33 protein-coding genes and 1 riboswitch are annotated in these 41242 nt (G+C 71.0%); of the genes, 19 read left to right on the plus strand and 14 right to left on the minus strand.

Going from position 1 to position 41242, the window contains the following annotated elements; all coding sequences use genetic code 11:
* From D452_RS0120405 to D452_RS0120415, 3 genes are all read right to left on the minus strand, one after another.
* Positions 1-1373 (minus strand): maltokinase N-terminal cap-like domain-containing protein (locus D452_RS0120405; protein WP_017546000.1); only part of this gene is annotated, 1373 nt, incomplete at its 3' end.
* Position 1374: 1 nt separating this feature from the next.
* A complete protein-coding gene (treS, locus tag D452_RS0120410) occupies positions 1375-3288 on the minus strand; it encodes a maltose alpha-D-glucosyltransferase (RefSeq protein WP_017546001.1) in 1914 nt (637 codons plus the stop codon).
* 104 nt (positions 3289-3392) lie between these two features.
* Positions 3393-5360 (minus strand): alpha-1,4-glucan--maltose-1-phosphate maltosyltransferase, encoded by a 1968-nt coding sequence (locus D452_RS0120415; protein ID WP_017546002.1) that lies wholly within the window; start codon positions 5358-5360, stop codon positions 3393-3395.
* A 743-nt stretch (positions 5361-6103) separates the two neighbouring features.
* Here D452_RS0120415 and D452_RS0120420 point away from each other — a divergent pair.
* From D452_RS0120420 to D452_RS29830, 11 genes are all read left to right on the plus strand, one after another.
* Complete coding sequence (locus tag D452_RS0120420; protein ID WP_017546003.1) at positions 6104-8284, plus strand: transglycosylase domain-containing protein; 2181 nt, start codon at positions 6104-6106, stop codon at positions 8282-8284.
* Between the two features lie 214 nt (positions 8285-8498).
* Positions 8499-9386 carry a glycoside hydrolase family 19 protein gene (locus tag D452_RS0120425; RefSeq protein WP_017546004.1) on the plus strand — a complete coding sequence of 296 codons (888 nt, stop codon included), beginning with the start codon at positions 8499-8501 and terminating at the stop codon, positions 9384-9386.
* Positions 9387-9568: 182 nt separating this feature from the next.
* Positions 9569-9676: riboswitch (TPP riboswitch) on the plus strand.
* Positions 9677-9759: 83 nt separating this feature from the next.
* A complete protein-coding gene (locus D452_RS0120430) occupies positions 9760-10401 on the plus strand; it encodes an ECF transporter S component (RefSeq protein ID WP_017546005.1) in 642 nt (213 codons plus the stop codon).
* Positions 10402-10404: 3 nt separating this feature from the next.
* On the plus strand, positions 10405-11949 hold the full coding sequence (locus D452_RS0120435) for an ABC transporter ATP-binding protein (protein WP_017546006.1): 1545 nt from the start codon (positions 10405-10407) through the stop codon (positions 11947-11949).
* Positions 11950-11972: 23 nt separating this feature from the next.
* Complete coding sequence (locus D452_RS0120440) at positions 11973-12737, plus strand: energy-coupling factor transporter transmembrane component T family protein (protein ID WP_051061335.1); 765 nt, start codon at positions 11973-11975, stop codon at positions 12735-12737.
* A gap of 47 nt (positions 12738-12784) precedes the next feature.
* The gene (locus D452_RS0120445) at positions 12785-13585 is read left to right on the plus strand and encodes an enoyl-CoA hydratase/isomerase family protein (protein ID WP_017546008.1); all 801 of its coding nucleotides are present in this window, start codon (positions 12785-12787) and stop codon (positions 13583-13585) included.
* A gap of 441 nt (positions 13586-14026) precedes the next feature.
* Positions 14027-16444 carry a protein kinase domain-containing protein gene (locus D452_RS28695; protein ID WP_239646427.1) on the plus strand — a complete coding sequence of 806 codons (2418 nt, stop codon included), beginning with the start codon at positions 14027-14029 and terminating at the stop codon, positions 16442-16444.
* Between the two features lie 407 nt (positions 16445-16851).
* Positions 16852-17631, plus strand: coding sequence for an electron transfer flavoprotein subunit beta/FixA family protein (locus D452_RS0120455; protein ID WP_193374258.1), 780 nt, complete (start codon positions 16852-16854; stop codon positions 17629-17631).
* Between the two features lie 33 nt (positions 17632-17664).
* On the plus strand, positions 17665-18609 hold the full coding sequence (locus D452_RS0120460) for an electron transfer flavoprotein subunit alpha/FixB family protein (RefSeq protein WP_017546010.1): 945 nt from the start codon (positions 17665-17667) through the stop codon (positions 18607-18609).
* 383 nt (positions 18610-18992) lie between these two features.
* Positions 18993-19913, plus strand: a complete 921-nt coding sequence (gene ligD / locus D452_RS0120465) for a non-homologous end-joining DNA ligase (RefSeq protein ID WP_017546011.1) — start codon at positions 18993-18995, stop codon at positions 19911-19913.
* Between the two features lie 221 nt (positions 19914-20134).
* Positions 20135-20362, plus strand: a complete 228-nt coding sequence (locus D452_RS29830) for a DUF397 domain-containing protein (protein ID WP_083927578.1) — start codon at positions 20135-20137, stop codon at positions 20360-20362.
* Here D452_RS29830 and D452_RS0120470 read toward each other — a convergent pair.
* Positions 20325-21059: a class I SAM-dependent methyltransferase gene (locus tag D452_RS0120470; protein WP_017546012.1), complete on the minus strand. Its 735-nt coding sequence runs from the start codon at positions 21057-21059 to the stop codon at positions 20325-20327. The genes D452_RS29830 and D452_RS0120470 overlap by 38 nt on opposite strands.
* Positions 21056-21811, minus strand: a complete 756-nt coding sequence (locus D452_RS0120475) for a methyltransferase domain-containing protein (RefSeq protein ID WP_017546013.1) — start codon at positions 21809-21811, stop codon at positions 21056-21058. The genes D452_RS0120470 and D452_RS0120475 overlap by 4 nt, the downstream gene beginning before the upstream one ends.
* Before the next feature lie 137 nt (positions 21812-21948).
* On the opposite strand from D452_RS0120475, the gene D452_RS0120480 reads away from it, so the two are divergent.
* Positions 21949-23961: a glycosyltransferase family protein gene (locus D452_RS0120480; protein ID WP_017546014.1), complete on the plus strand. Its 2013-nt coding sequence runs from the start codon at positions 21949-21951 to the stop codon at positions 23959-23961.
* 5 nt (positions 23962-23966) lie between these two features.
* On the opposite strand, the gene D452_RS0120485 is transcribed toward D452_RS0120480, so the two are convergent.
* The gene (locus D452_RS0120485) at positions 23967-25274 is read right to left on the minus strand and encodes an acyltransferase family protein (RefSeq protein WP_017546015.1); all 1308 of its coding nucleotides are present in this window, start codon (positions 25272-25274) and stop codon (positions 23967-23969) included.
* Positions 25275-25431: 157 nt separating this feature from the next.
* Between D452_RS0120485 and D452_RS0120490 the strand changes: the two genes are divergently transcribed.
* From D452_RS0120490 to D452_RS0120505, 4 genes are all read left to right on the plus strand, one after another.
* On the plus strand, positions 25432-26352 hold the full coding sequence (locus D452_RS0120490) for a DUF3068 domain-containing protein (RefSeq protein ID WP_017546016.1): 921 nt from the start codon (positions 25432-25434) through the stop codon (positions 26350-26352).
* Positions 26353-26534: 182 nt separating this feature from the next.
* Entirely contained in the window at positions 26535-27449 is a 915-nt protein-coding gene (locus D452_RS0120495; protein ID WP_017546017.1) for a decaprenyl-phosphate phosphoribosyltransferase, read from the plus strand.
* Positions 27446-28804 (plus strand): FAD-binding oxidoreductase, encoded by a 1359-nt coding sequence (locus D452_RS0120500; RefSeq protein WP_017546018.1) that lies wholly within the window; start codon positions 27446-27448, stop codon positions 28802-28804. The genes D452_RS0120495 and D452_RS0120500 overlap by 4 nt, the downstream gene beginning before the upstream one ends.
* A 43-nt stretch (positions 28805-28847) precedes the next feature.
* Positions 28848-29600, plus strand: a complete 753-nt coding sequence (locus D452_RS0120505) for an SDR family NAD(P)-dependent oxidoreductase (protein ID WP_017546019.1) — start codon at positions 28848-28850, stop codon at positions 29598-29600.
* A gap of 28 nt (positions 29601-29628) precedes the next feature.
* Here the strand turns inward: D452_RS0120505 and D452_RS28700 are convergent, their stop codons facing one another.
* Positions 29629-30231 carry a TetR/AcrR family transcriptional regulator gene (locus D452_RS28700; protein ID WP_017546020.1) on the minus strand — a complete coding sequence of 201 codons (603 nt, stop codon included), beginning with the start codon at positions 30229-30231 and terminating at the stop codon, positions 29629-29631.
* A gap of 98 nt (positions 30232-30329) precedes the next feature.
* On the opposite strand from D452_RS28700, the gene D452_RS28705 reads away from it, so the two are divergent.
* Entirely contained in the window at positions 30330-31517 is a 1188-nt protein-coding gene (locus D452_RS28705; protein ID WP_204366624.1) for a DUF418 domain-containing protein, read from the plus strand.
* On the opposite strand, the gene D452_RS0120520 is transcribed toward D452_RS28705, so the two are convergent.
* On the minus strand, positions 31490-32986 hold the full coding sequence (locus tag D452_RS0120520) for a DHA2 family efflux MFS transporter permease subunit (protein WP_110049164.1): 1497 nt from the start codon (positions 32984-32986) through the stop codon (positions 31490-31492). The two genes, D452_RS28705 and D452_RS0120520, sit on opposite strands and share 28 nt — an antisense overlap.
* A gap of 80 nt (positions 32987-33066) precedes the next feature.
* Between D452_RS0120520 and D452_RS0120525 the strand changes: the two genes are divergently transcribed.
* On the plus strand, positions 33067-33723 hold the full coding sequence (locus D452_RS0120525; RefSeq protein ID WP_017546023.1) for a TetR/AcrR family transcriptional regulator: 657 nt from the start codon (positions 33067-33069) through the stop codon (positions 33721-33723).
* Between the two features lie 43 nt (positions 33724-33766).
* Here the strand turns inward: D452_RS0120525 and D452_RS0120530 are convergent, their stop codons facing one another.
* From D452_RS0120530 to D452_RS0120550, 5 genes are all read right to left on the minus strand, one after another.
* The gene (locus D452_RS0120530) at positions 33767-34819 is read right to left on the minus strand and encodes an oxygenase MpaB family protein (RefSeq protein WP_017546024.1); all 1053 of its coding nucleotides are present in this window, start codon (positions 34817-34819) and stop codon (positions 33767-33769) included.
* A 238-nt stretch (positions 34820-35057) separates the two neighbouring features.
* Positions 35058-35642 (minus strand): GTP-binding protein, encoded by a 585-nt coding sequence (locus tag D452_RS0120535; protein ID WP_017546025.1) that lies wholly within the window; start codon positions 35640-35642, stop codon positions 35058-35060.
* A complete protein-coding gene (locus D452_RS0120540) occupies positions 35623-36066 on the minus strand; it encodes a DUF742 domain-containing protein (RefSeq protein WP_017546026.1) in 444 nt (147 codons plus the stop codon). Before D452_RS0120540 ends, D452_RS0120535 begins: the two co-directional genes overlap by 20 nt.
* 8 nt (positions 36067-36074) lie before the next feature.
* Positions 36075-36536, minus strand: coding sequence for a roadblock/LC7 domain-containing protein (locus D452_RS0120545; RefSeq protein ID WP_017546027.1), 462 nt, complete (start codon positions 36534-36536; stop codon positions 36075-36077).
* Between the two features lie 2 nt (positions 36537-36538).
* On the minus strand, positions 36539-39151 hold the full coding sequence (locus D452_RS0120550; RefSeq protein ID WP_026129504.1) for a sensor histidine kinase: 2613 nt from the start codon (positions 39149-39151) through the stop codon (positions 36539-36541).
* A gap of 464 nt (positions 39152-39615) precedes the next feature.
* On the opposite strand from D452_RS0120550, the gene D452_RS0120555 reads away from it, so the two are divergent.
* The gene (locus tag D452_RS0120555; protein WP_017546029.1) at positions 39616-40695 is read left to right on the plus strand and encodes an RDD family protein; all 1080 of its coding nucleotides are present in this window, start codon (positions 39616-39618) and stop codon (positions 40693-40695) included.
* Positions 40696-40699: 4 nt separating this feature from the next.
* Here the strand turns inward: D452_RS0120555 and D452_RS0120560 are convergent, their stop codons facing one another.
* On the minus strand, positions 40700-41101 hold the full coding sequence (locus D452_RS0120560) for a DUF3592 domain-containing protein (RefSeq protein ID WP_017546030.1): 402 nt from the start codon (positions 41099-41101) through the stop codon (positions 40700-40702).
* Between the last annotated feature and the right edge of the window lie 141 nt (positions 41102-41242).

Below are 41242 nucleotides of genomic sequence, written 5' to 3' on the forward strand. Positions count from 1 at the left end.
GGTACGCGTGGCGCCCCGGCGGCGGTGGCGATGGACTCCAGTGGGACCCGGAGCCAGTTGGGCCGGTTGCGGGCCTCGTACAACACCTCGTAGACGGCCTTGTCGAACTCGAAGGCCCGCAGCACGGTGAGGTGCTTGTCCGGATCGGCACCGCCCCCGTCGGCGTAGCCCCGGCAGAAGGCCTCCCGGTTGCGCCGAGCCCACTCACGCGCGGCCCACGCCAGATCGGGGTCGTCGTCCTGTTCGACCAGCAGGAACCCGGCCGCGTAGTCGAAGGAGCGCAGCATCCCGGCCACGTCCCGCAACGGACTGGACAACCGTTGGCGTTCGCGCACCGGCACGGTCGGCTCGCCCTCGAAGTCCAGCAGCACCCACCCGGACTCGGGTCGGATGACCTGCCCCAGGTGGTAGTCGCCGTGGACGCGCTGGATCGGCAGCGGCTGGTCCAACCGTGCGAGGTCGGCGTAGGCCTCCATCACCCGGGGCGCGTGCTCGGCCAGTTCGGGGACCTCCGCGCTGGCCATGGCCAGGCGTTCCACCATGGCGTCGGCGAGCTCGCTCGCCGCGCTCGGCGACAGCACGTCGGTGGGCAGCGCCGTGGCCAGGGAACTGTGCACCTCGGCGGTGGTGCGCCCCAGTCGTGCGGACTCCTCACTGAAGTCGGCGTCCGCACCGTCGAGCAGCGTGCGGACGTTCGCCGTGGCCATCACCCATCCGTCCTGGGCGTCCGGGACGAAGGTCTGGAGCAGCGCGAGCGTGGTCGGTGACGAGTGGCCGGACAGGTCCGCCTCGATCCACCCGCACGGGCGCGCCACATACGGCGAGCCCGACAACGCCACGTTCAGCTCCAGATCCGGGTTACGTCCCGGCCAGAGTCTCCGGAAGGTCTTGAGGACGTAGTCCCGCCCGTACACCAGCGAGGTGTTGGACTGCTCGCCGGTGAGCAGACGCCCCGGACCGCGGGCCTCCACGGTGGTTCCAGGCAGGGTACGGAAGCGCACCCGGCCGCGCCGGTCCCTGTCGCCGCCGCCGGTGAACCGTTCCAGCAGCAGCGAGGTGAGCTGCGGGTCGTGCGCGGCGTCGTACACCACGCGGGGGCGGCTGCCCGAGACCTGGCACACGCCGATGGCCGCGCGGGCCAGGTCTGGAGGCAGGGACCGGGGCGGTCGGGAGCCGAGCAGCACCTGGTAGCGGGAGCTGAGGCCGCGCTGCCCCGCCTGCACGACGAGGACGTTCAGATCAGGTCCGCCGGGACCGGCCGAGACCAGGGTGTACCTGCTCTCGATCCGGACCCTCTGGATCGGTATCCCCTTGCCGGAGAACCATCGTTGCCGGGGAAGCCAGACCGCCAGGAGTTCTTCTAGCTGCGACATCTCAGTAAGGACCGTGTCCCTTCCCGCCACCGTCCCCGGGCCGGGAGCCGGACACTGTGGTGGACGTGCGGTGGCTGGTGTCGAAGGCGTCCCGGGCGCTGACCCCGGCCGAGGGCAGGCCGTAGGTGGCGGCGCCCTCGCGGGTCTCGGAACCCGGCTCGGCGGTGCGCTCGGCCGGGAGCTGGAACCAGTAGAAGCCGTGGCCGGGGAGGGTGAGCAGGTACGGAAGCTCACCGATCTCGGGGAAGCTCACCCCGCCCACGCACTCGACGGGCCGGACCCCCGCGTAGCGGGACAGGTCCAGCTCCACGGGCTGCGGGTGCCGGGACAGGTTGTTCACGCACAGCATGCGGTCGTCGCCGTGCTCCCGGATGAACGCCAGCACGCCGGGGTTGGTGGCGTTCAGCTCGGTGAACTCCCCGGTGCCGAACACGGGGTGGCGCTTGCGGATCTGGATCATCCGGCGCGTCCAGTTCAGCAGCGATCCCGGGTTCTCGCGCTGGGACTCCACGTTGATCGCCTGGTAGCCGTAGACCGGGTCCATGATCAGCGGGAGGTACAGGCGGGCGGGGTCGCCCCGGGAGAACCCGGCGTTGCGATCGGAGTTCCACTGCATGGGCGTGCGGACGGCGTCGCGGTCGCCCAACCAGATGTTGTCGCCCATGCCGATCTCGTCGCCGTAGTACAGGACCGGGGATCCGGGCAGGGACAGCAGCAGCGCGGTGAACAGCTCGATCTGGTTGCGGTCGTTGTCCAGGAGGGGCGCGAGCCGCCGACGGATCCCCACGTTCGCGCGCATGCGGGGTTCCTTGGCGTACTCGGAGTACATGTAGTCGCGCTCCTCGTCGGTGACCATCTCCAGGGTCAGCTCGTCGTGGTTGCGCAGGAAGATCGCCCACTGGCAGTTGCGGGGGATCTCGGGGGTCTGGGCGAGGATCTCCGAGATCGGGAACCGCTGCTCCTGCCGCACCGCCATGAACATGCGCGGCATCAGCGGGAAGTGGAAGTTCATGTGGCACTCGTCGCCGCCGGACTCGAAGTCACCGAAGTAGTCGACGACCTCCGACGGCCACTGGTTGGCCTCGCTCAGCAGCACCCGGTCCGGGTACAGGCGGTCCACCTCGGCGCGCACCCGCTTGAGGAACTCGTGGGTCTCCTTGAGGTTCTCGCAGTTGGTGCCCTCGCGCTCGTACAGGTACGGCACGGCGTCCAGGCGGAACCCGTCGATGCCCAGGTCCAGCCAGTAGCGCAGGACCTCCAGGATCGCCTCCTGCACCGCCGGGTTCTCGAAGTTGAGGTCCGGCTGGTGGGAGAAGAAGCGGTGCCAGTAGTACTGGCCGCGCACCTCGTCGTAGGTCCAGTTGGAGGTCTCGGTGTCGACGAAGATGATCCGCGCCTCGTCGTAGAGGTCGTCGGTGTCCGACCACACGTAGAAGTCGCCGTAGGGGCCGTCGGGGTCCTCCCGCGAGGCCCTGAACCACGGGTGCTGGTCGCTCGTGTGGTTCATGACCAGGTCGGTGATGACCCGGATGCCGCGGCGGTGCGCCTCGTCCAGGAGCTCCACGAAGTCGGCGGTGTTGCCGAACTCGGGGAGGATCTTGAAGTAGTCCGAGATGTCGTACCCGCCGTCACGCAGCGGAGACTCGTACATCGGCAGCAGCCAGACGCAGTCGATGCCCAGCCACTGGAGGTAGTCCAGCTTCCGCACGAGCCCGGTGAGGTCACCGGTGCCGTCGCCGTTGGAGTCGAAGAACCCGCGAGCGAGTACCTCGTAGAAGACGGCGTGCTTGAACCAGTGGGGATCACTGGTGCCGCCGGTGGACATGAGCGGGCCGGTGGCGGCCCCGGTGGCCGGGGCGAGCGGACCGTGTTCGGCGTGCTCGTGGGCGACGGGTCCGGGCTCGTCGTTGCTCATCTACTGCTCCCCACCAAGAATGTTCGACGTCGGATCAACAGGCTTTTCGCATGATGGAGGGGACGGCACCCGGTCCGGGTGGCCGCCCGCCTCGCCAGGGCCCGTCATCTGCCGTGGACGGTGAACACGTGCGCGGGTCCGGTCGCGGGGTCGAGGCGGACGTAGTTGTTCGCCCGCCAGGTGTAGGCGCGTCCGGTCAGCTCGTCGGTCACCCTGAGGTCCTCCTCCCACGTGCGGCCGATCGACGGCAGGTCCAGGTGCACCGTGGCCTCGCGGGCGTGGTGCGGGTCGAGGTTGACGACGGCGATCACGACGTCGTCGGGCTCACCGGGGGCGCCGGGGCGGTGCTTGGAGAAACACACCAGTTCGGGCCGGTCCACGTGGTGGAAGCGCAGGTTCCGCAGCTCGCGCAGGGCGGGGTGGGTCCGGCGCAGCACGTTCAGCCGGGTGATCAGCGGGGCGATGGTGTCCCCGGAGGCGTCGGCGGCGGCCCAGTCGCGGGGCCGGTACTGGAACTTCTCCGAGTCCAGGTACTCCTCGCTGCCCGGGGCGGCGGGGGTGTTCTCGCACAGCTCGAAGCCCGAGTAGACACCCCAGGTGGGGGAGAGCAGCGCGGCGAGGACCGCGCGGACCTCGAAGGCGGGGCGCCCGCCCTCCTGGAGGTAGGCGTTGAGGATGTCCGGGGTGTTGGTGAACAGGTTCGGGCGCAGGTAGTGCGCGGTCTCCCGGCTGAGCTCGGTGAGGTAGTCGGTGAGCTCGTCCTTGCCGTTGCGCCAGGTGAAGTAGGTGTACGACTGGTGGAAACCCACCTTGGCCAGGGTGCGCATCATGGCGGGGCGGGTGAAGGCCTCGGCGAGGAAGAGCACGTCCGGGTCGCGCCTGGCGACGTCGGCGAGCAGCCGCTCCCAGAAGGCGACGGGTTTGGTGTGCGGGTTGTCGACGCGGAAGATCCGCACGCCGTGGTCGATCCAGTGCCGGACCACGCGCAGGCACTCCTTGTAGAGGCCCTCGAAGTCGTGGTCGAAGCAGAGCGGATAGATGTCCTGGTACTTCTTCGGCGGGTTCTCGGCGTAGGCGATGGAACCGTCCGCGCGTGTGCTGAACCACTCGGGGTGCTCGGCCACCCAGGGGTGGTCGGGGGAGCACTGGAGGGCCAGGTCGAGGGCGATCTCCAGGTCGTGCTCGCGGGCCTCTGCCACGAAGGCGTCGAAGTCGGCGAGGGTGCCGAGGTCGGGGTGGACGGCGTCGTGGCCGCCGTCGGCGGAACCGATCGCCCACACCGATCCGGGGTCGCCCGGTCCGGGCCGGAGGGTGTTGTTGCGGCCCTTGCGGTGGGCCTCGCCGACGGGGTGGATCGGCGGCAGGTAGACGACGTCGAAGCCCATGTCGGCGATGGCGGGCAGGCGCTTGGCGGCGGTGGCGAAGGTGCCGGAGACCTCCCTGCCGGGCCCGGCGTCGACCTGCGCGCCCTCCGAACGGGGGAAGAACTCGTACCAGGAGCCGAAGAGGGCGCGTTCGCGGTGGACGGTCACCTTGGTGCGCTTGGAACGGCTGACGAGTTCGCGCAGGGGCGCGCGCTCCATCGTCGCGAGGACCTCGCCGGTGACGGCGGCCCCGAAGCGCTCCATGGGGGAGCGGGAGGTGTCGCGCAGTACTTTGGCGGCGGCGGTCAGGGCGGGTGTGCGGGGGGTGCGCCGGCCGGCGCGTGCCAGGAGGCGCGCGCCCTCCTCCAGGACCAGGTCGGTGTCGGTACCCAGGGGGAGCTTCACCCGCGCCACGTGGAGCCAGGTGGTGAACGGGTCGGTCCACGACTCGACCGAGAACGACCAGTTCCCCTCGCTGGGCAGGCTGATCTCGGCCTCGTACCGGTCCGTTCCGCGGTCCCGCTCGCGCATGGGGACCAGCGCCTCCCGGCGGCCCTTGGGGGAGTGGAGGACCACGCCCGCGGCGAGGGAGTCGTGGCCCTCACGGATGACGGTGGCGGACACGGTGAAACGCTCACCGGGAACGGCTTTCACGGGGCCGAGCTCGTTGTCTGGAGAGATGTCGAGGATGGGCAGTCGTCCGATCACTGGCTACACCGTAATTGTCGTGGTTCGGGCGTTATGGGATGGCACGGACAAGTGTCCGTGCGTAAATAACCGGGAGTTCATCCAGGGAAATACGGAGTTAACGAAAGCCCGGATCGGGAACTGTCCGGATTGCGGCTTCGGTGCCCTCCGCTGTCTATCGTCGGCCCTCTAGTGGGGTTTGGCAGAGTGGCGAGGCCGCAGAATTAATGTGATCCTCGTCACTCTAGGCGAGGGCGCCAAGGCCTGGTATTTGCCGCGTTTCACCTTGGCGAACCTCGCAATGCGGGCATAGGTCACCAAGCGATTCAGGCGTCTCTGTGGTTGTTTTCGTATTCCGCTTCATGAAAATTCGGAAAAATCAGGTCGCATGTTGGCGAAGAGGCTGGGATGGGTAGGGCTGTTCAAATACGCCGATGGGCGGGAGGGCTGGATTCCGGGCATCTTCGCGAGTCCGATCAGTCCCCCGGGAAACGTTCGCCCCATATTCGGGTGCCCTGTCACTCGCCGATCCTGTATCGGCAGTCGATCCGTCCTGGCGTCAGGGAAAGGTTCGATGGTTTACAGACGATCCATCCGGACTCGCGAAGCATGCACGATCTGCACGGCTTTGCCGTGGATTGAGGAAGGTTTTCGCTAACACGCCTGATTTGACGGACTTCCCTTTGCATGCCGGCTGCGAGTGTGGGCGTCGCAGTGTCCGTGTCGCGTGGCGCGCGGACAGCACACGGCCGTAGGGGGGCGACGTGACGGAGTCGAACCGGGGTGGTGCGTTCCTGGATCCGTTCCTGGAGGCGTTCCGGGGGTTCCTGAAGCACGACCAGCCGCAGGACCGGCGTGAGGCGCTGCTCAGGCTGTCCGGGCTCGGGGTCGTCGCCGGGCTGTTGTCCGCGGCCCTGGTCATGCCCTGGGTGGGCGGTGTCGGACTGGTCGCCCGTGACGCGGCGGCCGGGTTCATGTCCCTGCCCGCTGACCTGGACGTACCCAGCCTGTCCTCCCGCGTCCTGCTCACCGCCGACGACGGAACCCCCTTCGCCGAGGTCTCCGAACGCGAACGCCGCGTGGTGGGCCTCGACGACATCAGCCCGTGGGTGGGCACGGCCCTCATGGCCATCGAGGACGACCGTTTCTACGAACACAAGGGCCTGGACCTGCGCGGCGTGATCCGCGCCGCCGCGCGCACCGCCCAGGGCGACACGCAGGGCGGTTCGACCATCACCCAGCAGTACGTGAAGAACCTCCTCATCGAGACCGCGGACACGGAGGAGGACGTCGAGGGCGCCAGCGCGCAGAACCTGGGCCGCAAGCTCACCGAACTGCGCTACGCGATCGACGTCGAGGAACGCCTCACCAAGGACGAGATCCTGGAGGGGTACCTGAACCTGTCCTACTTCGGTGGAGGCGCGCACGGAGTCGAGATCGCCGCGCAGCGCTACTTCTCGATCCCCGCCGCGGACCTCGACCCCGGGCAGGCGGCCATGCTGGCCGGTCTGGTGCGCGCTCCCTCGTTCTACGACCCGCTGAACAACCCCGAGGGCGCGCTCGAACGCCGCAACGTCGTGCTGGACCGCATGGTGGCCACCGACGTGCTCGACGCCAAGGAGGCCGAGGCCCACAAGGAGCGGGGGCTGGGCATCGACTCCACGCCGCGCGGAGGCAGTTGCGCGGAGAGCGACTACCCGTTCTTCTGCGACTACACCATGCGCTGGCTGCGGAACTCGGACCTGATCGGCGGCACCGCCGAGGAGCGCGAACAGCGCATCGTCCAGGGCGGGCTGACCGTGCGGACGACACTCGACGCGGCCGCGCAGGACGCCGCGGAGAAGGCCATCGAAAAGCGCGTCCCGCACAAGGACTCCACCAAGTTCGCGGCACAGGCGATGATCGAACCCGGCTCCGGCCGGGTGCGCGCCCTGGCCCAGAACCTGAAGTACGGGTTCGACGACGAGGCGGTGGGCACGACCTCCCTCAACCTCGCCGTGGACCAGGCCGACGGCGGCTCCTCCGGTTACCAGGCCGGGTCCACCTTCAAGACGTACACGCTGGCTGCGGCGCTGGAGAAGGGCCTGGGCTACGGGACCAGCTTCTCCTCGCCCAAGAGCATGTCCGTCAGCGGGATGTCCGGCTGTGACGGCACCAGGATGTCCGCGTGGAACGTGCGCAACGCCGGTGAGAGCGACGACGGCAGCCACAACATGATCAGCGCGACCAAGGGGTCGGTGAACACCTACTTCGCCCAGCTCCAGAAGCGCGTGGGCCTGTGCGAGACCTCGGAGATGGCGGAGAAGGCCGGAGTGCACCGCGCGGACGGCGGAGACCTCGGGGTGTGGAGCTCGTTCACCCTGGGCGACCAGGAGGTGTCCCCGCTGAATGTGGCCGCCTCCTACGCGACCTTCGCCGCACGCGGTGAGTACTGCGAGCCCCGCCCGGTGCGCTCGGTGACCGAGGAGGGCACCGGCGAGCAGCTCAAGACCACCTCCGAGTGCGAGCGGACGGTCAAGCAGGACGCCGCCGACGGAGTGAACCACCTGCTCCAGCAGACCTTCGACGGGGGCACCGCCAAGGGACTGGACATCGGCCGGCCGGCCGCGGGCAAGACCGGCACCACGGACGGGGCCGCCTACGCCTGGTTCGCCGGGTACACCCCGAACCTCGCCTCCGCCGTGGTTGTGGGCGACGTGCGCGGCGGCGAGCAGAACCCGCTCCAGAGCGTGACGATCGGCGGCCGCTACTACGGGATCGTCTACGGCGGTACCCTGCCCGGTCCGATCTGGCAGGAGAGCATGCGCGGCGCCACCGATCACCTGCCCTCCGACAGTTTCGCGGGCTCGCCCGGCAGCTTCGGGGACCCGAAGACGGAACCGGCGGAGCAGAGGGGCGACGACGGAGGCGACGACGACGGCGAAGACGGCGACGAGGAGGCCTGAGGGCGTCCGGGGGTCCGCGCCCCGGTCCGGTGGTCGTGCGGGAACGGCGATCACGCGACCGGGGCGCGGACCCGTGTGGCGGGCCCCGCCGTCATCGTGTTCTCACAATCCGTGGTTGGGGATCTTGACAGGTCTAGACCACCCTTGCTTAGGTGACGTCACCCCCCTGCGGCGCGCGGTCGGACGCAGCGCCGCACCCTAGGAGTGTGATCACGTGATCCGACGTCTCCTGAGTCAGCTCGCCGCGCTGGGCGCGATCGCGGCTGTGCTCGTTACCCTCCCCGCGACGGTCGCGCAGGCCGCCACCTGCGCGACCGCCTGGAGCTCCTCCGCCGTCTACACCGGCGGCGGCCAGGTCTCCTTCGAAGGCCGCAACTACACCGCCCAGTGGTGGACGCAGAACGAACGTCCCGGCGCCTCGGACGTCTGGTCCGACCAGGGTCCCTGCGGCACCGACGGAGGCGGGGAGCAGCCCGGCCCCAGTGACTTCGTGGTCAGCGAGGCCCAGTTCAACCAGATGTTCCCGAACCGGAACCCCTTCTACACCTACGCCGGCCTCACCGCCGCCCTGAGCTCGTACCCGGGCTTCACCAACACGGGAAGCGTCGAGGTGCAGCGGCGGGAGGCGGCCGCGTTCCTCGCCAACGTCAGCCACGAGACCGGTGGACTGGTGTACATCAAGGAGACCAACGAGGCCAACTACCCGCACTACTGCGACTGGAGCCAGCCCTTCGGCTGCCCGGCCGGACAGTCCGCCTACTACGGCAAGGGCCCGATCCAGCTGAGCTGGAACTACAACTACAAGGCCGCCGGTGACGCCCTCGGCATCGACCTGCTGAACAACCCCTACCTGGTCGAGCAGGACGCCGCGATCGCCTGGCGGACCGGCCTCTGGTTCTGGAACACCCAGCCCGGCGCCGGAACGATGTCGGGGCACACCGCCATCGTCGACGGTCACGGCTTCGGCGAGTCGATCCGCTCCATCAACGGCTCGATCGAGTGCAACGGCGGCAACCCGGGACAGGTGCAGAGCCGTATCAACACGTTCACGCACTTCACCCAGATCCTCGGCACCACCACGGGGTCGAACCTGAGCTGCTGATTCCCGGGTGCGTCCAGGCACCCGTGACGGCATCCCGAGCGGGGGTGCGACCGGCGACCACCGTCGGGCGCGCCCCCGCTCCGGCGTTCCCGGGACCCTCCGCGGCCCGTCCGGCGCCGGTGCGTTCGCGTCCCACAGGAGGGAAGGTCTTCACCACTCGTCACGTTTGCCCCATAATGGAGGCAATCCGACAGGGGAGCGCGTGAGCGCTGAGAGTGCGGCACCCGGCCGCAGACCCTTACACACCTGATCTGGGTCATGCCAGCGAAGGAAGTCATAGGAAACCGCCACCGAGGCGTGCGCGTGCGCGCGCCCGGCTGGCGCTCTTGGCCACATGGGCCCTCGTCACCCCGACGAAGGGACATCAACCACCATGAGTACCGAAAGCGGCCGTGAGACCGGCCCCGGAACCGCCGCCCGGCCCACGGGCACCGTCCAGGAGGTCCTGGCGAAGTTCCGGAGCTGGCGCACCGTCGACATCGTCGTGGCCGCAGTGATCGGCGTCGCGGTCGGCGTCGTCTTCTGGCTGTGGAACATCGTCTGGTCGGTCACCACACCGCTGTTCGTCGCCTTCCCGCCCGGGCAGGCCGTCGTCTACGGCATGTGGCTGATCTCCGGCGTGCTCGGCGGCCTCATCATCCGCAAGCCCGGCGCGGCCCTGCTCACCTCGATCGCGGCCGCCTCCGTCTCGGCCGTGCTGGGCACCCAGTGGGGGATCATGGTCGTCCTCGACGGCGCCCTCCAGGGGCTGCTGCCCGAGCTGGTCTTCCTCGCCTTCGCCTACCGGCGCTGGAACATGGGCGTGGCCGTGCTCGCCGCCGCCGTCGCCGGGCTCTCCCCGGCCATCCGGGACAACATCGCCTACAACGTCACCTGGCCGATCGAGTACCAGCTCACCTACGGGGTGATCGTGGTCCTCAGTGCGGCTGCCATCGCGGGCGTGGGCGCCCGGCTGCTCACCACCGCGCTGGCCCGGGCCGGTGCGCTGGCCCCCTTCCCCTCGGCCAGGGGCTGACCCGTGACCCGACCCGACACAGGCGGTGCTCGCGTCGAACTCTCCGGCTGGGGATGGCGGCACTCGGGCCGCGACGACCACGCCCTGCGCGGGGTGGACCTGACCGTCGAACCGGGGGAGAGGGTCCTGCTGCTCGGCGCCTCGGGTGCGGGCAAGTCGACCCTGCTGCACTCCCTGGCCGGGCTCACCGGTGAGGACGGCGCCATCAGCGGTGAGCAGGAGGGATCGCTGCTCGTGGACGGCGCGCCCGCCGACCGCGGCCGGGGCGGCGTCGGGCTGGTGAGCCAGGACCCCGAGACTCAGCTCGTGATGGCCCGCGCCGGGGACGACGTCGCGTTCGGACTGGAGAACCTGGGGGTGGACCCCGGACTCATCTGGCCGCGGGTCGAGCGCTCCCTGGCGGAGGTCGGCTTCCCCTACGGACTCCGGCACTCCACGGGCGCGCTCTCCGGCGGCGAGAAGCAGCGCCTGGTGATCGCCGGTGCGCTGGCCATGCGGCCGCGCCTGCTGCTCCTGGACGAACCCACAGCCAACCTCGACCCGGCCGGTGCCGTGCTCGTGCGCGACCTGCTCTCCCGCCTGCTCGGCGAGACCCGGGCCACCCTCGTGCTGGTCGAACACCGGGTGGCGGACGTCGTGGACCTGGTGGACCGGGTGATGGTGGTCGAACCCGGCGGGGGAGTGATCGCGGACGGAACCCCGGCACGGGTGTTCGCCGAACACGGTCGCTCCCTGGCCGAACAGGGCGTGTGGATCCCCGGCAACGAGCCCGCCCCCGGACTCGCGCCCGGCCCCGGCGGCGGACCGCTGGTGGAGACCGTGGACGTCACCGCACGCACCCCCTTCCAGGTGGGTGTGCGCGCCGCGCCCCGGCGCGCGGTGCTCGACGACGTGAACCTCACCCTGCGCGCGGGGACCGCGACCGCTCTGACCGGACCCAACGGGGCTGGCAAGTCCACACTCCTGACCATGCTGGCCGGGCTGTCCCGCCCGCACCGGGGGCAGGTGCTGCCGCGCGGTCCGCTGGCCGAGACGGACCGGCGTCCTCTGGTGCGCTGGCCGGCACGCCGTCTGGCCCGCCACGTGGGCACGGTGTTCCAGCACGCCGAGGACCAGTTCGTCACCGCCACGGTCCGCGACGAGCTCCGATTCGCGCCGCTGCGGTCCGGGATGGGCGAGGCCGAGACCGACGCCTGGGTGGGCGAGCTGATGGAACGGCTGCGGCTGACCCGGTTGGCTGAGGTGCACCCCTACACGCTCTCCGGAGGCGAGAAGCGGCGCCTCTCGGTGGCGACCGCGCTCAGCTCCGGCCCCTCACACGCCCCGGACCTGCTGGTGCTGGACGAACCCACCTTCGGCCAGGACACCCGCACCTGGACGGAGCTGGTGGAGCTGCTCGGCGTCCTGCGCGCCGAGGGGCGGGCCGTGGTCATGGCCACCCACGACGAACTCCTCCTGCGCCGTCTGACGGACGTGGAGGTGCGGGTGGCCGACGGGCGCGCGGCACCCCTGGAGACGGCCGCCGCGGCGGGAGAGGGGGACGTGTGAGTTCCCAGCACACGCACCGGTCCATGGGAGGGGACACCCTCACCCTGGACGTGCCCGAGGGCGGCGGGGCCCGCTACTGGCTCACCGGCCTGAACCCGGCCGCCAAGCTCCTGGCGGCGCTGGCGATCGGGATCGGACTGATCCCGGCGGTGGACGCCGTCACCGGAGGAGTCGTGCTGCTCGCGGTGCTGCTCACGGTGCCGTTCAGCGGGGTGGACCGGCGCACACTGCTGATCCTGGGCGGACCGTTCCTGCTCATGGGTCTCAGCAGCGGTGCGGTCAACTACCTGTACGGCGAGCACGGCTTGGAGGGCGCCGTGGGCGCTGCGGTGCGCCTGCTGGCCATCGCCCTGCCCGGGCTGCTCGCCGCGATCAGCAGCGATCCCACGGAGATGTCCGACGGCCTCGTGCAGCGCCTGCGGGTGCCCGAACGGCCCGCGATGGGCGTGCTCGCCGCGCTGCGGCTCATTCCCCTGCTCGCCGACCAGTGGCGGACCATCACCCTGGCCCGTCGGGCACGGGGTCTGGAGGCCGGGCGCAACCCGCTGCGGATCGTCTCGCTGTTCTTCGGGCGGCTCTTCGCGCTGCTCGTGCGCTCCATCCGGACCGGGACGCTGCTGGCCACCGCGATGGACGCGCGGGCCTTCGGCACCGGAACGCGCACGCACGCGCGGTACAGCCACTGGCGGGGGGGCGGGCNCCTCCTCCTGGTGGGCACCGCCGTGCTGCTGGTCGCCGCCTACACCCTGTCGGCCCGCCTGGGGACCCTGGTGCTGCTCTTCCGCTGACACGGGTGGTTAGGTAAGCAGCGGACACTGACGTCGAAGCGAAGCAGGTGGAGAACGTGAGCGAGTTCGTGCGCGTCGAGGCCGACCCGGAGAACCCCGGTGTGGCCGTCATCCGGATCGATCGTCCCAAGGCGCTGAACGCGCTGAACGGCACGGTCACCCGGGAGATCGCGGAGGCGGCCGCCGCCGTGTCCGCGGACCCCTCCGTGCGCGCGGTGGTGCTCTACGGCGGTGAGCGGGCGTTCGTGGCCGGGGCCGACATCAAGGAGATGGCCGACCTCACCCACGCCCGCATGTTGGAGTACTCGCGGTCACTCCAGAACGCCCTGACCGCGGTGGCCCGCATCCCCAAGCCCGTGGTCGCGGCGATCAGCGGCTACGCGCTGGGCGGCGGCTGCGAGCTGGCGCTGTGCGCCGACTTCCGGGTGGCGGGAACCAAGGCCAGGCTCGGCCAGCCCGAGATCCAGCTGGGCGTCATCCCGGGCGCGGGCGGGACCCAGCGGCTGCCGCGCCTGATCGGCCCGTCCCGGGCGAAGGACCTGGTGTTCAGCGGCCGCCACGTGCGGGCCGAGGAGGCCGGGGAGATCGGTCTCGTGGACGCGGTCGTCCCCGACGAGGAGGTCTACTCGGCCGCCGTGGCCCTGGTCGCCAAGTACGTGGACGGTCCCGCCGTGGCTCTGGCCGCCGCGAAGGAGTCGATCGACCGGGGGCTGGAGACCGATCTGGACACCGGTCTGGAGATCGAGCGCCTGCACTTCTCCGGCCTGTTCTCCACGGAGGACCAGAAAGCCGGGATGAAGAGCTTCGTCGAGCAGGGGCCGGGCAAGGCCACCTTCGTCGGCCGCTGAATCCCCCGGTCGTGACCGGGCCCCGGGCCCCCGTGACGGCCGATGGGGCGTTCGCGCAGTTCGGGGCGGGTAGTGTCGGGGCGTCCACCTCGGTGTCCCGCCTCGGACCTGTGCGAGGTCCGGTGGAACTCCGCCGCCGCTCCGATTCATTGTCGTGTCGCCTGGCGACACGGGACCCAGGGAAGACGTCCGGAACCGGCCAGCCGGGACGGGGGACGGGGAACCGCCCGCGTGGTTTTTCCGTCATACTCGTCAATGGTCGTCCGAGAACGGACGGTTCGCTCGGAGTCCCCGGTGGCGCGTGTGGCGCCCACACCCTCCGGCGGAACCGAACAGACCGCAGGGCCCCTCGGAGGGGCCACACAAGCCAATGTTGACCCATCCCCCCGGCCGATAAGCTGGACGTGGTGGTATGTGGTCTTTTGAGGGGATGAGTTCTCGATGGCAATGTCGGCAGGTTTCCCCACGGGTGAAGAGCTGCCGGAGCGCATCGGCCACTACGTCATCCGCCGCCGCATCGGCGCCGGCGGGATGGGTGTGGTGTACCAGGCCGAGGATCCCCGGACCGACCAGTTCGTCGCGGTGAAGGTCCTCAAGCCCGAGGTCGCCGGTGACCACATCGCACGCGCCCGGCTCGCCCGCGAGGTCGAGACGATGCGCCGCGTGCAGAGCCCCAACGTGGCCGAGGTCATCGACGCGGACACTCAGGCCGAGCTGCCCTGGGTGGTCACCGAGTACATCCCCGGGCCCACCCTGGACGCCACCGTCACCGACCACGGCCCCCTGCGCGGCCGCGCTCTGACCCGATTCGTCACCGGCATGGCCCGGGCGATCAAGGACATCCACGCGGTGGACGTGATCCACCGCGACCTCAAGCCCGGCAACGTGATCATCTCCAACGGCGAGCCGATCGTCATCGACTTCGGCATCGCGCACGCCGTGGACGGCGCCAAACTGACCCAGACCGGCACGTTCGTCGGTACGCCCAGCTACCTGTCACCCGAGGTCATCGAGGGTACGGACCTGGGGCCCGCCACCGACGTGCACGCCTGGGGCGGCACCGTCGCCTTCGCCTCGACCGGCCGCCCGCCCTACGGAGCCGGTTCGTTCGAGGTCATCTTCTTCCGCATCCTCAACGGCGAGATCGACATGGACGGGATGCACGAGGCGCTGCGCCCGCTCGTCAACCGCGCGGTCTCACGCGACATGTCGGCCCGACCCACCGCCGCCGAGCTGATGGTCGAGACGGGCCGCCTCAACCTCGACCTGCCCTGGACCGAACCGGCTGGCGGCATGCCTCCCACCGGGCAGACCGGCAGCCACACCATGCACGCCCCCACCCCGACGCAGAACCCGGCCGCCTCGGGCGGCCACGGAGGCGGTTCGGGCTTCGGCGGAGCGGCCGCGGCCGGTGCCGCGGGGGCGGCGCTCGGCGGTGCCGCCGGATACCTCGCGGGCCGGGCCACCGACGGCTGGGGCCCCGCGCACACCCGGGGCGGCAACCCCACCAACACCGCGAGCGCGTGGGCCAGCCCCTCCGCACCGCAGACCAGCCACGCGCGGTCCGGCGGCTGGAACGACGACGCCACGGACGACCTCAGCGGTGGACGGCCCGCCAACACGGCTTCGGGCTGGAACTCCGACGACGAGGCCACCAACGACCTCAACGCGGCGCGTTCCACGGGCTGGGGCACGGACGCGGAGGCCACGGACGACCTCGGCGGCGGGCGCGCGGCCGCCACGGGGTGGGGTGAGCCGGACGAGGCCACCGACGACCTGTCCCACCTGCCCGGCACCGAGCGGATCACCCCGTGGTCGTCCCACGACCTCGACGATCCGCAGGGCACCGAGCGCATCCAGCCCGGTCAGGGCGACGCGCACGGCACCCAGCGCTTCGAGCCGGGTGAGCTGGCGCGCAGGGACGACGCGCACGGCACCCAGCGCTTCGAGCCGGGAGAGGTGGCGCGCAGGGACGACCCCGCCGGGACCATGATGATGGGCCAGGCGGAGATCGCCCGTCAGCAGGCTCAGCCGGACGCGGCTCCCCAGACCCAGTTCTTCAACTCCCCGCTGGACCCCAACGCCTTCCAGGACATCCTGACGCCGGTCGGCCAGCAGGGCCGGGCCAACAGCACGCAGGAGTTCGGCGAGGAGGAGTTCGAGGAGCGCGGCGGCCTGCTCGGACGGTTCCGGCGCGGGCGCGGTGACAAGTTCGGCGACTACTTCCGGGGCGACGGCCACGGGGACGAGTACGACGAGCACGAGGACGACGAGTACTACGACGAGTACTGGCGGATGCACCCGCTGGTGCTCGTCCCGATCATGGTCTCGCTGGCGGGTGTGGCCCTGTGGTTCCCGTGGATCGGCATCATCCTGGGCATCGTGGTGATCGCCGGTCTGGGCGCGCTGGACGTGGTCAAGTCCGAGCACGCGCGGCGGCTCCAGACGCGCGGGCCGCGCAACTCCGACAGCATGGTCGTGGCGCTCAGCTTCCCGTGGGCGTTCGGCCGCATGGCGCTGCGCACGGTCGGGTTCGGCCTGATCTACCTGCTGGGCGGCATCCTGGTCGGGATGGTCTACGCGAGGATCATGGACGCACCGGGGGAGGGCGCCAACTACACCGGGGCCTTCGCGGTGTTCGTGATGATCCTGCTGAGCTACCTCATGCCCAGTGGGCGTGAGGCTCGTCACCAGGCGGTCTGGCTGGTGGAGCGGGCGAGGTTCAGCAACCTCTACGTGTACGTGGGAGTGGTGGTCGCCATCCTGCTGTTCACCATGCTGATCCTCTCCATCGGGCTGACCTCGGCGCCGATCTGGACCACGGGCCCGCTCAGCGGCCCCTCCGACTGGTTCGGCTAGACGAAGAGCCACCGAGGACGCTCCTTCTCCCGCCGGGAGGGGGAGCGTCCGTCGTTCGGCGGCGGTGTGCCCGCCAACGGCGTGGAACCGGTCACTAAGGTGGGTGTGGGGACTCCGCGTCCCGACCGGCCGGCACTGGTGAACGCCGTCCAGTGGGCCCGGCGACGGTTGCCGGACGGGTTCTGGTTAGGGTTTCCTAAGTCGAACGTGGGGCGCGGGTTGGCCTTCAAGCTACTAGCGAGTAACATCACTGGTATGAGCACACGGGCGGGTCGGATGTAGACGTGTACACCGGACCCGCCGTCGGATGACCGAACGGCATTCGGCATTGTTGGCAGTAACGGGGCGCGCCAGCGCCCACCCGCCTGACGGCGGATATGGGAGTGCAGGGAGGTCGGCCACCGGCCATGAATATTGTCGTTTTGGTCAAGCAGGTCCCGGACACGGCGACCGAACGGAAGCTCAACGCCGATGACAGGACGCTGGACCGCGCAGCGTCCGACGGTGTCATCAACGAGCTCGACGAGTACGCCATCGAAGAGGCGCTCCTCCTCAAGGAGAAGCACGGTGGCGAGGTCACCATCCTGACGATGGGTCCAGACCAGGCCACGGACTCGATCCGCAAGGCCCTGTCCATGGGCGCCGACAAGGCCGTCTTCGTCAACGACGAGGCGCTGCACGGCTCCGACTCGATCCAGACCGCCTACGCGCTCGCGCAGGCCCTGGGCACCCTTGAGTTCGACCTGGTCGTCCTCGGCTCGGAGTCCACCGACGCCCGCACCGGTGTCGTCGGTGCCGCGCTCGCCGAGTACCTCGGCCTGCCCCAGCTCACGCTGGCCGGCAAGGTCGACGTCGACGGCGGCGCCATCAAGATCCAGCGTCAGACCGACTACGGCTACGACGTCGTCGAGGCTCAGCTCCCGGCGGTCGTCTCCGTCGTGGAGAAGATCAACGAGCCGCGCTACCCGTCCTTCAAGCTGATCATGCAGGCGAAGAAGAAGCCGGTCGACAAGAAGTCCGCGGCCGACGCGGGCATCGACACCGGCAAGGTCGGTCTGGCCAACGCCACCACCGAGACCGTCGACTTCGCCGCCGCGCCGCCGCGCGCCGCGGGCACGATCGTCAAGGACGAGGGCGACGGCGGCACCAAGGCCGCCGACTTCCTCGCCGAGAAGAAGTTCGTGTAGGTCAGGCGAGAGACTCAGGAAGGTTCAAGGATTATGGCTGAGGTCCTCGTCCTCGTCGACCACGTCGACGGACAGGTCAAGAAGGTCACCACCGAGCTGCTGACCGCTGCGCGCCGCATCGGCGAGCCCGCCGCGGTGTGGGTCGGCGAAGGTGCGGAGTCGGGCCGGGCCGCGCTGGCCGAGTTCGGCGCCGAGAAGGTCTACGTGGCTCCGGCCGAGGTGAACGACTACGTCGTCGCGCCCAAGGCCGAGCTGCTCGCCAAGCTCGCGCAGGAGAAGGGCGCCGCCGCCATCCTCGTCTCGGCCACCGCCGAGAACAAGGAGATCGCCGGTCGTACCGCCGTGAAGCTGGGCTCCGGTGTGCTCACCGACGTCGTCGACGTCACCGCCGAGGTCGTCACCGAGCACAGCGTCTTCGGTGGCGCCACCGTCACCCACGCCCGCGTCACCACCGGTGTCCCGGTCGTCGCGGTCCGCCCGAACTCCGTCGTGCCGGAGGCCGCCGCTGGCGCCGCCGCCGAGGAGGCCGTGACGGTCGAGATCTCCGACGCCGCGAAGACCGCCAAGGTCGTCGAGCGCGTCGTCCAGGAGAAGGGTGCGCGCCCCGAGCTCGCCGAGGCCGCCATCGTGGTCTCCGGTGGTCGCGGTGTGGGTTCGGACGACTTCAGCGTCGTCGAGAGCCTGGCCGACTCCCTCGGTGCCGCCGTCGGTGCCTCGCGCGCCGTCGTCGACTCCGGCTGGTACCCGAACCAGTTCCAGGTCGGCCAGACCGGTAAGACGGTCAGCCCGAACCTGTACGTCGCCCTGGGCATCTCCGGCGCGATCCAGCACCGGGCGGGTATGCAGACCTCGAAGAACATCGTCGCGGTCAACAAGGACCCCGAGGCGCCGATCTTCGAGCTCGCCGACTTCGGCGTCGTGGGTGACCTGCACAAGGTCGCCCCGCAGCTGACCGAGGAGATCAACAAGCGCAAGTAGAACGAGCGCTTCGCTGATTCGAGCCGACGCCCGGCCGGAGGAGACTCCGGCCGGGCGTCGGCTTTCGTTGTGTGAGTTCTTCGGCCTCGTCGCGGGTGATGCTCGTGCTGGGCGCGCAACCGGCGGCGATCACGGCCAGGGCGGCGGCGAGCGCCACCCGCCACGGTCCTTCGATGGATGTGCGCATGAGGGTCCCTGGTTCGTGCTCGGGAGAGGTGTCCCTGTAGATGCCGACGGGGGCGGGATCGTTCGCTGAGGGGTCGTGTGTCCGGCCCGGAATACGGGAACGCGCAGGTGGTTTGCGTTATATGAAAGGTTTGGTGTGGTTTTCGGAGGAAGTGTCCGGGTAGGTCCCGCGCACGACGACCTGAGGAGGCTCGCTCATGCGGACGACGGTGCGGGCGGGACGGCGCAAGGTGGAGGTCCGCCACTCCGACAAGTCGCTCTTCGGGCCCGACGGGGCGACCAAGGCCGACCTGGCCGACTACTACGCGCGGATCGCGCCGCTGATGCTGCCGCTCATCAAGGGGCGCCCCGTGGCGCTGGAGCGGTACGTCGACGGGATCGAGTCGCCGGGCTTCCTCGTGCAGCACCCGGCCCACCCCAAGTGGGTCCGCACGCTCTGGACCGCCACCGGGCGGATGATGGAGTGCCACGAGGCGGCCACCCTCGTCTGGTGCGCGGACCAGGACGCCATCACCCTCCACTCGTGGTCCTCACGCACGCCCCGGCTGGGGGTGCCCGACCGGATGGTGATCGACCTCGACCCCGTGGAGGACGGGGAGGAGGCCTTCGACTCCTGCCGTGACGCCGCGTGGAACGTACGCGAGGTGCTGTCCGAACTCGGCCTGGCCTCCTACGTGATGACCACCGGTTCCCGGGGGCTGCACGTCCACTCGCCGCTGCGGCCCGAGGTGGAGGACATGGAGGTGCGCAGACTCGCCAAGGCGGTCGCCGACCGGGTGGCGGCGCGGGCGCCCGACGAGTGGACCACCCGGGTGCGCAAGGCGGCCCGGCACGGCCGGATGTTCGTGGACTACCTGCGCAACGGGACCGGGCAGCTCGCGGTGGCGCCCTACTCGGTCCGCCCCCGCCCGGGAGCTCCGGTGGCCACCCCGGTGACCTGGGAGGAGCTGGACCAGCTCAGCACGTCGAGGGACTTCACGATCGAGATGGAACGCGAGGAGTGCCCGTTCTCCGGGATGCGCAGGCACGCGAGGTCTCCGCTCCGGGCGCTGGCCCAGCTGGACCGGGACGAGGGGCGCGCGGTGCCCAGCCCCCGCACCGGCCAGAGCGAGGGATAGGGCGGGTCCCGGCCGGGATCGGACCGTGAATCGTCACTCTCGGTGAAGGTCGTTGAGGGCTGGTTTCTGGTGGATTTATGGGGTCTGAACTGCGATAGGGCTTCTGTGGTGTGATGGGTTGAGCCGGTCAGGCATTCAGGACGTTCGCCTCTGATTTCGGAGCGTGATCACGGGCAGGAGTGTGGGTGAGTCCTGCCCAATCCCCCGCGAAAGGCCCTGACATGCTCCGCGCTGTTGACGAGCCCACCTTCCGCAAGTCCTCGTACAGCACCACCGCGAAGGAGTGCGTGGAGGTCGCCGACGTGCGTGCCCGTGCCGTCGTCCGTGACACGCGGAACCCGGGCCTCGGGATCCTGGCCTTCCCCCACACGGAGTGGGCGGCCCTGCTCGGAGCGCTGGGCAGACCCGGGCTCAGCGTTTGCGCAGGACGATCAGGAGGTTCCACGTGACGACCTCCCGCAGCAGCGGCACGTGGACGATCGGCTTGATCCACGTGGGCAGGTAGCGCGGCCGCAGGTCCACGACGTCCACGTCGGTGCGGTCCCGCACCCAGCGGATCATCTCCTTGGCGTGCGCCGCGTACATGGTGCGCCCGAAGTCGTTCTTGGGCCGTCGCCCGTTCCGGCGCGTGAACCTCTCGGCCGCGTACGAACCGCCCAGGTAGTGCCAGGGCGAGGTCTCGTGCCCGCCCCAGGGCGACAGCCAGAGTGTGTACGAGAGGTACACCAGCCCGCCGGGCCGGGTCACGCGCACCATCTCGTCGGCCATCCGCGTTCGGTCGGGCACGTGCTCCAGCACGTTGGAGGAGAAGCACACGTCCACCGTGTCGGTGCGCAGGGGCAGGTCGAGCGCGCTGCCCTGCACGGCGTTGGCGTCGGCCTCGCGTCCGTGCAGGGTCATCTCGTGCGCGTCCGAGTCCACGCAGAGGCAGCGGGCGCCCTCGGCGCGCAGCGCGTCGGCGAAGTAGCCCGGTCCGCCGCCCACGTCGAGGACGAGCCTGTCGTCCAGGAGCGTGTAGGAGCGGAGTTGATCGACGGTGTCGCGAGCGAGCATCCCGTAGAAGAACGCCGGGTCGCTCTGCTCCTTGCGGAAGGCGGAGAACAGGCGGACGGAGCGGGCCAGGGTGGCGCGGAACGGGGGGGTCATGCCCCGACCTCGACGTAGTGGCGCAGGTGGCGCCAGTGGTCCCCGCCCCAGTACTCGTCGGAGGCGGCGATCCGGTGGGGCAGGAGTTCGCGGATCCGCTCGGTGCTCAGGGTGTGCATCCTCATGGGCGCCGGGTAGCGCAGCACCACCCGCTGGGCCAGGGCCACGAGTGGCCAGGGCGCGTACCGGAAGACCAGGCCCTTGAAGGTGCGCCGCTCGGACTCGGGCACGCCGACGACCAGGGCCCCGCCGGGCCGGACCACGCGGGCGAACTCCCGGAGGTAGCCCTCGGCCAGGTCCGTGGGCAGGTGCTGGAGGACGAGGTCGGTGTAGACGAGGTCGAAGGAGTCGTCCTCGAACAGGGAGAGGTCGGGCCGCTCGTTCAGGACGAACTCGATCCGTCCCCCGGAGCGGTCCAGGCGGCGTGCCTCGTCGAGCATGGGCGCGGAGATGTCCACGCCGACGACCTGCCGGAAGTGTGCCGCCAGGGCGTTGGAGAGCCGCCCGGCACCGCAGCCGAAGTCGAGGACGCGACCGCGTTCGGGCGCCAGCCCCAGTTCCTCGAGGCGGCTGACCGCCGGGTCGATCTCGGCGCGGCCGGAGGCGAGGAACTCGTCGTCGTCCCACCCGCCGCCGCGCTTGTCGGGATCGACGCAGACCGCCCACAGCGGCTCGGTGGAACCCAGCCGGGTCCAGTCTCGGCGGACCTGTTCGAGCCCCACCGGCATCACCTCCACGGCACTGGTGACCACCCAGGAACTGGAGCTTGTTCCTGTTCTGGGTTCGCAGTCCATCGGGACCTGCGACAACGGTCAGGGAAGAAAGTGGAACGTGTTGTATTCTGGCACCCATTTTCCGGGTTGGCCAACCTACGGCGGGGAGAGTACCCATGGCGCCTGATTCCCCCACGGAGCGCGGCGGGGCGGCCCCCAGCGTACGCAGGGCGGCGGAGCAGCATGAGGAGGACCCCGCCTACGGCGACGTGCTGAGCGAGAGCCTGGCGGGGTTGCGGCGCCTCCGGAGTGACCGGATCCTCCAGGTCGGACTGCTGATCGTGCTGGCGGCGCTGGCCCTGAAGGTGTACGTCCTCAGTGAGTCGTACTTCGTGGAGGACGACTTCCTGTTCTTCGCCGCCGCGCACGCCCAGGACCTGTCGCCCGAGTACCTGCTGGAGCTGCACAAGGGCCACTTCATGCCGGGGGCCCTGTTCCTGGTGTACGTGCAGACCGCCTTCGGGCCGTTCCACTGGGCGTCGGCGGCGGGCACCATGCTGGTCGTGCAGGCGGTGGCGGTCCTGGCCTTCCTCCGCCTGCTGTGGGAGCTCTTCGGCCGCAGGTGGGCGCTGCTCGTCCCGCTGACGGTGTACGCGCTGGCGCCGTTGACGGTCCCGGTACTGGGCTGGTGGTCGGCGGCGCTCAACGCGGTGCCCTTCCAGCTGGCGATCGTGCTGGCCCTGCTGTGGACGGTGCGCTACCTGCGCACCGGCAACGTCCTGTTCTCCTGGTGGGCCGTGGGCGCCGTGGCGTTCGGGATGCTGTTCTCGGTCAAGGCGCTCTTCCTGCCTTCACTCGTGTTCGTGGTGGCGGTGGCCTTCCTGTACCCCGGCCACCTGGTGGAGGCCGTGCGCCAGGCCTTCCGGCGCCACCGCGGGCACTGGCTGGCGATGGCGGGGATCAGCGTCGGCTACCTCGTCCTGTACCTGGCCCGGCAGCGGGCCTCGACCAGTGGCGAGGGCGCGTCGGTGCCCGAGTCCGAGGTGGTGGCGCAGCTGGTGCGGCGGATGCTGGGGGAGGTGTTCCCGACCGGCGCCCTGGGCGGGCCCTTCGAGTGGGGGCCGGTCACCCCGGCGGGCGGGCTGGTGGATCCGCTCGGCCCGGTGCTGGTCGGCGCGTGGGCCGTCCTCGTGGTGATCGTGCTGGTGAGCCTGTGGGTGCGGCGCACCTCCTGGCGGGCCTGGGCGATCCTGGCGGGGTACCTGGTGTTCGTGGACGCCGTGCCCACGGCCGTCGCCCGGGGCGGTGCCTACGGGGAGGTGGGTTCCGATCCCCGCTACGTCGCGGACGCGGCACTGGTGTTCGCCCTGGTGCTGGCCCTGGCCTTCCTCGCCACCAAGGAGGAGCGCGCCCGCGAGGGGGCGGAGCGCGGGCGGCGCCCGATCCAGCTGCTGCGGCCCTCGCGGAGCGTGTGGGCGGCGGCCGTCGCGGTCACGCTGGTCTACGCGGGTTCGGCCTCGTACTCCACGTACACCTACGCAGGGACGCTGAGCGGGGACCGCCAGCGCGAGTACCTGGCCAACGTGCGGGCCTCCCTGGAGGACGTGCCCAGGGGAGCGGGCCTGTACAGCCGGGCCGTTCCCGACGACATCGTCCTGGAGTGGAACGGACCGCGCAGGCTCAGCTCCTACGTGCTGTCCCCGCTGGCGGACCGCGAGGTGGCCGCGCGGATGTACGCGCCGGAGGAGTCCGACAGCGCCCACGTCTTCGACGACGAGGGACACCTGGTGGAGGCCGCGCCGACCGCGCGGGCCAACGCGTTCCGCCCCTCGGAGGACGAGGAGTGCATGGCGAGCTGGGACGGACTGATGTCCTGGAGCGTGTGGGAGGTCGGCGGTATCGAGCAGGTGGCGACCATCGGCTACACGTCGGAGGAGGACGCCGATCTGCTGGTGGTCGTGGGTGAGGAGGAGGTGGAGACCGAGCTTCCCGCCGCCCCTGACGGCGGGTTCTGGTACGTGCCGGTGAGCGAGCGGGACACCACGTTCACGCTGTTCACCGACGCCGGGAGGACCTGCGTCACCTGGGCCTCGCTCGGCCAGCTGTTCCCGGCCAGCCAGGTCGCGGAGGAGGACGCGGAGGCCGAGGAGGGCGCCGAGGCGGTCGAGACCGAGGACGACCGGGGCTGAGCGGCTCAGCGCCTCCCGGTGAGGAACCGCCGCGACCAGCGTCGGCTGGGTTCCTCCACCAGGTGGTAGGTGAGCTTGCCCAACAGCACGCTGCCGATGAGCACCGGGATGATGTCCAGCCAGAAGGACCCGGTGAAGATCTCCTGCCCCGTGAAGTCGCGCCACAGGTACAGCACGACGAACTGCCACAGGAAGACCCCGTAACTGATCGGCGCGAAGAACACCATGACGGGGTGGCGCATCAGTCCGTCGAGCCAGGCCCCCTCGCTCCAGGTGGAGAGCGAGCGCAGGCGGCGGCGCGGCCCCTCGGGGGCGGGCGGGGCCAGGGCGACCGGGGCGACGACGAAGAAGGCGAAGCCGATGCTGGTGGTCGACTCGATCACGGACACCCACAGGTTGCCGGGCTCGAAGAACCGCCCTCCGGCAGCGGGCGTGGACTCCAGCACGTAGAACGCGGCGGCGACCGCCCAGCACAGTCCCGGCGACGTGCCCACGGTCCGGCAGAACCGGCGCACCGGGCCGTCGGGGCCGCCCTCCCGCCAGGCCCACTCCGAGAGGGTGGCCAGCGCCATCCCGACCGCGAACATCCCCATGCAGCGCGGCAGCCAGGAGTGCATCAGCTCGCGCGGCTCCGGGAAGTACTGCGGGACCAGGGCCAGGTACGACAGCAGCGTGACGACCACCAGACCGCCGATGAGCCTGCGGCCGCGCGCGTCCACGGTCGTGCCGCCCCTGGCCCACAGGCCGAGGAAGACCGCGAGGAGCGGGAGCGTCAGGTAGAACGCCACCTCGACCGACAGGCTCCACATCTGGCCGAGCCCCTCGGGCCCCGGCCCGGCCCAGTGGGGGCTGGTGTTGAAGGGGAAGGTCAGCGTGAGCACCTCGACCCAGTGCCGGACCGATCCCAGGTGCTCTCCCGCGTACAGGGCGAGGGCCACCGCGGCCACCACCCAGTAGGCGGGGAAGACGCGCATGACGCGTCGCCACAGGTAGGCGCGGGTGTTCGGCCCCCGCGTACCGTCCAGCGCGGCCCGGGCCCAGGGGCGGTAGAGGAGTACCCCGGACAGGGCGAAGAACAGCGGCACCGCCAGGGCCGAGGCGCTGAGGAGCGCCCCCACCGGCCCGGGGGCCAGGGCGTCCCCGGTCTCCGTGGACACGTGGACCACCAGGACCATGAGGCAGGCCAGCCCGCGAACCCCGTCGAGTGCGTGGTGCCGACCGCTCACCTGCGGCAGCAGGAGCGCGGGGTCCGCGGTGGTGGTTCGGGCGTTGCCGGAGGTGGGGTCCTCGGGCGCGGAGGAAGTGGGCGCCATGGGGCCTTCCAGAACGGGAGGGAGCCGAAACGCGTTCTACTAGAACGTGTTATAAAAATTCAGACACGCCCAGGTGACGTCGTTCACTACTGGGCAGTACTCTACCCGGAACTGAACCTAGTTCCAGATCTGGACTCTCATCCGCCCAGGAGGGCACATGCGCCGTACCGTTGCGGTTGTTCTCATCGCGCTGGGGGTCTTCTGTCTCGCCCTGGCACCCATGATGCGCACGTGGATGTCCAGCTCCCTGATGAAGACTCCGCTGGACTACTACAACCCCACCGTCAACGTCGGAGAGGTCACCTACTTCAACATCGAGGACGTCGAGCTCGTCGAGGACGCCGACGTGGAGGCGCACTCGACCATCCGTGCCGACGTGGCCTCCAGCACTGACGACGTGGTGGTGTGGGACCAGTTCACGTGGATCAAGGACGCCGACACCGACTTCGGTATCAGCTCCACGAACCGCCGCGCCGGGCACGACCGCGTCACCGGTGAACTCGTCGACTGCTGCGACGCCATGATCAACGATTCCTCCGTCAAGCAGACCGGGCAGGGGTGGAAGCTCCCCTTCCTCACCGAACAGCGTGACTACGACTTCTTCGAGACCACCGTCCAAGAGGTCGTCCCCATGGAGTTCGAGGGCGTCGAGGAGGTCGACGGCGTCGAGGCCTACAAGTTCGTCCAGACCGTCGAGCCCACCGTCATCGACGAACGCGAGATCCCGCGCTCGGTCGCCGGGCTGGAGGGCGACGGCGACGTGGTCGGCGACGAGACCTTCTCCATCGTCCGGACCTACTGGATCGAGCCGGTCAGCGGTTCCCCCATCGACATGAGCGAGGAGCACCACCGCGTCGTCGTCGTCGACGGCGAGGAGGTCCTCACCCTGCTCAGCGGCGAGCTCCGGTTCGACGACGCCACCCGCGCCGCCGCGATCGACAACACCACGCAGGCCCGCACCGTCCTGCCGTTGCTGCACACCACGCTGCCCATCGGCGCGCTGGTGCTCGGCGCCGGGTTCGTCGGCATCGCGGTCGTCCTGCTGGTCACCGGCCGACGCACCGAGAACCACGGCTGACACCCCCGCGCACCAAGAGAGACGTCGCCCCCACCCCGCAGACGCCCCCACGCCGCAGACGGCCCCACGCCGCCGACGGCCGCGTCCGCGGCCGCACCGCTGGCACCCACGGCCGGACCGCCCCGCCCCCCTCGCGGGCGGTCCGGCCGCCACACTCATCGCGATCACCAGGAGGGGCGCGCATGCACCGGACCGGCGCCCTCGTCCGGGCGTGCCGCCCGCGTCAGTGGCTGAAGAACCTGCTGGTGTTCGCCGCACCGGCCACCGCCGGAACGCTCGGCGACCCCCGCACCCTGCTGCTGTGCGCGGCCGCCTTCGGACTCTTCTGCCTGGCGGCCAGCGGCACCTACCTGCTCAACGACGTCCGCGACGCGGAGCGCGACCGCGCACACCCGCGCAAACGGAGCCGACCGGTCGCCTCGGGCGACCTCCCCGTCCCGCTCGCCCTGTCCGTCGGAGCGGTGTTCGTGACCGCCGCCCCGCTGGCCTCCCTGGCCCTGGGCAGCGCACCGTTCACCCTCGTGCTGGTCGGATACGTGCTGCTCACCCTGGCCTACACGCTCAGGCTCAAGGAGGTCGTCGTCTGCGACCTCGTGGCGGTCGCCTCCTGCCACATGCTGCGCGCCATGGCGGGCGGCTTCGTGGTCGGGGTGCCGCTGACCTCGTGGTTCGTCATCGTGGTCGCGCTTGCCGCGCTGCTCGTGGTGGTCGGCAAACGCGAGGCGGAACTGCGCGTCACCGCCCCGGTCCTGCCGGCCGGGGGACCGAACACCCACGCGGGGGAGGAGACCACGGCGCACCCCACCCGCACGGCGCTGCTGGGCTACACCCCCGGCTACCTGTCCCAGATGCGCATCATGGCCTCCGGCGCCATGATCGTCACCTACTGCCTCTGGGCGCTGGAGCAGGGCGGCGGACCGCAGTCCGTCTTCCACGCGGTCAGTATCGTTCCGTTCATCATGTTCGTGCTCCGCTACAACCTTCTCGTGGACCGGGGTGCGGGCGAGGAGCCCGAGGAGTTCGCGCTGCGGGACCGCCCGCTCCAGCTCGTCCTCGCCTCGCTCGCCCTCCTGGTCGGACTGGGGATCCACCTGTGAGCCGCCCGACGCTCCTCACCGGCTGGGGCCGCACCGCACCCACCGCCGCCCACGTGGTGCGCCCGCGCACCGCCGAACAGGCCGCCCGTATGCTCGCCGAGGCGGGCCCGCGCGGCGTCCTGGCCCGGGGGCTGGGCCGCTCCTACGGGGATGCCGCCCAGGTCGCGGGCGGGACCGTTCTGGACTGCACCGAACTCACCGGGCCGCCGCGCCTGGACCCCGTGCGAGAGGAGCTCACCGCGCCCGCCGGGACCAGCCTGGGGCGGATCGTCGAGCACCTGCTGCGCCACGGATACTTCCTGCCCGTCACCCCCGGGACCAGGCACGTCACGCTCGGAGGGGCGATCGCCGCCGACGTGCACGGCAAGAACCACCACGTGGACTCGTCGCTGGGCGCGCACCTGCGCTCCCTGACCCTGCTCACGCCCACGGGCGGGGTGCTCCGGCTCGGCCCCGAAGGGCCGGACCCCGACCTGTTCTGGGCCACCGTCGGCGGAATGGGCCTGACCGGGGTGATCACCGAGGCCACCCTCGGAGTGCTCCCGGTGGAGACCGCCTACGCCCGTGTGGACACCGACCGCACTCCGGACCTCGACTCCACCCTGGATCTCATGGCCCGTGCGGACCCCACCCACCGGTACGCGGTGTGCTGGGTCGACCTCCTGGCCCGGGGCGCCTCCCTCGGACGCGGCGTTCTGACCCGCGCCGACCACGCCCTCCGCGCCGACCTGCCCGCACCCCAGCGCCGCGACCCCCTGCGGCACCGGACCGGGCCCACGCTGGCCGCGCCGCCCTGGGCCCCGCCCGGGCTGCTCAACCGGTGGACGGTGGGCGCCTTCAACAGCGCCCACCACGGCGCCGCGCCCCTGCGGGAGCGGGGCCGGGCCCAGTCCCTCGCCGGGTTCTTCCACCCGCTGGACGCCGTGTCGGGATGGAACCGGATGTACGGTCCGAGCGGGCTCGTCCAGTACCAGTTCGTCGTCCCCTTCGGCGAGGAGGGCACCCTGCGTGCCGTGGCCGAAGGGCTGTCCCGGGCGGGGGCGCCGTCGTTCCTGGCTGTCCTCAAGAGGATGGGCGCACCCACCCCCGGGCCGCTGTCCTTCCCGCGCCCCGGTTGGTCCCTGGCCGTGGACCTGCCCGCCGGTCTCCCCGGGCTGGCGCGTCTGCTGGACGGGTTCGACCAGCGCGTCCTGGCGGCGGGCGGGCGCGTGTACCTGGCCAAGGACAGCAGGGCCGGACCGGAGACCGTGCACGCCATGTACCCGGCCATCCCCGGTTGGCGGGCCACGCGTGCCCGCGTGGACCCGGACGGCGTACTCGTCTCGGACCTCGCCCGGCGCCTGCGCCTCGTCTGAACACGCCCACACGAACCACGAACCGTCCCGGAAGGACCCGACCATGCGTGACTCGCTGGGAAGCGTGCGTACCGTCCTGTTGCTCGGAGGACGCAGCGAGATCGGCCTGGCCGTCGTCGAACGGCTGGTCCGCGAGGGCGCCCGCGAGGTGGTGCTCGCCGCCCGGGGCGGGGTCGCCGAACCGCCGGGTGTGTTCGGTGCCCTGGACGCCACCACGCACTCACTGGAGTTCGACGCCGAGGCCTCCGGCACCCACGCCGCGACCGTGGCCGCCGCAGTGGAGCTGGTGGGCGACCTGGACGTGGTGGTGGACGCCTTCGGCGTGCTGGGCGACCAGGCCGCCTACGAGGCCGACCCGCTCTCCGCCGCCCGCGCCGCCGCCGTGAACTACACCGGCCACGTGTCCGTGGGCCTGTCCGTCGCCGCCCGACTGCGCGAACAGGGCCACGGAGCCCTCGTGGTGCTGTCGTCCGTGGCCGGGGTCCGGGTGCGCCGGGCCAACTTCGTGTACGGGTCCGCCAAGGCCGGGCTCGACGGGTTCGCCCAGGGGCTGGCCGACTCCCTGCACGGTTCGGGCGCCCGGGTCCTGGTGGTCCGGCCGGGGTACGTGGCCACCCGGATGTCGCGGCACGTGGACCCGGCGCCGTTCCCCGCCACCCCGGCCCAGGTGGCCGAGGCGGTGTCCCGGGGGCTGCGCGGCAACGCCACCACGGTGTGGGCTCCGCGCGTGCTCCGGCCGCTGTTCACCGGCATGCGGCTGGTGCCGCGCCCCCTGTGGCGCCGCCTCGGGCGCTAGGAGTCGCCGGAAGGGCGGGCCGCGGCGGTCAGGCGGTCCCGGTGCGGCGGCCCAGGTAGGCCGCGATGATCCGGCGCAGTTCCGCACCGTCCTCGGCGGGGTCGAACTCCTCGTTGTCGCTGATCAGATACCCGGCGTCGGTGAGCGCCACGATCCAGCGCGCCGCGCGGTGGGGGTCCACGGCCGCCTCGAAGACCCCGGAGCCCCGACCGGCCCCGATGATTCCGGCGAGAGTGGCCCGGGTGCCCTCGTCCTTGGCCACGACCGTGGCGCCGAACTCCGGATCACGCTGGGCCAGTTGGATCATGGCGGCGGCCAGGCCGGGGGCGATGGGGTCGCCCAGGTCCGCCGTGAGGAGGTCGAGGACCTCGTCCAGCGCCCGGGCGGGGTCGGTGCGGTCGATTCGCTCCAGGCGGGTGGTGACCGCGGCGAGGTCGTCGGTGACGATCGCCAGGAACACGGTGCGCTTGTCCGGGAAGTAGTGGAACAGGGTGCCCGAGCCCACGCCCGCCCGCTTGCAGATCGCCGCCGTGGTGGCGCCGTCGTAGCCGCGTTCGGCGAACACCTCGGCCGCGGCACCGAGGATCGAGGCCCGGCGTGCCGCGTGCTTCTCGGGGTTGACCGTCCGCATGTGCGGCGTCTCCGTTCGTTCGGGGGTGTTGTGTCCTGGGCACAGTCAATCGCCTCATTGTTGTAGTGCATACTCTACTAATGACGTACGCTGACCGCGTGAACAGTCCACGAGGGCCGGTGGCGGCCGGGCGGCGAGCACTGGGCCCCGACCTGGCCCGGGGCGTGATGCTGCTGTGCATCGCCCTGGCCAACTCCCACTACTTCGTGCGCGGCGACGCCCACCTCGCGGGATTCCCGCTCGACGGCGGCTCCGTGGACCGGGCGGTCGCCTGGGCGATCGCCACCTTCGTGGACGGCCGCGCCTTCCCCATGTTCGGCCTGCTCTTCGGCTACGGCGTCGCCCTCCTGGTCGGCCGCAACACCGACGCGGGCCGCCCCGCCACCCGCGGGCTGCTGTGGCGGCGCGCGGCCGTGCTGGTCGTGGTCGGCGTGGTGGACGGGTTCCTGTTCTACGCCGGGGACATCCTCGCCATGTACGGCGTCCTGCTCCTGCTCGGATCCTTGGCCGTCTTCTGGCGCGACCGCTGGCTCTTGGCCGTGGCCGCCTTGTTCTTCCTGGTCACGTCCCTGCCGGACGCGGGTGTCTACGGTACGGAGGGGCCGGACCCCGTGCTCCTGCCCCCGGACCCGGTCACGATGCTCACCGATCGCGCGGCTGCGGTGGCGCTGGTGTCGCTGGTCGGCCCGATCGGTTTCGCGGCCCCCTTCCTGGTCGGCCTCTGGGCCGGGCGCCGCAGGATGCTGGAGCGCGGGGGACGGCACCGGTGGCTCCTGGTCACCACGGCGGTGGTGGGGCCGGTGGTCGCCGTGCTGGGCGCGCAGCCGCTGGCCCTGGCGGTCGCGGGCGCGATCCCGGTGCCACCGGCGCAGGACCAGGCGGTCCTGGGCGCCCTGCACGGCGCGAGCGGGGTCGCGGGCGGGTTCGGCTACGCGGCGCTCATCGCGCTCGTGGCCCTACGGATCGAGCGCCGCCCGGCCCCCGGTCCGGTGGTGACCGCCCTGGCCTCGGCCGGGCAGCGCTCCATGACCGGCTACCTCGCGCAGTCGCCGGTGTGGGCGGTGGTGTTCACGCCGTTCCTCCTCGACCTGTCCGGCACCCTCAGCGTGACGTCGACCGCCCTGCTGTCCACCGGGGTGTGGCTGGCCACCGTCGTCCTGGCCGACTCGATGCGTCGGGCAGGACGGCGGGGTCCCTTCGAGACCCTGGTGCGGAGGGTGACCTACGGCCAGGAGCCGCGGGCCGAGCCGAAGGCCGGTCAGGGGGCGGAGCTCGGAGGCGTCTGACCGTCCGGGCCGGTCCGCCCCGGTGTGAGGTCGGGCCGGGTGCTGGGCAGGAACATCGCGGGCACCATCGCGGCGGCGGTCAGGCCGGTCATCCACGCGAAGGTGGCCTGGAAGGCGGTCTCGGGGCGCGCGGTGTCGGCGAGCAGCGACGCCAGCAGCAGGGCCAGCACTGCGGTGCCGATGGCCGCGCCCAGCCGTTGGGTGACGTTCAGGGCGCTGCTGGCCCTGGGCACCCGGTCCGAGGGCAGACCCCGGTAGGCGGTGGCCAGCATCGGCACCATCGCCGCGCCCAGCCCCAGCCCCCGCACGAACATCGCGGCGGCCAGCAGGGCCGGGGAGGTGTCCGGCCCCGCGAGGACGAAGGGGGCGGTGGCGGCCGCGCCCACGAAGAGGCCGCCCACCACCAGGTAGCGCGGACCGACGTTGTCCGTCACCGACCCCATGAACAGGTTCACCAGGGCCACCCCGGCGGCCATCGGCGCCATGAGCAGACCCGCGGTCATCGCGGAGGTGCCCTGGACCTGCTGGAAGAAGAGCGGGAGCAGGAACATGCCCGCCCACACGCAGATCCCGAACACGAACATGAGCAGGGCCCCCAACCGGAACAGCAGGTTCCGGAACAAGCGGAGGTCGATCACCGGCGGCGGCCCGCCCGGCCGCTCGCGCAGCGCGTGCACGACGAAGCCGACGATCAGCAGCAGGCCGACGCCGGCGAACAGCGGGGCCGGACGGGAGCTTCCCAGCACTGACAGTCCGTAGAGCAGGGTCGCGATACCGGGGGAGAGCAGGAGCAGGCCGACCACGTCGAGCCGTTCGGTGGCGCGGGGGGTACCCCTGGGCACCCCGCGCACGGCCAGGGCGATCGCGAGCAGGATGAACGGCACGGAGATCACGAAGATCCACCGCCACCCCAGTGTGTCCAGGACGATCCCGCCCAGCACCGGGCCGAGCGCGGGCGCCAGCTGGATGGGCACGCTGATCAGGCCGATGGCCCGGCCGAGCCGCTGCGGACCGGCCGCCTGCACGAGGATCGTCATGACGAGAGGCAGGACCATGCCGCTGCCCAGCCCGGTGAACACACGGAAGACGATCAGACTCTCGATGGACCACGCGGCGGAGCACAGCAGCGACCCCACCCCGAAGAGCACGAGGGCGGTGATCCACGTGGCCCGCTGGCCGTAGCGGTCGATCGCCCAGCCGGTCACCGGGATCACGGCGGCGGTGGAGAACAGGTAGGCGCTGGCCACCCACTGCGCCGTGGACACGGGGGCGTCCAGCTCGCGGGAGAGGTGGTCCACGGCGACGTTGACGATCGTGGTGTCGAGAAGGGCGGCCATCGAGCCGACCAGCAGGACGGCGGCCAGCTTGATGAGCGGTCGATCGAGCCGGTGGGGCGCGGAGGGGCCCGGGCCGGGCGGCTTCGGGGGGTCGGCGGACACAGCTGAGGAGTGGGGGTCGTGCTTCGCCATACCAGGTAAACTACACGGTGCAGTTTCGCCGGGACCTGGGTGCCTCCCGGTCGACGAGGGACGAGCACGGAGGACGAGGGATGACCGACACGTGCGGAGACGGGCGGGATCGCCGGTCGGCGGTCAAACGCGAGGCCATTACGGAGGCCGCGCTGCGCGTGTTCCTCAGGGAGGGCTACGCGCGGGCCAGCGTCGACGCCATCGCCGCGGACGCCGGGGTCTCCAAGCGCACCATCTACAACCACTTCGAGGACAAGCAGCGGCTGTTCCTCACGATCGTCACCCAGAGCAGCGCCGTCCTGGCGGCCGACCACGCCGAGGCCACCGCCCGCCATCTGGGGCGGGCCGGTGACGCCAGGACCGCGCTCGTCGGGTTCGAGGACGAGTGGCTGTCCCCGCAGGGCCGCCGGGCCGACCACACGGCCCTGGTCCGGCTGCTGATCGGTGAGGCCACCCACTTCCCCGAGGCGGCGCGCGCCTGGTCCGACAGCGGTTCGGAACTGGTGGTGCGGGCCCTGGCCGCGCACCTGCGCGCCCTGGCCGACCGCGGGCTGCTGGAGATCGCCCCGAAGGGGGAGGAGGCCGCGGCCGGGCACTACCTGGCCCTGGTGCGCGGCCCCGCCAACAGCAGGTCGTTCTTCGGCGCGCTCCCGCTGCCGGAGGAGGAGCGGATCGCCATGGTCCGCTCCGGAGTGGACGCCTTCCTACGCATCCACGGCCCGGCCCCGGGCCGGTAGGGGTGGAGGGCGCGGGCCGCCCCCACCGGCCCGGCGGCGGCGATCAGCGCTCGGTCGGCTCGGGGGCGGTGCTCGCGGCCTCGGGGGCGGCGTTCGCGGTCTCGGGGGCGGCGTTCGCGGTCTCGGGTGCGGCGTTCGCGGTCTCGGGGGCGCGGGGCACCGGGGCCACCGCCTGCCCGGGCGCGGGGACCTTGGCTCCGGTCGCCCCCACGTCACGCGTCAGCATGTCGTGCGGGACCGGGCAGCCCTTGGGGAACGTGCCGATGCGGTCCGGCTCGTAGCCTTCGGGGTAGCTGCGGATGTTGGGGCTCATCCGGGCCCAGCGCTGCTCCTTGCGGGGCCTCATCCGCCGCACGATCCTCGCACGCAGCCGCAGGGCGAGGTCCCCGCCCTTGCGCCAGAACGCCGAGGGCTCCGGGTAGTCGAAGGCCTTGATCAGCGGCGGGTCCAGGAGGCCCCGGGTGAAGGGGCGCACCAGCGGGCGCTGCCAGGCAGGGTAGAAGTCGACCATCAGGTCGAGGGTGGCGTCCGAGACCGCGCGCCCGCCCTTGGTGAAGGCGAAGTGCTCCGCCTCGTAGGAGTCCATCAGCTCGCGGAACTCGGCGTAGGTCTCGGGGATGTCCTTGATCCCCATGTGCCGACCGAGCTTGCGGTAGTAGTTCGTGCTGGCCGCGATCTCGTGGTCGCTCAGGCGGCGCCACCCGTAGCCGTAGTCGTTCAGCCAGCGCACCGGCATGACGACGAAGGTGCTCAGCACGTACCGGTAGTCGTCGTTGCTGATGTCGTACGAGCGGTGCATCTGGTTCATCCGGCGCAGCGCGTCGCGGCCCCGGCCCGGGCCGAACCCGTGCTCCATGATGTCGTTCAGGATGAGCGCGGTGTCGTCGTAGCGGTGCTGGGTGCGCTCGGTGAACTCGTGGGTGTCCCCGAGCAGCTGGCCGATGGACGGGACCGCGTAGGTGCGGTACAGGGCCAGGCCCAGTGCCTGCTCCAGGTCCCAGGGGAACTCCAACGTGCCCAGGATCCGCACGATCCGCTCACAGTCGGCCTCCGCGTCCAGGCCGCGGATCTCGTCGCGCCAATGGAAACGCTGCATGGAACTCCACCTTCGTCCTGGACCGCCCGGGGTGTGCCCCGGTTTCCTCCGAACGCCGCCGCCAAGGGCGTGGCGCGCGCCCCGCACTTTACCTGGAACCTACAGGTGTACAAGGGAAGGGGCGACCCTTACACCTCCGACACCCCGCGCGGCGCGACCGGCCGCATCAAGGAGGGGCGGGTGGAGCGGAGTCCCCCGATCCCCGCTCCACCCGCCCNTACCGCGCGACCGGCCACGGTCACGCCGCGACCTGCTCCGACACCCGGTTCATCAGGGTCAGCAGCACCTGCTTGGCGGACTCGCGCACACGGGCGTCGCACAACGTCACCGGGATGTCCGGGTTCAGGCTCAGCGCCTCACGGACCTCGTCCGGCTCGTACTGGTGGGCTCCGTCGAAACAGTTCACCGCGACCACGAACGGCACCCCGCGCCGCTCGAAGAAGTCGACCGCCGCGAAACAGGTCTCCAGACGGCGGGTGTCGGCGATGACGACGGCGCCCAGCGCACCCTCGGACAGCTCCTCCCACATGAACCAGAAGCGCTCCTGGCCCGGTGTGCCGAACAGGTACAGCACCAGGGACGGGCTGATGGTGATGCGGCCGAAGTCCAGCGCCACCGTGGTGGTGGTCTTGGACTCCACACCGGAGAGGTCGTCGATGCCGTAACTGGCCTCGGTCATCATCTCTTCGGTGCGGAGCGGAGCGATCTCGCTGACCGCGCCGACCAGGGTGGTCTTCCCGGCGCCGAAACCGCCGGCGACCAGGATCTTGAGTGCGGAGGGGACGGGGGCCTCGGGGCCCGGGTCAGAGTCTCTGGATGCCATCGAGAACCGCCTGGAGTACGTCCCGGCTCACCGGGCTCTTAGCTGTGTAGGGGGCGCGGGCCAGAGCCAGCCCGCGGTTGAGCAGGTCACTGAGCAGGACCTTGACGACGGCCACCGGAATGTCCAGGTGGGCGGACACCTCGGCCACCGACAGGGGACGACGGCACAGCTCCAGGATGCGGAGCTGCTCCGGTTCGAGCGCCATCTCGTCGACCTCGGCCCTCTTGGCCGCGATCACCACGCTGATCATGTCCAGCTGGACGGCGTCGGCGTGGTCACGGCCCTGCGCGATCACGTACGGCCGGACCAGCGGCCCGGCCTCCTCGCTGTCGGGCGCCGCTTCCTCGCCGAAGCCCCCGACGGCGTCGCGGTGCGGCAGACCGTGCTGGGTGTCACCAGGATCGAACTCGTCGTGCGCTTGCATACGGACCCCTATCGCGTGGCTTCCCCGGACGCCTCGTCGGCATCCCCGTGGCGGGGAGCGGTCTCGAGGTAACGGCCCACCTGGTCGACCAGGACGTTCATCTCGTAGGCGATGAGACCGACGTCGGCGCTCTCCTCGGCCAGGACGGCCAGACAGGCGCCGCGACCCGCGCCCGTGACGAAGAGGTAGGCGCTCTCCATTTCGACGACGGTCTGGAGGACCTCGCCGCCGCCGAAGTGACGGCCGGTGCCCCGGGCCAGGCTCTGGAACGCGGAGGCGACCGCGGACAGGTGCTCGGCGTCCTCCCTGACCAGTTCCTTGGAGCGGCCGATCAGCAGGCCGTCAGCGGAGAGGACGATCGCGTGGCGCGAACCCACGGCGCGGTCGAGCAACTCGTCCAGGAGCCAGTCGATGTCCTTCTTGCCCGCGGCGCTTCCGCTGCCGCGCTCAGCGCTTTCGGTACTCGTCACGGTTACGCGTCCTTGTCGGTGTCGTTGGTGTTCTGCTTGCTCTCGCGCCGTCCACGGTCCGTTCCCTGCTGGAACGCGGACATGTTCCGGCGCAGGCGCGCCAGCCGTTCGGTGCCCTCCAGGTTGGACTCGGCGGAGGCGCCACCGGAGTTGGGTCCGAAGGTCCCCGACTCGGTGGGTTCGGTCGCCAGCTGCGGCGCCAGGTTCTCCTGCGGCCGACGCTTGGGCAGCGCGGGCCGGTCTCCGCCCGCCTCGACGGTCTCGGGCTCCTCAGAGTTCTCAGGTGCCTCGGCGGGGGGTGCGGCCGTCTCGGACGGCGCGCTCGCCTCGGGTGAGGAGGTTTCCCCGGCCGGGGCCTCCTGGGGGGCGTCCGGCACCGCGCTGATACGGGGGTTGCGGGTGGGCAGGACGGGGCGGGACTCGTCCTGCCTGACGGGGGCACTGAGCAGGTCGCTCTCCGCCGACTCCGGGGCGGTGGAGCCGGACGGACCCTCCGGCTCCTCCACGCTCGGGGAGGTGGAGACCGAGGTCAGTACGGGCTTGCCGGGCCGGGCGGACCGGCCCGCCTCCAGAGCGACCTCGGGGGTGCGGTCGACGATCTCGCGCACCTCCCAGATGTCGCCGGGCTCCTCCGAGGAGGGCAGCGGCGTGCGGTCGCCCGAGATGAGCTCCTGCGGCAGCAGCACGATCGCCTGGACACCGCCGTACGGCGACGGGCGCAGGTGCACCCTGATCCCGTGGCGGTGCGCCAGGTGCGAGACCACGAACAGGCCGAGGCGCATCTTCTCGTTGAGACGCATGACGTCGAACTCGGGCGGGTCCGCCAGCAGGGCGTTGGTCGAGGTGAACTCGGCCTCGGTCATGCCCAGACCGCGGTCCTCGATCTCGATCGTCACACCGTTGGGCACGTCGTCGCTGCTCAGGCGCACCTGGGTGTGCGGAGGCGAGAACATGGCGGCGTTGTCGACCAGCTCGGCGACCAGGTGGATGACGTCCGCGACCGCAGGACCGTTGAGGTTCACGCGGGCGATGCGCTCACGCTTGACCCGCGTGTAGTCGCCGGACTCCGAGATCGCGCCGCGCAGGACGTCGATCAGCGGCATCGGGCGGTGCCAGGTACGGCCAGGCGCCTCGCCACCGAGGATCAGCAGGTTCTCGGCGTTTCGGCGGGAGCGGGTGGCCAGGTGGTCCAGCTTGAACAGCTGGGCGAGCTGATCCGGGTCCTCCTGCTCGCGCTCCATCTTGTCCAGGAGCCGGAGCTGGCGGTGCACCAGCGTCTGGCTGCGGTGGGCGATGTTGAGGAAGACGCGGTTGACACCGTGGCGCAGTTCGGTCTGCTGGACGGCCTCCTCGACGGCGGCGCGCTGGGCGGTGTTGAACGACTTGGCGACGTCACCGATCTCGTCGTCCTCCGTGCGCAGTTCGGGCAGGGAGGAGACGATGTCCACGCGCTCGCCCCGGTGCAGGCGGCCCATGATCTCGGGCAGCTTGTTCTCGGCCAGGTCCTGGGACTCCTCGCGCAGGGTGAGCAGCCGCGAGGTGAGGTTCCGGGAGGAGCGTCGGGCGAGGGTGAACGCGACCAGGATGACGGCGGCGACACCGAGGCTGCCGCCGACCGCGAGCATCACCGCGCTGTTGGCGTCGTCGCGGGTCACCTCGGCGGCGTACAGCGACTCCTCCGCGCCCAGCTCGGTGAGCTCGGTGATCACGTGCAGGTACGCGGCGTCCCACTCGGACTCGGAGACCGGCATGGAGAGGTCGTCGACCGTCTCCGGGACGAGGGTGACGGGGTCGGTGACCGTGGTGGTCTCGACCTGGCGGTCGGTGATCCGCTCCGAGAGCCGGTTGAGGGTGGCGTACTCGGGGCTCTCCCGAACGGCCTCGTACCGCTCCAGCAGACCGTCGCCCGCCAGGTAGGGGGCGTTGGCGTCCAGGAGGGCCTCGAAGGCGCCCATCATCCTGGTGAACTCTCGCTGGTCCTCGACGGTGAGTTCGCCGGTGGCGAAGGCGCGGGCGATCTGGGCGTCGGCCTGCGCGGCCACGTCCACGGTGCGGAAGAGGTAGATGGCGGTGAAGCCGGGGCTGACCGCGTCCCCCTCGTTGCCCTCGCGGCCCTGGCTGTCGAAGCTGTCGGCGCCGTGCAGGACGAGTTCGTTGTAGTAGTCCAGGACGTCGGCGCGGGAGGCGTCACCGTCGTCGACGCTCGTACGGACGTCGCCGATCTCCTGGTACATGTCGTACAGCATCTCGATGTGCATGCCGCCCTCGCCGGGAGCGAGGTCGGCGAAGCCCATCAGGTCGTCCAGTACGGCACCGAGCGAATCGTCGGTGGCCTGGCGGCTCTGCTCCAGCCGCTGCGCCAGTTCGGCGTCGTCGGGGTCCTCGATGTAGGTGATCGTGGCCGAGCGCTCGGACATCGCGGAGACGAGGCCGACGGCGGCGGGGGTGACGAGGTCGTCGGTGGCCTTGGAGCGGATCAGCTGGTAGACAGCGTCGCCGCCGAGGACGATGGTGAGGATCAACCACAGTGCGAACAGCGCGGTGGTGGGGATCATGACCATGGCGCGAATACGGGCGGCGATGGTCCGCCCACGTTTCTTCGGTACTGCCTGCACGGTTCTCCTGTCGATCCGCGTCAAAGTCTTCTCAGGCACTGTCGGAGCCGGGCGGTCGCCTGGCCGCGTCCTGCGGGCCGGCGTGCGCGGACCTCCCGTCGTGTGGTCCGCGCTCGTCCCTCCAGGGGGTGGGCTCGCCGGAGAGTAACCACATGCGGGGGTTTTCGGCGTTGGGGATCGTATCTCGCCCGAGAAACGGCGGATTATCCGGGTGGTGCAGGCAGTCTGCCATGAAGTAGTGAATTGTTCACACAAGGCCTCGTATGACGCCCGCGAACCACCAGATGGGTGATCAAGGCGCTCACCCTGGGACGAACGTCACATGGGGCTCCGGGGTGTGGAGCGGGGGAGCGCGTTCGGGTCCGAGGGGGCACTCGCAGAGTGATATCACGGTTCCCTCCCCACACGGGCGCGGCCCGTACTAGCCTGGCGCCCCGGGAACGAGCAAGGGGAACGCACACGCCATGGGGCAACCGTTCGGCGGAGGTCAGGCCGCCATCGAGGTGGCGGTCGCCGCCATTCCGCTGTTGATGGTCACCGCATCCGCCCTCTACCTGCGCGGACAGCACCGGAGGTACGGGCGCCTGGTGGGCTGGCCCGGACAGCTCACCCTCGCGGCACTGCTCACCGGGCTCGGTCTGGCCGTCTACGCCGTCTGGCCGCTGCCCGCCTCCGCGGACGGGCTGTGCGCCGTCGAACCCGCCACCGCGCCGCCCCTGACCGTGCGCGACGCGGCGCTGGCCCTGGCGGTCTTCCTGCCGGTCGGCCTGCTGGCCCGCGCCCGGTTCCGCCGGGGCCCGCTCACCACACTCGCCCTCGGTGCCGCCCTGGCCCTCGCGGTGATCCTGGTCCGCGCCACCGGGGTCCTCGGCCTGTATCCGTGCGCCTACGACACCGTCGCGTTCGAGACGGCCGGGATCGGCGTCGCCGCGACCCTGCTGGGCTGGCTGTCGGCCCGGTGGGTGCCGGTGGTGTGGCCCTATGGTCCGCACCGGTCCTGGCCCGCCGCCGTTCCGGACCGGGTCGCCCCCGACCTCGGCCGAAGGATGCTCGGCACCCTGCTGGACCTGGGTCTGTGGTGGTTCGGCGCGGCCACGTTCGTCGCCCTGGTCGGCGCCAGCGGCGGGGTTCGCCCCGGCGCACGGGACGAGGTCCTCACCGGCGCCCTCCTGGCCCTGGCCGTGGTCTTCGCGCTGGTCATGCCGCTGCTGCGCCGCGACCGGAGCACCCCGGGGGCGGCGGCGGTCCGTCTGGCCCTCACCGAGTGGCAACGGCCCCGACCGGCCCCCCGGCTGCGCGTCCTGGCGCGCACGGCGCTGCTGCACGCACCGGTCGTCGCGCTGATCGCCCTCGGCCTGCCGTGGTTCTCCCTCGCAGTCGTCGCGCTGCACGCGAGTACCGCGGTGGTCCGCCCGGACGGCGCGGGCCTGGCCGACCTCGTCTGCCGCGTGCGGGTCCGCACCCGGTCCAGTCTCAACGGCGAACTGCCCGGACGCCTGGTCCGCTACGCCCCTCCCCGGGAGGAGACTCCCGCCCCGGTGTGAGCGCCTAGTTCTCCCCCCAGTGGAGATAGCCCAGGAACAGGCCGATGAGCACCAGCACCAGCCCGAGCCCCCCGAACATGCCGCGGACCCAGTGGCTCAGCCAGGGCGCGGAGACGATCCGGGCTCGCTCGGGGGACTCCGGGTCGTAGGAGACGGTGACGATCTCCCCGGCACGGGAGGCCATCCACCCGGTGTTCTCGTGCTCCGCGTGGACCTCCCTGCCGTCCTCGGTCTGGAACTGCACGATCATCCGGGAGGCCACCGACGTCTCGTGGTAGCCGATCACCCTCCCCTTGGCGCGCACGCCGTTGCGGACCAGGAGCAGTTCGGTGCGGGTGTCCCTGGTGACCATCCACAACAGGACGGCACCGACGATCACGGGCAGCAGAGGGTACAGGTCGACCATGGCGGGGGATCCTCTCCGGGGTTCTTCTTCAGGATGTCAGCGCGGGGAGGCGGGGGAGCCGATGAGTCCGTCGGCCATGTGCGCCAGGGTGGTGTGGATCTCCTCGACGGGACGTTCTGGCTGGAGGGGACGCCAGGCGAG

Origin of the sequence: Nocardiopsis prasina DSM 43845 (assembly GCF_000341265.1) — a bacterium.
GTDB lineage: Bacteria > Actinomycetota > Actinomycetes > Streptosporangiales > Streptosporangiaceae > Nocardiopsis > Nocardiopsis prasina.

Excerpts from the sequence above, each read along its gene's own strand:
- D452_RS0120530 (WP_017546024.1), bottom strand. The coding sequence starts at position 34,819 with ATGCAGCGTTTCCATTGGCGCGACGAGATCCGCGGCCTGGACGCGGAG.
- D452_RS28695 (WP_239646427.1), top strand. The coding sequence starts at position 14,027 with ATGGCAATGTCGGCAGGTTTCCCCACGGGTGAAGAGCTGCCGGAGCGC.
- D452_RS0120485 (WP_017546015.1), bottom strand. The coding sequence starts at position 25,274 with ATGGCGCCCACTTCCTCCGCGCCCGAGGACCCCACCTCCGGCAACGCC.
- ligD (WP_017546011.1), top strand. The coding sequence starts at position 18,993 with ATGCGGACGACGGTGCGGGCGGGACGGCGCAAGGTGGAGGTCCGCCAC.
- D452_RS0120480 (WP_017546014.1), top strand. The coding sequence starts at position 21,949 with ATGGCGCCTGATTCCCCCACGGAGCGCGGCGGGGCGGCCCCCAGCGTA.
- D452_RS0120470 (WP_017546012.1), bottom strand. The coding sequence starts at position 21,059 with ATGACCCCCCCGTTCCGCGCCACCCTGGCCCGCTCCGTCCGCCTGTTC.
- D452_RS0120555 (WP_017546029.1), top strand. The coding sequence starts at position 39,616 with ATGGGGCAACCGTTCGGCGGAGGTCAGGCCGCCATCGAGGTGGCGGTC.
- D452_RS0120525 (WP_017546023.1), top strand. The coding sequence starts at position 33,067 with ATGACCGACACGTGCGGAGACGGGCGGGATCGCCGGTCGGCGGTCAAA.
- D452_RS0120540 (WP_017546026.1), bottom strand. The coding sequence starts at position 36,066 with ATGCAAGCGCACGACGAGTTCGATCCTGGTGACACCCAGCACGGTCTG.
- D452_RS29830 (WP_083927578.1), top strand. The coding sequence starts at position 20,135 with ATGCTCCGCGCTGTTGACGAGCCCACCTTCCGCAAGTCCTCGTACAGC.
- D452_RS0120505 (WP_017546019.1), top strand. The coding sequence starts at position 28,848 with ATGCGTGACTCGCTGGGAAGCGTGCGTACCGTCCTGTTGCTCGGAGGA.
- D452_RS0120535 (WP_017546025.1), bottom strand. The coding sequence starts at position 35,642 with ATGGCATCCAGAGACTCTGACCCGGGCCCCGAGGCCCCCGTCCCCTCC.
- D452_RS0120495 (WP_017546017.1), top strand. The coding sequence starts at position 26,535 with ATGCACCGGACCGGCGCCCTCGTCCGGGCGTGCCGCCCGCGTCAGTGG.
- D452_RS0120430 (WP_017546005.1), top strand. The coding sequence starts at position 9,760 with ATGAGTACCGAAAGCGGCCGTGAGACCGGCCCCGGAACCGCCGCCCGG.
- D452_RS28700 (WP_017546020.1), bottom strand. The coding sequence starts at position 30,231 with ATGCGGACGGTCAACCCCGAGAAGCACGCGGCACGCCGGGCCTCGATC.
- D452_RS0120455 (WP_193374258.1), top strand. The coding sequence starts at position 16,852 with ATGAATATTGTCGTTTTGGTCAAGCAGGTCCCGGACACGGCGACCGAA.
- treS (WP_017546001.1), bottom strand. The coding sequence starts at position 3,288 with ATGAGCAACGACGAGCCCGGACCCGTCGCCCACGAGCACGCCGAACAC.
- D452_RS0120490 (WP_017546016.1), top strand. The coding sequence starts at position 25,432 with ATGCGCCGTACCGTTGCGGTTGTTCTCATCGCGCTGGGGGTCTTCTGT.
- D452_RS0120560 (WP_017546030.1), bottom strand. The coding sequence starts at position 41,101 with ATGGTCGACCTGTACCCTCTGCTGCCCGTGATCGTCGGTGCCGTCCTG.
- D452_RS0120520 (WP_110049164.1), bottom strand. The coding sequence starts at position 32,986 with ATGGCGAAGCACGACCCCCACTCCTCAGCTGTGTCCGCCGACCCCCCG.
- D452_RS0120460 (WP_017546010.1), top strand. The coding sequence starts at position 17,665 with ATGGCTGAGGTCCTCGTCCTCGTCGACCACGTCGACGGACAGGTCAAG.